Source organism: Bradyrhizobium sp. MI1.4 (genome assembly GCF_055811315.1).
This window is the reverse complement of sequence record NZ_JBVVPP010000011.1, coordinates 164,431-211,211: the sequence shown is the minus strand read 5'-3', so window position 1 is coordinate 211,211 and position 46,781 is coordinate 164,431. Positions and strand designations below refer to the sequence as shown.

Here is a 46,781-nt window from a genome sequence, read left to right as displayed (position 1 = left end):
GGCCACGCCGAGGCGATGCGCAGCTACGAATAGTTTTTCGTCATTGCGAGCTAAGCGAAGCAATCCAGAATCTCTCCGCGGTGGCAGTCTGGATTGCTTCGCTGCGCTCGCAATGACGAAAGAGTCCTTGTAAAACTCGCCACCATGGACACCTCCCCCCTGATTCTTCTCGCCGCGGGCGGCACCGGCGGCCATCTGTTTCCGGCCGAGGCGCTCGGCGTCGAGCTGATCCGGCGCGGCTTCCGCGTCCGCCTCGTCACGGACGAGCGCGCGCTGCGCTACAGCGGACTGTTCACCAAGGACATGATCGACGTCGTCTCGAGCGAGACTGCGCGCGGACGCAATCCGCTGCAGCTCGCCTATGCCGGCCTGACGCTCGCGGCCGGCACGCTGTCCGCCTACAGCATGATCAAGCGACTGAAGCCGGTCGCCGTCGTCGGCTTCGGCGGCTATCCGACGCTGCCGCCGCTGGTCGCCGCAAAATTCGCCGGCGTGCCCGGCATCATCCATGACGCCAATGCGGTGCTCGGCCGCGCCAACCGGTTCCTGTCGAGCCGCGTCCAAGCCATCGCGACGTCGTTGCCCGGCGTGCTCGATCGCGATCCGGCGCTATCAGGCAAGACCACGACGGTCGGCACGCCGATGCGTCCGGCGATCCTCGCCGCAGCTGGCGTGCCATATGCTGCGCCTGAAGTGAACGGTCCGCTGCGCCTGCTCGTCGTCGGCGGCAGCCAGGGCGCGCGCATCATGGCCGACATCGTGCCGGGCGCGATCGAGCGCCTCGAGCCTGCGCTGTGGAGCCGGCTCGTCCTCACCCAGCAGGTGCGCGACGAGGATATGGCGCGCGTGCGTGCGGTCTACGACAGACTGAAGATCAAGGCCGAGCTCGCGCCGTTTTTCACCGATCTTCCGGCACGGCTGGCCTCCAACCATCTGGTGGTGTCGCGCTCGGGCGCCGGCACCGTGGCGGAACTTGCCGCGATCGGGCGGCCCTCGATCCTGGTGCCGCTGCCGGGCGCGATCGACCAGGACCAGTTCGCCAATGCCGGCGTGCTGGCCAAGGTCGACGGTGCGATCCGCATTCCGCAGACCGAGTTTTCCTCCGATCGCCTCGCCGCCGAGATCTCCGCCTTCGCCGCCGAGCCCGCGCGTCTTGCCGCCATGGCGCAGGCCGCCCGCGGCGCCGGCCGGCTCGACGCAGCGGAACGGCTGGCCGATCTGGTGGCCAAAATCGCGGGAATCTGACGCGAAATCGGCCGGAATTCCTACTTTTGCCGTCATGGCCGGGCTTGTCCCGGCCATCCACGTCTTGCAAGAAGTGGTAAGGATTCGTGGATGCCCGGGACGAAGCCCGGGCATGACGAAGGGAACTGCGGGATACACCATGAGACTGCCGCGCGAGATCGGACCTATCCACTTCATCGGGATCGGCGGGATAGGCATGAGCGGAATCGCCGAGGTGCTGCTCAATCTCGGCTATTCCGTGCAGGGTTCGGACGCCTCCGACAATTACAATCTCGACCGCCTGCGCAAGAACGGTGCGAGGGTCTCGGTCGGCCACAAGGCGGAGAACGTCGACGGGGCCGAGGTCGTCGTGGTTTCTACCGCGATCAAGCGCGACAATCCGGAACTGACGGCGGCGCGCGAACGGCGCATCCCCGTGGTGCGCCGCGCCGAGATGCTGGCCGAGCTCATGCGGCTGAAGAGCTGCGTCGCCATCGCCGGCACCCACGGCAAGACCACCACGACCACGATGGTCGCGACGCTGCTCGACGCCGGCGGCCTCGATCCCACCGTGATCAACGGCGGCATCATCAATGCCTACGGCTCCAATGCGCGTCTCGGTGCGGGTGACTGGATGGTGGTCGAAGCGGACGAGAGCGACGGCACGTTCCTGAAGCTGCCGACCGAGGTCGCGATCGTCACCAATGTCGATCCCGAGCATCTCGATCACTTCAAGACCTTCGAGGCGGTGCAGGACGCCTTCCGCCATTTCGTCGAGAACCTGCCGTTCTATGGCTTCGCCGTGATGTGCATCGATCATCCCGTGGTGCAAACCCTTGTCGGCAAGATCGAGGATCGACGCATCATCACCTATGGTGAGAATCCGCAGGCCGATGTGCGCTTCGTCGACCTGACCCCGGCGGGCGGCGGATCGAAGTTCAAGGTTGCCTTCCGCGATCGCAAGACGGGCGCCGTGCACGAGATCTCCGATCTCATGCTGCCGATGCCGGGGCGCCACAATGCCTCCAACGCGACCGCCGCGATTGCGGTCGCGCGCGAGCTCGGCGTGTCGGACGAGGCGATCCGCAAGGCGATCGCCGGCTTCGGCGGCGTCAAGCGCCGCTTCACCAAGACCGGCGAGTGGAACGGCGTCACCGTCATCGACGACTACGGCCATCATCCGGTCGAGATCGCGGCGGTGCTGAAGGCGGCGCGGGAATCCACCAACGGTAAGATCGTCGCGGTGGTGCAGCCGCATCGCTACACCCGCCTGCAGTCGCTGTTCGAGGAATTCTGCACCTGCTTCAACGATGCGGATGCGGTGATCGTCGCCGAGGTCTATGCTGCGGGCGAGACGCCGATCGAAGGCATCGATCGCGACCATTTCGCCGCGGGCCTGCGCGCCCACGGCCACCGCGAGGTGATCCCGCTGCCCGCGGCGTCCGATCTCGCTGGCATCGTCAAGGGCGTGGCGAAGTCCGGCGATCTCGTCGTGTGTCTGGGCGCCGGCAACATCACGCAATGGGCGTATGCCTTGCCCGGCGAATTGAAGGCGCTGGGGTAGCGCAGTGAGCTTCCCCGACATCACACCCGACCTCAAAGCCGTGATGCCCGATCTTCGCGGCCGGCTGCTGGCGAACCAGTCGCTCGCCGAGCTCACCTGGTTTCGCGTCGGAGGTCCCGCGCAGGTGCTGTTCACGCCGACGGATGAGGACGATCTCTCTTATTTCCTCGCGCATCTCGCAAGCGACATTCCCGTCTATGTCGTCGGCGTCGGCTCCAACCTGATCGTGCGCGACGGCGGCATGGCGGGCGTGGTGATCCGGCTTGCGCCGCGCGCCTTTGGCGAGGCGAGCGCGAGCGGCGATGTCGTCACCGCGGGCGCAGCCGCGCTCGACAAGCGCGTGGCGGAAGTCGCCGCGTCGGCCAATATCGGCGGGCTCGAATTTTACTTCGGCATTCCCGGCACGATCGGCGGCGCGCTGCGCATGAATGCGGGCGCCAATGGCGGCGAGACCAAGGACGTGTTGATCGAGGCGCGTGGCGTCGGGCGCGACGGCACGAAGCACATCTTCTCCAATGCCGACATGAAGTTTGTCTACCGCAACAGCGGCGTCGATGCCTCCATCATCTTCACCTCCGCGCGGTTCCGCGGCGAGCTCAGGGATGCCGAGGCGATCCGCGCGCGCATGGCGGAAGTGCAAACCCATCGCGAGACCGCGCAGCCGATCCGCGAAAAGACCGGCGGCTCGACCTTCAAGAATCCGCCCGGCCATTCCGCCTGGAAGCTGGTCGATGCCGCCGGCTGCCGCGGTTTGCGCGTCGGCGGTGCAGAAGTCTCCGAGATGCACTGCAATTTCCTGATCAACACGGGCAATGCCACCGCGCACGATATCGAGACGCTGGGCGAGACCGTACGTGAACGGGTGAAGGCAAATTCCGGAATTGAGCTACACTGGGAAATCAAGCGGATCGGAATTCCCGGCTAATTTGGACAAGCGACGAGAGAACATGCGCATCACCATCCTCTTCGGCGGCTCCAACCGCGAACGTCTGGTTTCCGTCGCCTCAGCCCAGGCGCTGCATCAGGCGCTGCCCGAGGCCGATCTCTGGTGGTGGGACGTCGAGGACAAGGTGCATGTCGTGCAGTCCAAACAGCTGCTCGAACATGCCCGCCCGTTCGAGGACGAGTTCAAGCCGGGCACGTCGGGCATTCCGTTGGAGCAGGCGCTCGACCAGGCCAGGGCGGAGGACCGCGTGCTGGTGCTCGGCCTGCATGGCGGGCGTGCCGAGAACGGCGAATTGCAGGTGATGTGCGAAGCGCGCGGCGTGCCGTTCACCGGATCGGGCTCGGCCTCCTCGCATCTCGCGTTCGACAAGATCGCGGCCAAGCATTTCGCCGCGCTCGGCGGCGTGACGCCGCCGGCCAACATTGCGCTGGACCAGATCGACGAGGCCTTCGCCGAATACGGCCGGCTGATCGCAAAGCCCGCCAGGGATGGCTCGAGCTACGGCCTGATCTTCGTCAACGCCAAGCAGGATCTCGTCGCCGTTCGCAATGCGGCCAAGCACGAAGAGTACGTGATCGAGCCCTACATCTCCGGCGTCGAGGCGACCTGCGGCGTGCTGGAGCGGCCGGACGGCTCGATCATCTCGCTGCCGCCGATCGAGATCATTCCGGGCGAGGGCAGTTTCGACTACGCGGCGAAATATCTTTTGAAGTCGACCCAAGAGATCTGTCCCGGCCGTTTCGCACCCGAAATCACCGCCGCGCTGAAGCACCAGGCGATGCTGGCGCACCGGGCGATGTCGTGTACCGGCTATTCCCGTTCGGACTTCATCGTCTCGGACAAGGGGCTGGTCTATCTCGAAACCAACACGCTGCCCGGCCTGACCAAGTCCTCGCTCTACCCCAAGGCGCTGAAGGCCGAGAGCATCGAGTTCGTCGACTTCCTGCGCGGCCTGATCGAGCTCGCTGTGGCCGGTGTGCGAAAATAATTAGGACTGGTTAACGGCCGAACTGGCGAAACGGCCGGTTTTGGAACCCAAAACCGGTAAAATGCCGGATATTGCGGCATAAATGCCTCACAGGCCTGGGCAAAAAGCTCACGTCGTTAACGAACTTTACCTTTTGTTTACCAGGACGTCCGAAGGTTAACGCTGGCGGCGCATATGACGCTTTGGCTGCCGGCGCGTGGACCGTTGCGGGTGTTGTCACCCCCAGCGAACGCTCTGAAGGGGAGAGGTTTTCTTCTGCTGAAGACCAGCACCCGGCCCGGCAAGTCCGAGACGTCATGTTCGCCAGGACCCGCGCGATGTCGCGGGCAAACTGTTGACGAGCTCGTGCAATGGATGGAGCAGGAAGCCTCACTCGGTCGCTTTTCAGATCGCTGAGGCCCCAAGCTGACCTGAAGGCGGCCGCTATCGGAGCGGTCGTGCTTCTGCGCGAGTGGGTGCAGGACAAGCGTCAGGAAAGAGTTCTCGGCGCCCGTGCTGCCGCCAAGGAAAAGACCAGGGCCAAAGCCATCGTCGAGCGCGAGCCGCCGCCGCGGTTGGTCGCGCTGGTCGAGCGCTATCTGCCGCGCCGGGTCGGGATCAGCATGACGGTGCTGCTCCTGATCGGAAGCTGCGGCTTCGGTATCGTCAAGGGCGGCCATCTCCAGGATTTCATCACGGCGGTCAACGACACCCGCAACGCGCTGGCCAATTCCGCCGGCTTCCGCATCACCTCCGTCGTGATCAACGGTCGCAAGCAGCTCAGCCAGGACGAGATCCTCGCGATCGGCGGCGTCAGCGGCCGATCCTCGCTGCTGTTTCTCGACGCCGACGCCGTGCGCGACAAGCTCAAGGCCAATCCCTGGATCGCGGATGCGACCGTGCTGAAGCTCTATCCGGGCCAGCTCATGATCGAGCTCACCGAGCGCAAGGCGTTCGCGCTGTGGCAGGAGGCCGGCCGGCTCTCCGTCATCGCCGATGACGGCGCCGTGCTCGAACCCTACGTCTCGCGCCGCTTTCTGTCGCTGCCGCTCGTGGTCGGCAAGGGCGCCGAGACGCAGGCCCGCGATTTCCTCGCTTTGCTGGCGCGCTATCCGCAGGTCAATTCCATTACCAAGGCCGCGATCTTCGTCGGTGAGCGGCGCTGGAACCTGAGGCTCAAGGACGGCCTCGACATCCGCCTGCCCGAACAGGACGTCGGCAACGCGCTTGCGATGCTGTCCAGGCTCGACAAGGAGGACAGGCTGTTCTCCCGCGACATCGTCGCCGTCGACCTGCGCCTGCCCGATCGGCTCGTCGTGCAGCTGTCCGAGGACGCCGCCAAGGCGCGCGACGATTTGTTCAAGGACAAGAAGAAGAAAAAGGCCGGGGACGCTGCATGACCGGTCTTGATCGCACCCAGACACCGAAGACACGCCCGATGCCGCACAAGCGCGGCGGCCTCGTCGCCTGCCTCGACATCGGCACCAGCAAGATCGCCTGCATGATCGCGCGGCTGAAGCCGTCGGCGCCGAGCGAAGCCCTGCGCGACCGGACCCATGCGGTGGAGCTGATCGGCTACAGCCAGATTCAGTCGCGCGGCATGAAGGCCGGCGCCGTGATCGATCTCGGCGAATGCGAGCAGGCGGTGCGACAGGCCGTCGGGCTTGCAGAGAAAATGGCCAAGGTGCGGGTCGAGTCCGTGCTGCTGTCGGTCTCCGGCGGCCGGCTCTCCGGTCAGCTGGTCGAAGCTGCGGCCGACATCCGCGGCGGCGCCGTGACACCGGCCGATGTCAGCCGCGTCACCTCCACCGGCATGCGCCACGCCACCGGCGAAGGCCGCACCGTGCTGCACGCGCTGCCGGTCGGCTACACGCTTGACGGCGTCAAAGGTATCCGCGACCCCCGCGGCATGGTTGCGCATCAGTTCGGCATCGACATGAATGTCGTCACCTGCGACGCCACGGTGGCGCGGAACCTGATGCTGGCGGTCGAACGCTGCCACATCAACGTCGAAGCCATGGCGGCAAGCCCCTATGTGGCAGGCCTGTCGGTGCTGACCGACGACGAGGCCGATCTCGGCGCCGCCGTGGTCGAAATGGGCGCGGGCACCACCACGATCGCGGTCTTTTCCGGCGGCCACTTCGTGCATGCCGCGGGTTTTGCGGTCGGCGGGCAACACATCACGATGGATCTGGCGCGCGGACTCTCCGCGACCATTGCCGATGCCGAGCGAATCAAGACGTTATACGGGACCGTCATCACCGGCGGATCGGACTCGCGTGAGCTGATGTCTGTACCGACAGCCGGTGACGAGCAGGATCTGCCGCAGATCGTCTCCCGCGCTACCATCGCCAACATCGTCAAGCATCGTGCCGAGGAAGTCTTCGAAATGGTTCGGGACAAGCTGAAGGATTCGCCCTTCGCCTCGGAGCCGAACGGCCGCGTCGTGCTCTCGGGCGGGGCCTCGCAGCTCACGGGTCTCGTTGAGCTCGGAACGCAGATTCTCGGCCGGCCCGTGCGGGTCGGACGTCCGCTCGGTTTCGGCCGGCTGCCCAACGAGGCGAAGAACGCCGCCTTCGCGGTGCCGGCCGGACTGCTCGTCTACCCGCAATATGTTCACCACGAACATGTCGAACCGCGGCATACGCGGCAGCAGGTCAGGACGGGGACCGGCGGGTATTTCGGAAAGGTCGGACGATGGCTACGCGAGGGCTTCTGATGACTCCTTCCCGCAATATTCGATTTTCACCAACTCCCGCGGCCGCCGGCCGGGGCGAACCCACGCGCGCGTGATCGAGAGGCAAACATGACCATCAGCATCAATGTTCCTGATATTCACGAACTGAAGCCCCGCATCACCGTGTTCGGCGTCGGCGGCGCCGGTGGTAACGCCGTCAACAACATGATCACGGCGGGCCTCCAGGGCGTCGACTTCGTGGTCGCCAACACTGACGCGCAGGCGCTGACGATGTCGAAGGCGCAGCGCATCGTGCAGATGGGCACGGCGGCCACGCAAGGGTTGGGCGCAGGTTCGCAGCCGGTGGTCGGCGCGGCCGCGGCCGAAGAAGTCATGGACGAACTCCGTGACCATCTCTCGGGCGCCAACATGGTGTTCGTCACCGCCGGCATGGGCGGCGGCACCGGCACCGGTGCGGCTCCCGTGATCGCCAAGATCGCGCGCGAGATGGGCATTCTCACCGTCGGCGTCGTGACCAAGCCCTTCCACTTCGAGGGCGGCCGCCGCATGCGCACCGCCGAAGCGGGCATCAACGAGCTGCACAAGGTCGTTGATACGCTGCTGATCATCCCGAACCAGAACCTGTTCCGGGTCGCGAACGAGAAGACCACCTTCGCCGACGCCTTCGCGATGGCCGACCAGGTGCTCTATTCGGGCGTTGCCTGCATCACCGACCTGATGGTCAAGGAAGGCCTGATCAATCTCGACTTCGCCGACGTTCGCGCCGTCATGCGCGAGATGGGCAAGGCGATGATGGGCACGGGCGAAGCCTCCGGCGACAAGCGCGCGCTGACCGCCGCCGAAGCCGCGATCGCCAACCCGCTGATCGACGATAGCTCGATGAAGGGCGCCAAGGGCCTCCTGATCTCCATCACCGGCGGCAAGGATCTCACCCTGTTCGAGGTCGACGAAGCTGCGACCCGCATCCGCGAGGAAGTCGATCAGGACGCCAACATCATCGTCGGCGCCACCTTCGACGAAGCCCTCGACGGTCTGATCCGCGTCTCGGTCGTCGCCACCGGCATCGAACAGGCCGCGATCGCGCGCAACAGCCAGGCCACCAGCGCTCCCGTGGCGAATCCTGCTCCGCAGGCGCAGCAGGCTCCCGCCGCTCCCGCCGCGGCTGCCGAGAGCCGTCTTGCCGATTTGACCGCGCGGCTGCGCGCTGACAATCAGCGCATGGCCGAGCGCGCCCAGAAGTTCGAAGGACAGACCCCGGCCACAGGAACGGGCCAATTTGCCGCCGCTCCCACGGCTCCGCGTCCGAACGTCGAGCGCGCTGCGCTTGCCGCCATCGCCGCCGCCGTTGCGGACGTTCCGCAGGCTCCCGCGCCGATGCAGACCTATGGCGACGTTACCGTGCGCCCGATCGCGCAGAAGCCCACGCTGTTCCCCGAGCCCGAGCAGGCGCCGATGGCCATGCAAGAGCCGATGACGCCGGAAACCTTCATCCCTCCGCAGGCCGAGCGTGCACCGGTCCGCACACCGCGGATGCCGCGGATCGAGGAACTTCCGATGCCCGCCCAGGCCGAGCTTCGCCAGGCCCGCGGCGAGGTCGAGGAGGAGACCCCGCAGAAGACCCGGCTGTCGCTGCTGCAGCGCCTCGCCAATGTCGGCCTCGGCCGTCGTGACGAGGAGACCGAGGCGCCGATCGCGGCCCGCACCGCCGGTCCCGCGATGCCGCCACTGCCCGATCGCCGCCCCCAGAAGACCGTGGCGCAGCAAATCGCTTCTACCGAGCCGGTGTCCGAGTATGCACGTCGTCCCGCGCCGCAGGGCCTGGACATGCACGGCCGTCCCGCGCCTGTTGCCCCGGCGCCACAGGGAGATGACCATCTTGATATCCCGGCCTTCCTGCGGCGGCAGGCGACCTGAGGATTGTTACAATAAGGCGGACGAAAAAAGGTCCCGGCGGGAAGCTTGCCGGGGCCTTTTCTTTTGCCCCGTGCATATCCGGATTGCGTGGCCAAACAACTGATTTTAAATCATTAATTACGTATTCGATGGTTCAGTAAAACTACCGAAAACGGTCCCGAACTCCGGTCCAATTTGGTTAAGCCTTGGCGCGAATACGGCGGGTTTGGGGTAACAATCGGTAAAAAAGCGTGAGTTGGCGCTGTTTAGGGCAGTGACTATGGTTTGCCGTGACTTGGGGATACGGATTCGGAACAGCGGTCTAGGCCGCAGTCGGGTTCAGTATAAGTCGCGATGGTCGTAGTGGGGCGGTTCCTGATGAAATTTAGCCGGCAAACAACGCTTCGCGCGCAAGCCAGTGTGGCAGGCGTCGGCGTTCATTCCGGTCTTCCCGTCACGCTCACGCTTGGACCCGCGCCTGTCGACGCGGGCTTTGTTTTTATCCGCACCGGGCTCGAGGGAAGCGACCGCGAAGTTCAGGCCACCGCCGAGCAGGTGATCGCGACGGATTTCGCCACCGTCCTCGGTGATCGCAACGGTCCGCTGGTTTCCACCGCCGAGCATGTCCTTGCTGCGCTGCGGGGAATGGGCGTCGACAACGCCATCATTGAGATCGATGGGCCGGAAGTGCCGATCATGGACGGCAGCGCGGCAGCCTTCGTTGCGGCGATCGACCAGGCCGGCATCGTGACCCAGCCGGCGCAGCGCCGCTTCATCCAGGTTTTGAAGCCGATCTCGGTCAAGATCGGCGACTCCTTCGGTGAGATCAGGCCCTATGCCGTCGGGTTCCGCGCCGAGGTCGAGATCGACTTCACCAATCCTGTCATCGGCCAGCAGAGCTATGCCTTCGACCTCAACCCGGAGCGTTTCCGCCGCGAAGTCGGCCGGGCCCGGACTTTCGGTCTGATGTGCGACGTCGCGCGGCTCTGGAGCGCCGGCTATGCGCTCGGTGCCTCATTCGACAACACCGTCGTGTTCGACGAGGAGCGGCTGCTCAACACCGAGGGCCTGCGCTACGCCGACGAATGCGCCCGCCACAAGGTGCTGGACGTGATCGGCGACCTCGCGCTGGCGGGTCTGCCGCTGCTCGGCGCCTACCGCTCGGTACGTGGCGGCCACAAGCTCAACCACACCGTTCTGACCGCGCTGCTCGCCGACCGCACCGCTTGGCGGGTGGTCGAGGGCGAGGCAGCCCGCCGCACCACGCGTCCGGTGGCCGAAACCGGTCGCGGCATCGTCGGTGGCCGGATCGCCGCGGTCTACGGGCCGGACGTTTCCTGAAGAGAGACGTTTCCTGCAGCGGACGTTTCCTAGACGAGAGACGCGTCCTGAAGAGACCCGTCGCCGCGGGCGTTTGGCGGCGGCTTTCCCCGGGAAACTCCTGGTAACGATGATCGGCTAGGATTGCGGCGCGTTCGCCTTAATCCGGGCGGAATGCCTGCCTATCCGGTTGGTTGAAGATCGTTTTTCGGTTACACCGGCGTGGTCGCACGGCAGGCACCACGGCTATATTTCGCGCCCAGGACGGGGTTCATGGGCTGGCGGACACCGCACCACAGGGCGTCAGGGCAATACTCATGTCGGCACAGCGTATGACGCGCGGATATCTTCAAGTCCCGTCTCGAGAAGTCTCGTCTCGAGCCCGTGGGCTGCTTCAGGTTGTCGCCCTCTTCGTGCTCGCGCTGCCGCTGGCCGGCTGCGGCACCGGCGCGCTTTGGGACAAGTTCACCGCCAAGGACGACACCTTCGTCGAGGAGCCCGCCGACAAGATCTACAATGAGGGCCTGTACCTCATGAACGAGAAGAAGGACATGAAGGCGGCGAACAAGAAGTTCGAAGAGGTCGACCGCCAGCATCCTTATTCCGACTGGGCCCGCAAATCATTGCTGATGTCGGCCTACGCGTCCTACCAGGGCGGGGATTATGACAATTGTATCGGCGCGGCCACCCGCTACGTCACGCTGCATCCCGGCAGCCCGGATGCGGCCTACGCGCAATATCTGATCGCCGCCTCGCATTACGACCAGATTCCGGACATCAGCCGCGACCAGACCCGCACCGAGAAGGCGATCGCCTCGCTGGAAGAGGTGGTGCGCAAATATCCGACCTCCGAATATGCGACCTCGGCCAAGGCCAAGATCGAAGGTGCGCGCGACCAGCTCGCCGGCAAGGAAATGAACGTCGGCCGCTATTACGCGCAGAAGCGCGACTACACGGCGGCGATCAACCGCTACAAGGCCGTGGTGACGCAGTACCAGACCACCCGCCATGTCGAGGAGGCGCTGTACCGCCTGACCGAGGCCTATATGGCGATCGGCATCGTTGGCGAGGCCCAGACGGCCGCCGCCGTGCTCGGGCACAATTTTCCTGACAGTCGCTGGTACAAGGACGCCTATAATCTTGTAAAATCAGGCGGTCTCGAACCGAGCGAGAATCAGGGGTCCTGGATTAGCAAGACCTTCAAGAAAATGGGTCTCGGCTAGGAAATAGAATTCCATGCTGGCGCGTCTGTCGATCCGTGACATCGTCCTGATCGAACGGCTCGATATCGAATTCGCACCGGGCCTCGCGGTTTTGACCGGCGAGACCGGTGCGGGCAAATCCATCCTGCTCGATGCCTTTGCGTTGGCGCTCGGCGGCCGCGGCGATGCCGGCCTCGTGCGGCATGGGGCGGAGCAGGGGCAGGTCACTGCCGTATTCGATATCCCAAAAAACCATCCCGCGGCCAAAATCCTCGCGGAGAACGGGCTGGACGATACCGGCGAGATGATTCTCCGCCGGGTCCAGCTCGCCGACGGCCGCACCCGCGCCTTCATCAACGACCAGGCGATCAGCGTGCAGACGCTGAAGGGGGTCGGGGCCGCTCTGGTCGAGATCCATGGCCAGCACGACGAGCGCGCGCTGGTCGATGCCGCCACCCACCGCCGCCTGCTCGACGCCTTCGCCGGTCTCGAAAAGGACGTCTCGGCGGTCGAGGCGCTCTGGGACGCACGCCGCACCGCCAACACCGCGCTGGAGGAGCATCGCGCCGGCATGGAGCGCGCCGCGCGCGAAGCCGATTACCTCCGCCACGCCTCCGACGAATTGAAGCAGCTCGCGCCCAAGGACGGCGAGGAGACTTTGCTGGCCTCCCGTCGGACCACGATGATGCAGGGCGAGAAGATCGCCTCCGACCTGCGCGAGGCGCAGGAGGCGGTCGGCGGCCACCATTCGCCGGTCGCCTCGCTGTCGGCGGCCGTGCGGCGGCTGGAGCGTCGCGGCGTCAACTCGCCGGCGCTGGTCGAACCCGCGGTGAGGGCGATCGACATCGCCATCAACGCGCTGGAGGAAGCCGACCAGCATCTTCAGGCGGCGCTTGCCGCAACCGATTTTGATCCCTCGGAGCTCGAACGCATCGAGGAGCGCCTGTTCGCGTTGCGCGCCGCCTCGCGCAAATATTCGACGCCGGTCGACGGGCTCGCCGCGCTGGCCGCAAGATACGCCGCCGATGTCGTTCTGATCGATGCCGGCGCCTCACGGCTGAAGAAGCTGGAGCAGGCCGCGATCGAGGCCGATGCGCGCTATGCGGCGGCTGCGAAGAAGCTGTCGATGGCGCGGCAGAAATCGGCGGAGAAGCTCAACAAGGCCGTCAATGCCGAGCTCGCGCCGCTCAAGCTCGAGCGCGCAAAGTTCATGACCCAGGTCGAGACCGACGAGGCAGCTCCGGGCCCGCAAGGGTTCGACCGCGTCGAGTTCTGGGTGCAGACCAACCCGGGCACCAAGCCGGGGCCGCTGATGAAGGTCGCCTCCGGCGGCGAGCTGTCGCGTTTCCTGCTGGCGCTGAAGGTCGTGCTGTCCGACCGCGGTTCGGCGCCGACCCTGGTCTTCGACGAGATCGACACCGGCGTCGGCGGCGCGGTCGCGGACGCGATCGGCGGGCGGCTGGCGCGGCTCGCCGGCAAGGTCCAGGTGATGGCCGTCACCCACGCCCCGCAGGTCGCCGCTCGTGCCGACCAGCATTTGCTGATCTCAAAGGACGCACTGGACAAGGGCAAGCGCGTTGCGACCCGCGTCAATGCGCTTGCCGCCGACCACCGCCGCGAGGAGATCGCGCGGATGCTCGCCGGCGCCGAGATCACCGCCGAGGCGAGGGCTGCCGCGGACCGTCTGCTCAAGGCGGCGACGGCTTGATTTCGTGTCCCGGACGCGCGCAACCGCCGGGGCCCTAAACGTTAAGTGCGGGGTACGAAACTGTAACCGCCTTTACCCTCCCGCCCGCTCCATCGTATCCAAGCACCATGGCCAGAGCAGCAAAATCGAAACCAACACCGCTTCGCGACGTCGCCGACCTCACCAAGGCGCAGGCCAAGGTCGAGCACATGCGGCTCGCGCTCGAGATCGAGGGGCATAACGAACGCTACTACCAGGACGACGCGCCCACCGTCACCGACGCCGAGTATGACGCGCTACGCCAGCGCTTCAACGCGATCGAGAAGCGCTTTCCGGAATTCGTCAGCGCGGACTCTCCGTCGCAGAAAGTCGGTGCTGCACCATCAGGCCGCTTCAAGAAGGTGCGGCATGCCGTCCCCATGCTGTCGCTCGACAACGCCTTTGCGGAAGAGGATCTGCGCGACTTCGTCGGCCGCATCGTGCGCTTCCTGAAGCTCGACGACGACAAGATCGATTTCTCGGCCGAGCCGAAGATCGACGGCCTCTCGATGTCGCTGCGCTACGAGGGCGGTGAACTCGTCACCGCGGCGACTCGCGGCGACGGCGCGGTCGGCGAGGACGTCACCGCCAACATCCGCACGCTCGAGGACGTGCCGAAGAGGCTGAAGGGCCGCAACGTCCCCGACATCTGCGAGGTGCGCGGCGAGGTCTACATGACCAAGAAGGCCTTCCTCGCGCTCAACGAACGGCAGAAGGCGGAAGGCATCACCATCTTCGCCAATCCGCGCAACTCGGCCGCGGGCTCGCTCCGGCAGAAGGATCCGACCATCACCGCCTCGCGCCCCCTCGGCTTCTTCGCCTATGCCTGGGGTGAGATGAGCGCGATGCCGGAGGCCACGCAGAGCGGCATGATCGGCTGGTTCGAGCGCTGCGGATTCAAGACCAACCCGCTGACCAGGCTCTGTCACTCCGTCGAGGAGCTGCTGGCGTTTCATCATGCAATCGAGGAGCAGCGCGCAAAGCTCGACTACGACATCGACGGCGTCGTCTACAAGGTCGATCGCATCGACTGGCAGGAACGGCTCGGCTTCGTCTCGCGCACGCCGCGCTGGGGCATTGCCCACAAATTCCCGGCCGAACGCGCCACGACGGTGTTGCGCGACATCGAGATCCAGGTCGGCCGCACCGGCTCATTCACGCCGGTCGGCAAGCTCGAACCGGTCGGCGTCGGCGGCGTGATCGTGCAGAACGTCACGCTGCACAACGAGGACTACATCAAGGGTATCGGCAATAAGGGCGAAGTGCTGCGCGAGGGCCGCGACATCAGGATCGGCGACACCGTCGTGATCCAGCGCGCCGGCGACGTCATCCCGCAGGTGGTCGACGTCGTCCTCGACAAGCGGCCGAAGGCTGCCAGGGAATTCCAGTTTCCGAAGAAGTGCCCGTGCCCGTTGCACACCGATGTCACGCGCGAGGAGACGGCGGCGGGCGAAGAGGGCTCACGCGCTCGCTGCACCGGCGAGTTCGCCTGCCCCTATCAGAAGATCGAGCATCTGAAGCTGTTCGTGTCGCGGCGCGCCTTCGACATCGACGGTCTTGGCGAGAAGCAGCTCCAGTACTTCTTCGACGAAGGTTTTGTGAAGGAGCCAGCCGACATCTTCACGCTGGAAAAGCGCAACGCAAAGCTCAAGCTGGAGGACATCGAGGGTTACGGCGCAACCTCGGTGCGCAATCTGTTCGGCGCGATCGAGAGCCGTCGCAAGATCGCGCTGGAGCGTTTTATCTACGCGCTCGGCATGCGCCATATCGGCGAGACCACGGCGCTGGCGCTGGCCCGCGGCTACGGCTCCTGGGACGCCTTCCACGATGCCAGCCTGAAGGTCGCCAAGGGCGGCGAGGAGGCGATGGCCGAGATGGACGCGCTCGACCAGATCGGCGAGACCGTGATCAAGAGCATCGCCGATTATTTCGGCGAGAGCCACAATCGCGGCATCGTCGAGCGGCTCACCAGGGAGGTCGAGATCATCGACGCGGAGAAGCCGAAGAGCAACTCCGCCGTCGCCGGCAAGACCGTGGTGTTCACGGGCTCGCTGGAGAAGATGACGCGCGACGAGGCCAAGGCCACCGCTGAGCGGTTAGGCGCAAAAGTGTCCGGCTCGGTGTCCAAGAAAACCGATCTCGTCGTCGCAGGCCCCGGCGCAGGTTCGAAGCTCGCGGAGGCCAACAAGCATGGCGTCAAGGTGCTGACCGAGGACGAGTGGCTGCAGCTGATCGGGGAGTGACTCTTCCCTTCTCCCCTTGTGGGAGAAGGTGGCGCGTAGCGCCGGATGAGGGGTTCTATTCTCGAGTTCAAGCTTTGAGAGGGGACCCGCGCGGAGAGAGACCCCTCATCCGGCGCGCTACGCGCGCCACCTTCTCCCACAAGGGGAGAAGGAAGAAGGCCTCACCGCGCCCGATCACATCATCCCGCTCTCTTCCTCTTCCGCCTGCTCGATCAGCGTCTCGCTCATCATGACCTCGCGGCGGGGGACGACGAAGATCATCGTGCAGGCGCAGAGCAGGGAGATCGCCAGTACCGCGGCGGTGAGCGGCAGCGTGGTCGCGGAATGGCCGCCGAGATAGGCGCCGAATTGCGACATCAGCGCGCCGATGCCTTGCTGGAGAAAGCCCATCGCACCTGATGCGGTGCCGGCGGCCTCGGGACGGATGCTGATCGCGCCGGCGGCCGAGTTCGCCATCACGAAGGCATTGCCGACCATCACGATCATCTGCGTGCCGAACAGCCAGGCGGGCGCCTCGTTCCAGCCGGTGAAGCTCCAGAGCAGGTTCAACAGGCTGCCGCAAAGCTGAAGCGCGAGGCCGAACCAGATCAACTTCTCCAGCGAGTGCCTGGGCGCGAAGCGCACGCAGAGCAGATTGCCGACGAGATAGGCAAAACCCGTCGTCGCGAACCACGCGCCGTATTCGGCGCTGGTCCTGCCCATCTGCGTCACCACGATATAGGGGCCGCCGCCGGCGAAGGTGAAGATGATCTGCGAGGCCAGCACCTGGCACATCACGTAGCCGACGAAGGCGCGGTTGCGGATCAGGATGCCGACATCGCCGCGAAAGCCGCTGCCGGCGGCGCGATCTCGGCGCGTCTCGGGCAGCGCGAATGCGATGCCGACGGCGACAATGATCGCGGCGACGGTGATGGCGTAGAAGATCGCGCGCCAGCCGAACGCTGTCTCGATCAGGCCGCCGCTGAGCGGAGAGACCATCTGCCCGATCATCAGCGCCGCGACCACGAGGCTGATCATCGAGGCGACGCGGTCGCGCTCGTAGATGTCGCGGATGATGGCGCGGCTCACCACCATGCCCGCGGCGCCGCCCAACGCCTGGAAAAAGCGCGCGGCGATCAGCTGCGGCAGGGTTTCCGCGAAGATGCAGGCGGCGCTGGCGACCACCATCAGCGCCAGTCCTCCGAGCAGCACCGGTCGCCGCCTGAAACGGTCCGACAGCGGGCCCATGATGAGTTGCGACAGCGCGATGCCGACCATGTACAGCGACACCGTCATCTGCGCGACCGAGATGTCGCTGCCAAAGGTCGTCGCCAGCACCGGCAGCGCCGGAACCAGCATGTAAAGCGAGATCGGCGCGATGCCGGTCATGACGACGAGCAGCAGCAACACCACGCGCGAGGTCGCGAGGTTCTTCGCCGTGTCCGGCGGCTGGCTGATCATGCCGTGCATGCGTGTCCGTCTCGTAGAAATTCGAATCGGACTGTAGCGCGCTCGCGCAAGACGCATATCGGCGTTTCGGAATGCGGCTATACGGATTCCGGGACGGTTATGATGAGGGCGCCATAGCGCCGATTGGGCGCGTTGCTCGCGTCAAAAAGTCGGTGTCATCGCCGGCTTGACCGGGCGATCCAGTACGCCGCGCTTCTTCGCATGCGTTTCCTGTCTCTGGAATACTGGATTCCCCGCCTGCCGCCTTCGCTAAAGCTTCGGCGCCCCTAGACCTCACCCCGGCGAAGCCTTGGCGTAGCCGGGTCGCGGGGCATGACAGCTGTGGTGGAGAAGCAGCCTTGCGCAAAGCGCGTGGAGCCATGCGGCTTTGCGACGACGCGCTTACGCCTTCAACTCCGCCGTGGCCTGGTCCAGCCAGGCCTTGGTCGTCTCGTCCAGCGCCGGCCGCACCTCGGCCCTGACGCGCGCGTGGTAGGCGTTGAGCCAGTCGAGCTCGTCCTTGCTGAGCATGCCGACATCGATCAGCCGGCGGTCGATCGGCGCCAGGGTCAGCGTCTCGAAAGCGTTCATCGATTTTTCCGCGCCCTTGATATCGGCTTCGACCACCAGTTCGAGGTTCTCGATGCGGATGCCGAAACCGTCTGTCTTGTAGTAGCCGGGCTCGTTGGACAGGATCATGCCGCGCTTCAGCGGCGTAGTGCCGAGCTTCGAGATTCGCGCCGGCCCCTCATGCACGCTCAGATAGCTGCCGACGCCGTGGCCGGTGCCATGCTCGAAATCGACGCCGGCGGCCCAGAGATATTGCCGTGCGAGTGTGTCGAGCTGCGCGCCGGTGGCGCCGTCGGGAAAGATCGCCCGCGCAATCGCGATGTGGCCGCGCAGCACACGCGTGAAGCGGTCGCGCATCTCGTCGGTCGGCTCGCCCACGGCCATGGTGCGGGTGACGTCGGTGGTGCCGTCTTCGTATTGTGCACCTGAATCGATCAGCAGCAGATCGCCGGGGACGATCCGCCGGTTGCTCTTGCGGGTGACGCGGTAGTGCACGATCGCGCCATTCGGGCCGGTGCCCGATATGGTCGGGAACGACACATCTTTGAGCGCGCCGGTGTCGCGGCGGAATGTCTCCAGCGCCTCGACCGCGTCGATCTCGGTGAGCTTGCCGCTTGCCGCCTCGCGGTCGATGAAGGCGAGGAAGCGTGCCAGCGCCACGGCGTCGCGCCGGTGCGCCGATTGCGTGCCCTTGATCTCGGTCGTGTTCTTGACCGCCTTGAGCAGGGCGATCGGATCGCTGCCGCGGACCGGCTTGCCGCCGGCGCCCGTGATCAGCCGGCTGAGGGCGTCGGCCGCGGTCGCATTGTCGAGCGCGATCGATCCACCGCTCTTGGCGAGCGCCATCAGCGTCGGCGCCATCGCATCGGGCTCGCGCACGTCGGCGGACTGCTCGAGATGGTCGCGGGTCAGATTTGAGAGCTTGCGGTGATCGATGAAGATGGTGGGACGGCTGTCCTTCGGCACCAGCGCATAGGACAGCGGCAGCGGCGTATGCGCGACGTCGGCGCCGCGGATGTTGAAGGTCCAGGCCACGGCATGGCTGTCGGACAGCACCAACGCATCGACGCCGAGCTTGCCGATCTCGCTCCTGATCTGCGTCAGCTTCTCGGCTTCAGTCACGCCGGCATGTTGCATTCCGTGCACCGTGACCGGCGCAATCGGCGGCTGTGGCCGGTCTTGCCAGATCGCATCGACCGGATTGCTGTCGACGGCGACCAGTTCGGCACCGGCCTTGGTGCAGGCGGCGGCCAAACGCTCGGCTGCTGCAAAAGTGTGCAGCCACGGATCAAATCCTAGGCGGTCGCCGGCCTTCAGGTGTGCCGACATCCAGCTTTCCGGCGGGGGATCGATCAGAGATTCCACGGCCCAGGCCCTTGAATCGACCTGCTTGGCCGCTTGGATCGTGTAGCGGCCGTCGACGAAGACCGCGGCCTCGTGCGTCAGCACCACCGCCAGTCCCGCCGAGCCCGTAAAACCGGTCAGCCAGGCGAGACGTTCTTCGGACGGCGGCACGTACTCATTCTGCTGCTGATCGGCGCGTGGAATCACGAAACCGGTCAGCTTGCGGCGGGCGAGTTCTTCACGGAGCGCGGCCAGCCGGGCTGTCAATGCGACGCCGGCCTCGGGCTCCTCGAATGTCTGGAAATGCGCTTCGAACATGGTGGATCACTTTAGGATCATGCGGATCAGTCCGCAATGTAGACGCATTTGAGGTCGCATCTGGCATGGACTGTGCTTGAACAAGTTCCATTCGAATTGAGTGGAGTACAGGATGCGGCAGTTGCGCTTCGTCCGGATAACAGGGAAATTCGAGCAAGTTGTTCATCTCAACGACGAGGGGACACTCGATGCCAGCGTTCACGTTTGAGAAGATTACGCCGCCGGTGCGCCGCGCTCCGGCTGCGGCGACACCGAAGAAACCGCGCGGCCTGATCAGCCAGATGATCGAGCGTTTCGCCGAACGCCGCGCGAGGCGTGCCTCGCAGGCCGAGCGCGCGATGCGCCGGGACGACAAGGCGGCAAAGTAGCGGCATCTACGGCAACACCCGTACTCACCCCATCTTCCGCAGCAACACGCTGCTCCATCCTTCGATCCGCAAGTGCTTCAGAGGCACGAGGCCGCGCGCGCGGTAGGCGGCGATCACGGCGGGGACCTGGGGCGTCAACAGGCCGGAGAGGATGACGCGCCCGCCAGGGGCGAGGTGTCGCGTCATCGGGCCCGCCAATTGCCGTAACGGATTGGCAAGGATGTTGGCCAGCACCAGGTCGAACGGGCCGCATCTGCCGAAATCAGCTGCAGCGAAGCCGGTGGCGCGGATCACGCGCACATGGTGACCCACCTCGTTCAACAAGGCGTTCTCGGCTGCCACCTTGACCGAGGCCGGGTCGATGTCGGAGGCTAGCACCGCGCGATGCAGCGCCTTTGCCGCCGCAATTCCCAGTACGCCGGTTCCGGTGCCGAGGTCGAGCACGCGGCCGGGCCGGGTGCGTTTCAGGACATGGTCAAGCAGGAGTAAACAGCCGCGTGTGGTGCCGTGATGGCCAGTGCCGAAGGCGAGAGCCGCCTCGATCTCGATGGCGAGCTTGTTTGGCGCCACGCGGTCGCGGTCATGGTTGCCGTGGACGACGAAGCGCCCGGCCGGCACCGGGACGAGATCTTCCAGGCTCGACTTGACCCAGTCCCTGGCTTCGACGGTGTCGAAGGCCAGCGTGTCCGCGATCTCATTTCCTGCTGATGTTGCAACGAGTTCGCGCAGCCACGCCCGGTCCGGTGCGTGCGCGAAATGCAGCGCGACGTCCCACTGTCCGTTCGGCTGCTCGAAGGCGGCGACCGCCGCATCGTCTTCGAAGAAAACCTCGGTGAGGACGTCGACGATGCGCTTGGCAGCGATCTCGCTGCCGATCGAAAAACTGGCGCGATGGGTGGGGGCAGGCTGCATCTCAGGGTTCCGTCCGGTTCAATTTTTGGAACTTTTGTTCCCGATTTTTCTAATAACTTGCATTTATGAGGTTAACCCGACCGCAGGTTGTGCCACGTAGAATTGCGGGTGTTGGGCAACCCACACAGCTTGAAATGGAAAAGGAGGCGAGACTTGAAGCGCATGATTTTGAAATTCTGGACCGACGATTCAGGTGCAACCGCAATCGAGTACGGCCTGATCGCAGCCGGCATCGCGCTGGCGATCATCACCGTCGTGAACGGACTGGGCACCACCATGAACGACAAGTTCACTTCGATTAGCAGCTCCTTAAAGTAATTTCCGCCTCCCATTTCCCGGCGGGGCAATTCTCCATAGCACTGCTTTCGAGCCGCGCCCGCCGGGGGAATTGCCCCCTGGCGGGCGAAGTCGTTTTGGGGAGAGGTTTTCACAGAATGCCCACAGGCTACCCGCTGGTTTGTCCGGACTTTGTCCACGGATTATCCCGCCGCTCATTCCCGGATTTTCCACCGATTTGTAGCAGGCTTTGAAGGGGCATAACCCACCGCCCTTTCACAGCTTTGCCAACAGTCTGTCCACAGCCCATCCACAGGCTTATCCACGGCTTCCGAACAACGACCGGTGATCCCTCAGGATTGCCTGGGCGGCGTTGTGGCCAGGCGCGCCGGTGACGCCGCCGCCGGGGTGGGCGCCGGAGCCGCAATGATAGAGGCCCTTCACGGGCCCGCGATAATCGGCGTGGCCCAGCATCGGCCGCGCCGAAAACAGCTGGTTCAGCGTCAGCGCGCCGTGGAAGATGTCGCCGCCGAGAAGGCCGAACTGCCGTTCGAGGTCGAGCGGTGACAGGATCTGGCGGCCGAGCACGCTTGTCGCAAAACCCGGCGCGTATTTGTCCACCGTCGCGATCATGAGGTCGGCAACCTCGTCGCGATGGTCGTCCCACGACTTCCCATCGGGAAGCTCCGGCGCGACGTGCTGGCAGAACAGGCTTGCGACGTGGTGTCCTGCGGGCGCGAGCGTGTCGTCGAGCGTCGAGGGGATCAGCATTTCCACGACCGGCTCCCGGCTCCAGCCGTGCGCGCGGGCATCGAAAAAGGCGCGGTCCATGTAGCCGAGATCAGGGGCCAGGATAATGCCGGAGGTGAGATGATCGCCGTCGCCCGGCAGCGCCGTGAAGGAGGGCAGGCGGTCCAGCGCCACGTTCATGCGGAAGGTGCCGGAGCCGTTCTTCCAGTGCCGGATGCGGGCGAGGAAGTCTTGGGGAAGCGCATCGGCGGCGACCAGCCGCGTGTAGAGCAGTTTCGGATTGACGTTGGCTGCGACATATTTCGCGCGGATGGTCGTACCGTTCTCCAGCGCCACGCCGACCGCGCGATCGCGCTCGACGATGACCTCGCGCACGCCTGCATCGGTGTCGATCACAACGCCGCGGTCGCGTGCGGCGCGCGCCATGGCCTGCGTGATCGCACCCATGCCGCCGATGGCGTGACCCCAGACGCCCTTCTTGCCGTTCACCTCGCCGAAGGCGTGATGCAGCATCACATAGGCCGAGCCCGCGGCGTAGGGGCTGGCATAATTGCCGACGATGGCATCGAAGCCGAACAGCGCCTTGACCAGATCATGCTCGAAACGTTCGTCCAGCATCTCGCCGGCCGAGCGGGTGAAGAGATCGAGCAGGCTGCGGCTCTGCTCCAGCGACAGCCCGCGCAGGATGTTGGCGCTCTGGAATGCGTTCACGGCTTCGCGGATCGAGGCCGTGCCGAAACCATCGAGCAGGTTTGGCGGCGCGCGCAGCACGAATTGCCGAAGCACGTCGGCGATATCTTCCAGTTCGCGCGAAAACCCGTCGAGTGCATTTGCGTCATGCGGGCTCAGCCGGGCGACGGACGCCTGCGTCCGCCCCTCGCCGGTGAGAAGATAGCTGCCGTCGGGGGCGGGCAGAAAATTCTGCGCGCGCCGTTCGACGATGCGCAGGCCCTGTTCGGCCAGCTTCAAGTCACGGATCACCAGCGGATTGAGCAGGCTCACGGTGTAGGCCGCGACCGAATTGCGGAAGCCGGGATGAAATTCCTCCGTGACCGCGGCCCCGCCGACCACCTTGCGGCGCTCGACCACGCGCACGCGCAAGCCGGCCATCGCGAGATAGGCCGCGCAGGTGAGGCCGTTATGGCCAGCGCCGATGATGATGACGTCGGTTTCGATCATGAAGGGGTCAGCTGTTCCACGCCCATTCCGGGATGGTCTGAACGACCGGGCTCGGGACATCTGTATATCAAGCATTCCCCGCTGCAACATCACGAGACCCTTTATTGCCCGTTCAGGCGCCTTGTGCTCCATTGCGCGCGCCCGGCGCCCGCCGGGGCTGGAGCTTCCATGGATTCGATCGTGCAACCCGCCGCCACGGAGCAGCCGTCCTCGTCACGCAACCGGCTGCTGCTGACGGTCTACACCGCCGCGATCTTCGTCAGCGCGCTGTTGCTGTTCTCGGTGCAGCCGCTGTTCACGAAAATGGTCCTGCCGCGGCTCGGCGGCTCGCCGGCGGTGTGGTCGGTGGCGATGGTGTTCTTCCAGTCGCTGCTGCTGGCGGGCTACGCCTATGCGCATTTGTTGATGCAGGTGAGGAACCGCATCGTTCCGGTGGTGGTGCATCTCCTGCTGCTGATCACGGCGTTCGTCACGTTGCCGCTCGGCATCGCCTCGGCCTATGGCGATCCGCCCGCTTCGGGCTACGCGATCTGGCTGCTCGGTCTGTTCGTGATCTCGATCGGGCTGCCGTTCTTCGCGCTTGCCGCCAACAATCCGTTGCTGCAGGCCTGGTTCGTCCGCACCGGGCATCCTGCCGGACACGATCCCTATTTCCTCTATGCGTCCTCCAACATCGGCAGCTTCCTCGCCCTGCTGTCCTATCCGTTCCTGCTGGAGCCGATGTTCACGCTGCACACGCAGAACCGGCTCTGGACCGGCGGTTACGGCATTCTGATCGTCCTGATCGCCGCCTGCGGCGTGCTGCTGTTGCGCTCGCCGAAACTGGCCATGGTCGATGCGCGAACCGAGGATTTGAATGCGCCGGCGCCCGGTCTCATGACGCGGCTGCGCTGGATATTCCTCGCCGGAGTGCCGTCCGGCCTGCTCATCGCCGTCACCGCGCACATCTCGACCGATGTTGCGGCAGCGCCGCTGCTGTGGGTGCTGCCGCTGTCGCTGTATCTCCTGACCTGGGTGGTGGTGTTCCAGTCGCGGCCGTTACTGCCGCACAAATGGATGCTGATGCTCCAGCCGGTCGCGATCGCGGGCGTCGTCTTCCTGCTGGCGTTCGGCGGCGAACAGAACCTGCTGCTGACGCTCGGCGGTCATCAATTGTGCTTCTTCGTCATCGCGATGGCCTGCCACGGCGAATTGGCGCAAACCCGGCCGGCCGCCAAATATCTCACCGGATTCTATGTCGCGCTATCGTTCGGCGGCATGGTCGGCGGCCTGTTCGCAGGGCTCCTTGCGCCGTTCACATTCTCCTGGATCGCCGAATATCCGATCCTGGTTGCGCTTGCCGCGCTGTGCCGGCCGCCCGCGAACGAGCGGCTGGCGGGCATCGTCAAATGGTACTGGCTGGCGCTTGCCGCGCTCGCCGTCGTGCTCGTTGTGCCGTCCACCACGACGGGCGGGCTATCGACCTGGTTCGAGGATCACCGGGTCTGGATGGCCGGCGGCGTCGGCGTGCTCGCCGCGCTGCTGGCGCTGGCGGTCAACGCCGGCCGCTGGAAGATATTCGCCACCGTCGCGCTCGCGCTGGCGTTGATCCGGGTTTATCCGGCGGACGAAGGCCGCGTCACCACGGTGCGCAGCTTCTTCGGCGTGCACAAGATCGTGGTGACGCCCGGCGGCTATTTCCACGTGCTGATGCACGGCACCACGATTCACGGCGCCGAGCGCTTCCTCAACAATGACGGCACGCCGGTCACCGGCCGGCCGGAGCCGATCACCTACTATCACAAGGACGGCGGCATCGGTCAGGCCGTGACCGCGATGCGCGAGCGCAAGGGCGCGCCGCTGAAGGTCGCGGCGATCGGCGTCGGATCGGGCACGCTCGCCTGCGCCGCCGAGCCCGGCGAGAGCTGGACATTCTTCGAGATCGATCAGTCCATGGTCGACGCGGCAAGCGATCCGAAGAATTTCCGCTACATCTCGAGCTGCATGCCGGGCCTGAAGCCGGTGATCGGCGATGCCCGCCTCACCTTCGCGAAGGAGCCGGACGGTGCCTATGATCTCATCATCGTCGATGCCTATTCGTCGGATGCGATCCCGATCCATCTTGCGACCGAAGAGGCGATGAAGATCTACAAGGACAAGCTCGCTCCGCACGGCGCCGTGGTGATGCACGTCTCCAACCGCCACCTCGATCTCGAGACGGTCGTGGTCGGTATCGCCGATGCCAACGATCTCAAGAGCTGGGTCTACAACGAGGATTCCGGGCGCGATGGTGACTACATCTTCTCGACCGACGTCGTCATCTCCGCCCGCGAGGATGCCGACGTCGGCAGGCTCGCATCGTCGAAAACATGGGAGCAGACCGAAGCCGACGACCGGGTGCGGGTCTGGACCGACGATTACTCCAACATTTTGGGCGCGCTGTACCGGCGCTTGCGGGACGGGGAGTAGGGCCCGCTTCTACGGCTCCACCGGCGTCCCCGCGGGCAACGCGATTGCCTTCTCGCCCGCGACCTGCCGCAACAAATCGGGCCTGTCGGAGATGATCCCGTCGACGCCGATCTCGATCATGCGCGCCATGTCTTCGGGTTTGTTGACCGTCCAGACCACGACACGCAGCCCGAGCGCATGGGCCTCGGCGATCAGTGCCGCGGTCACATCGCCGAAATAGGGTGACCAGACCGCGCCGCCCGCAGCCTTGATGGTCCGCGGCAGCGACCCGCCGTGATCGGCCGGGCTGAAGCCCGCCGTCCAATTGGTCGCCTTGTCCAGCGCCACCGTCTGGCCCGAGCCGCGCTGGAGCGTCAGGTACACCGTCGGCATCTTTGGTGCCCGCTGCTGGACGAGCAGCAGGGTCCGCCAGTCGAACGACTGGATCATGACGCGGTCGGAGAATTTCTCGGCTTCGATCACGCCGAGCAGTTTGGTGACGAAAGATTGCGGATCGAGCGTCTCGTCCGGATGGTTCGGATCGATCTTGGTCTCGACGTTGAAGCGCACGCGCGTATTGCCGGATTTGCGCACCAGCGCGAACAGCTCGCTCAAGGTCGGAATACGGGTCCCGGGCATGGCGCGCTGGTCGGGGAATTGCTTTTCGTAAGGGCTGTCTGACCGGATCTGGCCGACGTCATAGGTCCTGACGTCGGCGAGCCGCAGTTTCACGAAGGGCGTGCCGGGAGGCGTGACGTAGGCGCCGTTCGCATCCCGCGTGATATCAGGATTGAGCCCGCGCTCATGCGAGACGACGACTTCGCCGTCGGCGGTGATGCCGACATCGAGCTCCAGCGTGTCCACGCCGATCGACAGCGCGTTGGCGAAGGCCGGAAGCGTGTTTTCCGGCAGCAGTGCCCGCCCGCCGCGATGGGCCTCGAGGTCGAAAGCCGAATCAAATGCCATGGCCGGTCCCGCAATGAGAAGTGACAGTACGGTCAAGATCGTCGCAGCACGTGACGGCATGGTGGCTCATGGGGCAAGGGGAAAGGGGCGATATTTCAACGCGTTTGGCGCGTCCGTCCTATTGTATAGGCTTTCCTGGCTGTTGAAACCTTGGGCGGCGGCTTGGGTTGCGGCCGCCGCGGGGGTATGTACTCATAGTCGGTGCCCTGGAATCCCGCCCGTGCAGCAGCAACGCGATCATCGAATTATCCGCAGCCGGCATTTTCGCCGGATGCAGCGCCGGCATTTCATGATCTTCGACGTTTTGCCCTTCGTCGGCACGCTGCTGGCGCTGGTCCTTCTGTTCTACCGCCCGATCGGCGCGATGGAGCTTGGCCTGTTCGTCGGCTTCTGGCTGGTCACCGGCCTCGGCCTTACCGTCGGCTATCACCGGCTCTTCACCCACCGCGCCTTCGCGACCTCCACGGCGATGAGTGCGATCCTGGTCGTGATGGGATCGATGGCCGGCCGCGGCCCCATGCTGTCCTGGGCGGCAATGCACCGCCGGCACCACGAATTGTCCGATCACGACGGCGATCTGCATTCGCCGCGGCTGCACGGCGAGGGCGCATTCGGCCGCCTGCGCGGCTTCCTGCACGCGCATTTGACCTGGATGATCGCGCACGATTATCCCAATGTTGCGCACTATGTCCCGGACCTGATGGCGGATCGCAGGCTGGTTGCCGTCAACAGCTACTATTACAGTTGGGTCGGTCTCGGCCTGGTGCTGCCGGCCGCGATCGGCGGCCTCGCCACCATGAGCCCGTGGGGCGCACTGACCGGCTTGCTCTGGGGCGGCGTGGTGCGCATGTTCGTGGTCGAGCAGACCATGTCGGCCATCAACTCCGTCATGCACAGCTTTGGCGCGCAGCCGTTCGTCACCCGCGACGACAACAGCCGCAATCTCGGCGTGGTGGCCTGGCTTGCCTGGGGCGAGGGCTGGCACAACAACCACCACGCCTTTCCCTATTCCGCGGCCTTCGGCTTGCGCTGGTTCGAGTTCGATCCGGGCTTTGTCTTCATCCGGGCGCTGGAAGCGCTGGGACTGGCCTGGGACGTCAAGGTGCCGAGCGAGGAGAAGATTGCGCGACGCATGCTGCGGCAGCCGGGTGACGCTGCGCCCGACCTCGAAACGGGCTGAGCATCATCCGCCGGCTCACGCCGGCGATGGCGCGGCTGTGAACCGATGCTGTTCAACGACTATCCCTTTCTCCTGGTCTTCCTGCCCGCGGCGCTGCTGATCTATCGCTTGGCCGATCCCTATCCGGGCTTGCGTATCGGCGTGCAGGTCGCGCTGTCGCTCGCCTTCTATGCCTGGGGCAGCCCGTCCTTCATCCTGCTCCTGATCGGCTCGATCGCGATCAACTGGCTCGCCTCGGTTGCCTATGGGCGCGTGAAATGGCCGGCGCTGCTGACGCTGGTGATCGGGCTCGATCTCGCGGTGCTGGCGCTGTTCAAATACGCCAACTTCGTTCTCGCTAATCTGGGTCTCGTGCTCGGTGCGACGCTGCCGGTGCTCGACGTCGGGCTGCCGCTCGGCATCTCCTTCTTCACCTTCCATCACATCATGTATCTGGTCGACCTGAAGCGCGGCAGGGCGCCGCTCTATGCGTTCGACCGCTATGCGCTCTACATCGCCTTCTTCCCGCAGGCGATCGCCGGCCCCCTGGCGCGCTGGTCGGAGGTGATGCATCAGTTCGGCAGGCAGGTCTACGTTCCGGGCTGGCAGCGTCAGTTCTGCATCGCCACCTGCTTCATCGCGATCGGCCTGTTCGAGAAAATCGTGATCGCCGACGGCCTCGCGCATCTGCTCGATCCCATCTACGCGCAGGCCGCGAACGGGCCGCTCGCGGGCGGTGACGCCTGGCTCGCCTTCTGCTTCTCCTTCCAGATCCTGTTCGATTTCTCCGGCTATTCCGACATCGCGATCGGCCTCGGCCTGCTGTTCGGCGTGCAGCTGCCGTACAATTTCGATGCGCCGCTGCGCTCGACCAATATCCAGGATTTCTGGCAGCGCTGGCACATCACCCTGATGCTGTTCCTGCGCGATTACGTGTTTTATCCGCTGGTCAATCTGCGCCTGCTGCCGCGGCGCTGGCTGCCGGTGCAGTTTTTCGGCGCGATGATGATCACGATGGCGCTGTGTGGCCTCTGGCACGGCGCGAGCTGGACCTTCGTGCTGTGGGGCGTGCTGCACGGGCTTGCGCTGGTCGCCTGCACGCTGTGGCGTCGCTATGGCCCGGAGTTCCCGTCATGGCTCGGCTGGGCGCTTACCGTGCTGTTCGTGCTCGCGACCGGCGTGATCTTTCGTGCGGGATCGGTGGAGGCGGCCTGGCATGTCTTCGCCGGACTGGCTTCGCCGCTCCCGCTCGAGCGCGGAAAGCATTTGTGGCCGCTAATCGCAGCGCCCCTGTTCGCCTTCCTGCTGCCGGCGAGCCAGGACATCGTGGCGGTGCTCACGCGCCGTCCCAATCCGTGGCTCGCGGGTCTGCTCGGTCTTGGGCTATTCGCATTGCTGCTTCACATGGGTGGTCGGGATCTCCATGAGTTCGTCTACTTCAAGTTCTGAGACCGACTCCGGCTGGGGCCGGAGCTTGCTTGCGTGTCTGGGCACGCTGATCGGGGCTGCGCTGCTGGTGCTCGCACTGATGGTGGCGGTCGATCCCTATGACAGCGGCAAGCTCGGCCTGCTCGGTATCGACGGCGTCGATAATCGTCTGACCCAGATCACGGCCGCGAGCCGCGCGCGGAATCCGGATTTCAATGCCGCGATCCTGGGCAATTCGACGGCGCAGATGGTCGAGCCGGCGGAATTGTCGCGCGCAACCGGCCTGCGGTTCGTGCAGCTCTACATGACCGGTGCATTTCCCCGCCAGGAGCTCGCAGTGCTGGACTTCTTCCTGCGGAATCACCGGGAGGTCGGCGCACTGGTGATCGTGACCGACCCTGGCTGGTGCACGCATGCACGGGCGAAGGAGGAGGGCGGCGTCCCGTTTCCCGACTGGCTCTATGACAGAAGCGTCGTCACCTACGCCGCACGGCTGATCTCCTGGCAGGCAATCGAGCACGCCTTTCAACGCATCAGTATCGGCCTTGGCCGGCGACCACGGATGAACCCTGACGGCTTTGTCAGCTACGAGGACATCTGGCCGCCGGGCCAATTCAAAGAAGTCGGCTGGCCCAGGGATCCGGCGCCGGCCTCGTCTGCCGAGATGCGGGCGACATTTCCCGAGATCGCTGCGCTGGCAGATATCGTCAGGGCATTGCCGGCCGATGTGCCCGTCGTCATCATCGTGCCGCCGACCTTGGCGACCACCGTGCCGAAGCCCGGTACGGAAGCCGCCCTGGAGCGCAGCGCCTGCGATGCCGCGCTGAAGAAAGTGGTCGCGGGCCGACCGCGCAGCAATTTCATCAGCCATCGCGTCGACAACGATCTCACGCGCGACCGCGCCAATTTTGCCGACTTCATCCACTATCGCCCAATCCTCGCGCGCAAGATCGAGCAGGGGATCGCCGTGAGCCTGCGCGATGGGGAGCGCGCGAAGATCGATTTCTGAGTGGTCTCAGCCGAGCTGCTCGAAATCGCCATCGAGCCAGAGCTTGCGCGCCAGCTTGCGCTGGATCTTGCCGCTGGTGGTCTTCGGCAGCGTGCCGGGCCTGATCAGCGCGATGTGGCGCGCGAAGAGTTCGTGGTTGTCGGCGACGGCCTCGCGAATTCGGCCCTTGATCGCTTCGGTGTCGATCGAGTGGCGCGCGGTGCGCTCGATTTCCTGGACGATGACGAGCATTTCTTCGCCGGTCTCGTCCGGCACCGAGAACGCCGCGCCGCAGTTTTCGCGCAAAGCTCCATCGAGCGATTGCACCGTGCGCTCCAGGTCCTGCGGATAATGGTTGATGCCACGGATGATGATGAGGTCCTTGATTCGTCCCGTGACGAACAATTCGCCTGTGACGTCGATGAAGCCGAGGTCGCCGGTGCGCAGCCACGCTCCGTCTTCGCCGGCAATCTGCGCATTGAGCCCCTCGCGCGTCGCCTCGTCGTTGCGCCAATAGGCGCGGGCAATATTGGCCCCACTCACCCATATCTCACCGACGCGATCCGGGGGCCGCGTGCGGTTGTCCGCGTCCACGATGGCGATCCGTTCGCCGGTGAGCGGGCGCCCGCAGCCGACGGCGACCTGTGTATCTTCGGCGTCGGAAGGCGCCTGCGCCGCATGCGCCTGCAGCGCCGTGCGGCTCACGCTGCGTGTGACATGACCGCCGCCACGGCGTCCGCCGGAAATCAGGAGCGTCGCTTCCGCCATTCCGTAGGCGGGATACATTGCGCGCGGATCGAAGCCGTGCGGCGCGAATGTCTGGGTGAACCGCTCGATGGTTTCCGCATGCACCGGTTCTGCGCCGTTCAGCGCGATCCTGAGCGAGGACAGATCGATGCCCTCCATCGGGTCGGCGCGATAGCGGCTGACGCAGAGGTCGAAGCCGAAATTCGGGCTGCACGCCACTTCCGCGCGATAATGCGCGATCGCGCGCAGCCAGCCGAGCGGCCGCTGCATGAACGCATTCGGCGCCATCAGCGCGCAGGTCGCGCCGACATAGAGCGCTTGCAGCGCGTTCAGGATCAGCCCCATGTCGTGATAGAGCGGCACCCAATTGACGTAAGTCGATTGCCGGGTGTTGCCGAGCGCGAGCCGGATCATCTCGAGATTAGCGAGCAGATTGGCGTGGCTCACCATCACGCCTTTGGGCGCGGACGTCGAGCCGGAGGTGTATTGCAGGAAGGCGATGTCGTCCGGCGCCGGCTCGGGTAGTTCGATTGTCTCACCTACGGCCGCGGCGAGATCGACCTCGATCCAGCGGATGTGCTCATGCGCGAAGCGTGCCCGCAAATCACCGCGGAGCGCGACGGCCGAATTGGTCAGCGCACCGGCGTGCAATTGGCGAGGATCGCGGCGCTGGCATCGCGCGCGCCGTTTCGCCGCGGCATCATCATCGGCACGGCGATGATGCCGGCCATCAGACAGCCGAAGAACGCCACTATGAATTCGATGCCGGGCGGAAACACCAGGATGGCGCGATCGCCGGGACGCGCGGCCACGGTCAGTCGCGACGCGAGCGCGCCCGCGGCATCGTGCAGCTGTCGAAAGCTGAGGACAGCGTCCTCCGTCCCGCGATCGGAGACGAAGACATAGGCGCGGTCGTCGGCCTGCTCCGCCGCACGCCAGGCCAGCAATGCCACGAGCGAGCGGAAGGTTTCCATGGGTTGCGCCGACTTCAACCGCCCTCAGGCGGCGGGGCGGATTGCGCGCTTGTCGGCGAGAAACCGCGACAACGCCTCAACGGTCGGATGGTCGTAGAAGTCGTCCGTCGATAGCTCGAGGTCGAGCTTCTCCTCGAGTTCCATCATCAGGTAGACCAGCATCGCCGAATCGAGGCCGAGGCGGCTGAATTTCGTGCCGATATCGACGCGGTCGCTCGAAATTCGCAGGATATTTGCCAGGGCGGTAACGCAGAAATCCGAAATCTGCTCGCGTGTCATGTCATGTCCCAGAAACAATGGGAACGACAATAGGGGCGACCCCCTGGTTGTCAATTTGGTCGGAACGCCGCTGCGTTGAAGGTTGTGGACTGTTGCTTCCTTGCGTCGGCCGGTGCCCAATCCGTGCACGGGCTGGCGCCATTTCCTGCGGTCGATTGCGGCAAGCGCCCGTCGCGGCAGCGGCTTCCTGATTCGCTGGCGCGGCAACGGCGCGTTCAAGTAGGTCAGTTCTGGTAGTAATAGCCCCGCGGTTGGTAAACCTGCCGGGGCTGCGGCTGATAGTAGGTGCCCTGCTGGCCGTAGCCCTGATTGTAGTATTGCTGCGGCTGCGGCTGATAGACCTGTGCGTCATAGAGCGGGCGGTTACCGCGCGGCGCGGGGTAGCGCGCGCCGGTGTCGCTGCCGTCGGCCGGATAGATGTAGTTGTCGTCTTGCGGCATGTAGCGGCGGGCAGGTGCGGCCTGAGGCGTCAGGTTCACGGGATCGCCTGATGTGGCGTACTGCTCTTCGGCGGGCTGCGGCGCGCGGGCCACTGCCGTGGGAGTGCGGCCACGCGGATTGCGGGCGAGCGCCACCTGCGCCGAGCCGGTCAGCGTTACCGTGGTGTTGAGCACGCCCTGCTGCTGCACTAGCGCGTAGAGCGTGGTGGCATTCTGGCGCGACAGCCGCACGCAGCCATGCGAGGCGGGCGTGCCGAGCCGGCCGACCGAGTCGGTGCCGTGGATGGCGTGCCCAACCTTGGTGAAGAAGATCGCGTGCGGCATCGGCGCGTCGTCGAATTCCTTGGAATAGTGATCCTCTTCCATGCGGAAGGCGCGGAACGCGCCGTTCGGCGTCTCCCGCGAGGGGATGCCTGTCGACACCGGCCAGTGGTAGCGCGCGACGCCGTCGACGGCGACGGTCATCTGCTGATTGTCCTTGTCGACGGTGATGTCGACCTTGGCCTGCGCGGCGCCCGCGCTCAAAAGCATCAGGGAGGTGAAAGCAATAAAAAACGAACGCATCTGACTCGTGGCCTCCGGCCTGTTCATACTAGGCGCCGCGGCTCTCCGTCCCCCGGCGTGCATTATGCCTGCAATCGCGCTTTCGTTCCAGCGGCCTGCAAAGCTAACCTTATTGCCATCGTTAACGGGACGCCCGGCGTAAGCAAGGCCGCTTTGTGCCGCAAAGCGAGCGGCAGCGCTGACATTTTCGCGAGCGGGAGATGCGTTCACAACGCCGACAATTCATCACAATGGTGCAACCATCCGGGGCGCAACCATTTGGCCGCATCGGCGTTGACGATCGCTGCCTCGACCGGCCGCTTCCGCGGCCGGTTTTACCTTTGGGAATGAAGATGAACAAAGTTTGCGTCGCCGCCGCTTCTCGGCCGGCTGGTCTGCCTTTCCGTGTGCTCTTCGCTGGCGCGGCCGTTCTGGCCGCGCTGTCCTGCGTCCCCCAGCCTGGCCATGCCCAAGGCATCGTTCGGGGCGCCCAGGAAGGTTCTTACGAAGGCAACCGGATCGCCGGCCCCGTCGGCGGCGTGGTTGGGGGCGCGGTCGGCGCCGGTGTCGGCGGTGCCGTCGGCGCGGTCGAGGGGGTGTTCGGCATTCCCCATCGCGGCCACCGTCGGTGTCGCGGCTATTACGACGGATACAACCGCTTCCACTGCTATCGGTAGAGCTTGCGATTCCGGGGCGCGCGCGTGCCCCCCGGAATGACGGCCGGATCAGTTCTTCAACCGATATCCCGTGCGGAAAATCCACCAGATCACGACCAGGCAGATCACCAGGAACGCCGTTGTCATGCCGATGCTGACGGCCATGCTGACGTCCGCGATCTCGTAGAAGCTCCAGCGGAAGCCGGAGATCAGATAGACGACCGGATTGAGCAGCGCCACCGTGCGCCAGGCGGGCGGCAGCATGTCGATGGAATAGAAGCTGCCGCCGAGGAAGGTCAACGGCGTCACCACCAGCATCGGGATCATCTGCAGCTTTTCGAATCCGTCGGCCCAGATGCCGATGATGAAGCCGAACAGGCTGAACGTCACCGCCGTCAGCACAAGGAAGGCCAGCATCCAGACCGGATGATGGATGTGCAGCGGCACGAACAGGCCAGCCGTGGCGAGGATGATCAGGCCGAGGATGATCGATTTGGTCGCGGCCGCGCCGACATAGCCGAGCACGATCTCGAAATAGGAGATCGGCGCCGACAGGATCTCGTAGATCGTGCCGGTGAATTTCGGGAAGTAGATGCCGAACGAGGCGTTGGCGATGCTCTGCGTCAGCACCGAGAGCATGATCAGGCCTGGCACGATGAAGGTGCCGTAGCTGACGCCCTCGACCTGGCTGATGCGCGAGCCGATCGCGGCGCCGAACACCACGAAATACAGCGAGGTCGAGACCACCGGCGAGACGATGCTTTGCAGCAGCGTGCGCCAGGTGCGCGCCATTTCGAACAGGTAGATGGCGCGGACAGCGCGGTAGTTCATGAGGCCCTCACGAGATCGACGAAGATGTCCTCGAGCGACGATTGCGTCGTGTCGAGATCGTTGAAGCGGATGCCGGCCGTGCGGAGATCGCCGAGCAGGCTGGTGATGCCGGTGCGCTCGCCCTGGGTGTCGTAGTCGTAGACCAGCGTCGCGCCGCCGTCGCAGAGGTCGAGCTCGTAATGCCTGAGGCTCTCCGGCAGCGCATCGAGCTTGCCTTGCAGATGCAGCGTCAGCCGCTTCTTGCCGAGCTTCTGCATCAAGGTGGCCTTGTCCTCGATCAGCACGATCTCGCCCTTGTTGATGACGCCGATGCGGTCGGCCATCTCCTCGGCTTCCTCGATGTAATGCGTGGTCAGGATGATGGTGACGCCGGATTGCTGGAGCGTGCGCACCACCTCCCACATGCCCTTGCGCAGTTCGACGTCGACCCCGGCGGTCGGCTCGTCCAGGAACAGGATCTGCGGCTCGTGCGACAGCGCTTTGGCGATCATCACGCGACGCTTCATGCCGCCGGAGAGCGTGATGATCTTGCTGTCCTTCTTGTCCCACAGCGAGAGGTCTTTCAGCACCTTCTCGATATGATCGGGGTTCTTCGGCTTGCCGAACAGCCCGCGGGAGAAGCTCACGGTCGCCCACACGCTCTCGAAGGCATCGGTGTGCAATTCCTGCGGCACCAGCCCGATCAGCGAGCGCGCCTTGCGATAGGAGGTCTGGATGTTCTCGCCGCCGACGAGGACCTTGCCTTCGCTCGGATTGGCAATGCCGCAGATGATCGAGATCAGCGTGGTCTTGCCGGCGCCGTTGGGGCCGAGCAAGGCGAAGATTTCGCCGCGCGTGATGTCGAGATTGACGTTCTTGAGCGCCTTGAAGCCGGACCCATAGGTCTTCGACAAATTGGCGACGGAAATGATGGAGGACATGATTGCCGCAAGTCTGAGGGGCTAAGGCTGGGGAGGGGAGGCTGGAACCTACCGGGAGGGGCGGGTCAGCGGAGCCCTGACATAGGAAGGCCCTTGCGCGGCTGCAATTAGCGGGAGAAAAATGGCCTCGAAACAGCTCCTTCCGTGGCAGGTTTCGGGCAAGTGTTGCGCGATGGTCACGGCTTGATGCTAAGATCGTCGTTCACGCGGCTCTTTGTTGCGTCTGCGAGCAGGCCATGGCTACGATTCCGGCCGAAGCATATTCCCAGGGAAAAGATCGATGAGACCGAACGGCCGTCACACCGCTGGCGTCAGCCAGTTGTCCGCCCTCCGTGCCTGGGCGATGGGCCTGCTCCTGCTGTCAGCTGTTGCCATCAGCCCGACCACCGCCAGGGCGGCGCCGAGCCAGGCTGCGGTCGCGACCACGCATGTCTACCTCCTCCGCGGCGTGCTCAACATCTTCTCGCTCGGGCTCGACACGATCGGCGCCCGGCTCCAGGCGCAGGGCATCCCGGTGACCGTGGCGAATTTCGTGTCCTGGTCCTCGCTCGCCGATGAGGCCGCCACTGCCTACAAGGCCGGCCGGCTCAAGACCATCGTGCTGGTCGGGCACTCCTCCGGCGCGACCGCTCTGCCGGACATGATCGCCAAGCTCAACCGTCTTGGCGTGCCCGTGAAGCTCGCGATCGGGCTCGACTCCGTGTTCAAGACCAAGCTGTCGACCGGCGCTGAACGCTACATCAACATCTATATCGGCGACGGCCCCGGCGAGCCGGTGAAGCGCGCAGACGGTTTTCGCGGCAAGCTCGACAATGTCGACGTCCGCGGCTCCGGCGTCGGCCACATCTCGATCGACAAGAACGAGGCGATCCAGCGCCGCGTGATTGCCGAGATCGACGCCGCAATCATGCGCTCGCGCGCACCTGCTCCGGTTGCCGAACCCGGCGGGCCCGGGCCGGCGCGCTCGGCGGCGGCAACGGCTCCCCGGAATTAAGCCCTTCGCCGCAAGCCACTGAATTGACAATGCCGCCGTCATGCCGACGGCGGCATTGTCGTATCTGCACAAGCCGGGACTTGATCACCCGCCGGTCGAACGAAGGGAACTCGGCACACGATCTGGTGTTGTTACACCATGACGAGGAGACGAGACGTCGGCCCCATGGCGGTTCAGCCCGAGCGAACCTGGGCCGGCCGGCCTGTTTCCGAACATGTCCTGGAGAAAAAGCCGCAGCCTCAATCGGGCCAGTTGAGCGCGACGCGAGCCGTCCTGTTAAGGCGGCACGCGCTCCGAACCCAGCGGGCGTTGCTCGCCGACAACAGCGACGGTCGCACGAGTTCCTCGAAGTGATACGCCGGGTTTCCGGTATGCCGTCTGTCTGAGGCCAGTCCACGTGAAGTTTTTTCAGTGCCCGTCATGCCGCCATCCTGTCTCGTTCGAGCACGTCGCGTGCACGAATTGCAGCACCGAGCTGGCGTTCGATTCCTCGCGCATCGAGATGACGAAACTTGCATCCCATCAATCTTGCCGTAACCGCGAGATCATCGGCTGCAACTGGTGTGTCGAGGGCGCGGACTGGTATTGCGGCTCGTGCCGCCTCACGCGCACAATTCCAAACCTCGGCAGCACCAGAAACATCATGCTCTGGCGCCGTATGGAGGAAGCCAAGCGCCGTCTTCTCTATGATCTCAGTCGCCTCAAGCTTCCGCTCGCATCGCGCACCGGCGCAGAATTGGCTTTCGACATTCTTTCGGACGAGGTCGGTCCGATCGTGACGGGGCATCTCTCGGGCCTGATCACGCTCAACCTTGCGGAGGCCGACGATGTCGAACGAGAATCTCGCCGCGTGGCGTTCCGGGAGCCGTACCGCACGCTGCTCGGGCATTTCCGGCACGAGATCGGTCACTTCTATTGGGACCTGCTCGTCGACGGCACGACATTCCAGGCCCCGTTCAAGCTGATCTTCGGTGACCAAGCGCAGGACTATCAGGCCGCGATCAACTCCTATTACAGCCGCGCCGATCGTTCATACGACCGAAGCGGCTTCATCAGCGAGTACGCCACGTCCCACCCCTGGGAGGATTGGGCGGAAACGTTCGCGCATTTCCTGCATATCGTGTCGACGCTCGACTCGCTGGCAGGTTTGCCGTTGGCGCTGGACGAGCGCGCCCGGCAGACCCTGACGGATCCCTATCTCGAGAGCGACTTCGAGGCACTCCTGGCACTGTGGATGCCGCTTGCTCGCAGCATCAACGAACTCAACCGCTCGCTCGGGATGAGCGATGCATATCCCTTCGACATATCGCCGGCGGTCAAAGGCAAGCTGCATCTCGTCCATATGGCGATCAGCGCATTCCGCGCTCAGCAGAGCCTGGCGGCGTAACTTTCGCGGAGGACAGCCCCCGTTACGTCAGGAAGGTACGAATGCTGTCCGCGATTTCCTTCGCGTGCGTCTCCAGCGCGAAATGACCGGTGTCAAAGAACTGCACCAAGGCGTTCGGATTATCGCGCTTGAACGCTTCGGCGCCGGGCGGAATAAAGAATGGGTCGTTCTTGCCCCAGACCGCGAGGAACGGCGGCGTGTGCTTGCGGAAATAGTCCTGGAAGGCCGGATAGAGCGCGACGTTGCTCTTGTAGTCGCCGAACAGGTCGAGCTGCACGTCGTCCGAGCCCGGGCGCGCAAGGTAGAAGTTGTCGAGGCTCTGGCCGTCCGGTGACACGGTCATCGGATCGGGGACGCCATGCGTGTACTGCCAGCGCGTCGCTTCCGGCGTGAGGAGCGCGCGTAGCGCGTCGCGATTGGCCGGCGACGGATCCTGCCAATAGGTCTTGAGCGGAGTCCAGTCGTCGCTGAGCCCTTCCTCGTAGGCGTTGCCGTTCTGTGAGATGATTGCCGTGATCCGCTCGGGGTGACTGAGCGCAAGCCGGAAACCAGTCGGCGCGCCGTAATCGAAAACGTAGACCGCGAAACGGTCGAACCCGATCATTTCGGTGAAGCGTTCGATCACGCGCGCGAAATTGTCGAACGTGTAACGGAAGCTTTTGCGCGAAGGCATGTCGGATTGGCCGAAGCCGGGAAGGTCGGGCGCCACGATATGAAACCTGTCCGCCAGCAGCGGGATGAGGTCACGAAACATGTGGCCTGCGCTGGGGAAGCCGTGCAGCAGCAGGAGTTTTGGCGCTCCGACACGACCGGCCTCGCGATAGAACACCTTGAAGCCCTCGACATCCGCGGTGCGGTACGCGATTGCGGCCATGACATTCTCCATCTTAGTAACCACTAAATTGCCTACTAAGAGGTTACGTCTCCTTACCGTAACTTGTCAATGCCGTTCTATCAGGTTATCTGAGTCCATGCTCCCGACCGGCCAAGGACCGCTCATGGACCGCCCGCCCGCCATGTTCATCGCCGACTCTCTCGGCCTCGACTTCCTCAACTCGGTGGCGACGCCGCTCGATACGCCGGTCGACTGGATCGATGATGGTCATGGCCTGATCGACTGGCTGGCGCAGGCGAAGCTGGTGCCCGCGGATGATCTGCACGCGCTGACGGCGCGCGCCACGCCGGAGGAGCTGGACAAGGTTGCGGATCAGGCGCGCGCCTTGCGCGAATGGTTCAGGGGCTTCGTGCGCAAGCATGCAGGCCGACCGCTCACGACGGATGCATTGCGCGAGCTCGATCCGTTGAACAGCCTGCTGGAGCGCGACGAAGCGTTCAGCCGGATCGAGCCGGGCCATGCCGATGGCGGCGCTCTGGCATTGCGAATGAGGCGGCGCTGGCGATCGCCGGAGGCGCTATTGCTGCCGGTTGGCGAAGCCATGGCGAAGTTCGTTTGCGACGAGGATTTTTCGAACGTCAAGGCGTGCGAGGGGCACAACTGCACCATGCTGTTCGCCGACCACACGCGCAGACGCGCGCGGCGATGGTGCATCATGGCGGTCTGCGGCAACCGCGCGAAACAGGCCGCACACCGCAGCAGGCTCAAGAGCATGCAGTGATTGGGGGGCGAGATGCTGGAATGAGCGCGGATCGAGCCCCGGTTCCGTGCCCCAAATTCCACCCAATCGACCGTCACTAAGCGCCTTTGGGGGAGGCTGCAGCCTCCCGGAGTGGGACTGCTGGACTGATGATCGATTTGAGGCGACTTCTCGCGCTGGCAGCCGTTGCGCTGCTCGCCTTGAGCACCGGGACGACCGCTGCCTCACCTGCCAAGACGAAGCCCGCCGCGGCCGCACCCGTCGCGCCGCCGCCCCCACCGTTCGAGCCATTGCCGCCGCCGAAGATCTACCTGTTCCGTGGCGCCATGGGGCCGTTCTTCTCCACCGGCATGGACCGGCTCGAAGAGAAGCTGACGCAGGCCGGCTTTTCGGCTAACGTCTATGAATTCACCATCTGCCGATGGATCGGCGATCGTGCGATCTCCAGCTACAAGGAAGCGCCGGCGCCGATCGTGCTGATGGGGCATTCGATGGGCGGGCTTTGCTCGATCGTCATCTCCGAGATGGCGGCCAAGGAGAACATCCCGATCAGCCTCGTCATCACCATCGATCCCGCGCATGCGACCGGCGACGTGCCGCTCAATGTCGAGCGCTTCATCAACATCTATCTCTCCGACAGCGTGCTTGGCGGCGGCAACGTGGTCGCGGTGCCGGGCTATCGCGGTCACTATGCGAGCTATGACCTGAAGGAGAACGCGCGGGTCAGCCACATCAACATCGAGAAGTCCGACGACATCCACCGTCAGATCGTCGATATGGTCACGCAGTTGCCGCGCATTCCGCCCCAGACGCAGGTCGATGCCGTGCCGCTGCGTTATCTCGTGCCGGCGAATACGCTGGTCGAATTGTGGGACAGTGGCGTGCGGCTACCGGTGCGCCGCGGCGACACCATGGAGAGCATCGCGGCAGCCAATCGCGTGCCGCTGTGGTCGCTGGCGCAGAGCAACTCGCTGCCGGAGAACGCGACGCTCACCCCCGGCCAGTCCATCATCGTTCCACGCCACCTGACGCCGCCGGAGCCGACAGCCGCCATGGCGACCCCCCCGCCGGGACGGCGGTAAGCGGTCAGCAACGGAGATGGCCGGGATGGGCTTGGCTGATGCCAGGCACCATCCCTCGCGGCACCTGTCATTCACGCATCTTGTGCCGCGGCAGCCATCTTGATGCGGGAGTCGCCAAGGAGGAGCGAGCCGTGGCGGAAGCCCGGCCCGCCGGGCCATAGGGCGCGGCGAGAAGCATCATAAACAAGGACCTGTCAGCCGCATATTTGGCAGCGGGTCGGCCATTTTCGAAGCCGTGCATGACCAGGCGTCCTTCCGTCGTGCAGACACGCCATCGCCATGTCCTTCGACCGCACTTCTTCAGGAACACTTCGAATGTCGGGAGGTGTTCGGGCATGTCGATCACCCGTGCCGGCTTGCCGTCAGGCGCGTGGTGGCGTTCCCCATTGCCCGGCTCGGAGCCTGAAAGGTGAGCGGAAAGGCGGAGACGGCGAGCTTCTCGATCGCCGAGCGCTCCTCGGACACACGTCTCTCGATGAACCGCCGTTCGAACTCGGTCAGCTCGGTCTTGAGCAACCGCTGATAGCGGCTGATGTTGCTGCGGTGGCCGCGCAACAAGGCCAGCTCTTCATCAAGCATCATCGCAATCCCCGTTGAGCTGTCGTTGCCTAGGCTGCGAGGCCGGTTCGTTCGACGGATCGCGTGCGGACCGGCTTGCCGCCCGGAGGGCCCTTCGGATGGTGGTCGAGGCTCGCGAGCGCTTCCAGAATTTCGTCGATGGTGACGGCTTTGTCCGAGCCGGGCAGCTCCCGCAATGTCGGGCTCGAGGCGACACTGGCTGCGTCCGAAGCCCAGGACGTGAGGATCGCGCGCTTCTCGCCGATCGACAAAGTTGGATCGGCTATGACGTCGCGGGGATGATCATAGACGGAGCCAGGGTGCAATATCGCGTTCAGATCGATGATGTTGTCGGCATGATCGAGCATGAGAGGTCCTCCTCCTTTCTCTAAAACCTCTGACTTGCATTCGGGTACGCGATCGAAGGCCATGGCCGATCCCGCCCGACGATCGGGCGGGATCACCGGGCCTCCGACAGACCGAATTCAGGCGGCTTTGCCCTCGAGTTGATGCACGTTGCCGGACGGCGCGGCATTGATGGCAATTCGCCGCGGCTTCATGGCTTCAGGGATTTCTCGGACCAGTTCGATCTTGAGCAAGCCGTTCTCGAACGAGGCGCTGTGCACCTGAACATACTCGGCCAGGTTAAACTGCCGCTTGAACGGTCGCGCGGAAATGCCCCGGTAGAGATACTCGCGTTCGGTTCTGTCCGGCTTGTTTCCCTCGACGGTCACCGCATTCTGCTCGGCCGTCACCGCGACCTCGTTGGGTGAGAAACCCGCAATCGCAAGCGAAATCTGGTAGCGATCCTCGCCGAGACGTTCGATGTTGTAGGGAGGATAGTTGTCCTCGCCGGCACGCTGTGCCGTTTCAACGAGGTCGAAAAGGCGGTCGAAGCCAACGGTCGAACGCCACAAGGGAGAGAAGTCGTAAGTGCGCATAGCCAGATCCTCCAAGGAGCAAAATGGATACGAACGACACCGGACACGACCGGTGCCCGTCTCAGCTTCCCGACCCTACAGGCGTCGGGAACACCACCTCTCGGCGGCAGCGGAAAAATAAAAAAAGCCCGTTTTGGTTTCAAGAGGGGGGCTCAAAATTTTTCGGAATCCCTGGCGCCTCCCGCTGACGTAGCTCGGATTACACGTTCGATCCGTGGATCGCTTCGATCACGGCATCCGTCACGTCCTTTGTCGTCGCCTTGCCGCCGACATCGGGCGTCAGCACGCCGGCCGCGCAGACGCGCTCCACCGCCGCCATCAACCGCACCGCCGCGTCCTTCTCGCCCAGATGCTCCAGCATCTGTGCGCCGGTCCAGAACGTCGCGACCGGGTTGGCGATGCCCTTGCCGGTGATGTCGAAGGCCGAGCCGTGGATCGGCTCGAACATCGAGGGGAAGCGGCGCTGCGGGTCGATATTGGCGGTTGGCGCGACGCCGAGGCTGCCCGCCAGCGCCCCGGCGAGGTCGGAGAGGATGTCGGCGTGCAAATTGGTCGCGACAATGGTGTCGAGGCTCTTCGGATGCAGCGTCATGCGCACCGTCATGGCGTCGACCAGCATCTTGTCCCAGGTCACATCGGGGAATTCGGCCGCGACTTCGGCGGCGATCTCGTCCCACATCACCATGCCATGGCGCTGCGCGTTCGACTTGGTCACCACGGTCAGGAACTTGCGCGGGCGCGACCGCGCCAGCTCGAATGCATAGCGCATGATCCGCGTCACGCCGACGCGGGTGAACACCGCGACCTCGGTGCCGACCTCTTCGGGGAGACCCCTGTGGGCGCGGCCGCCCATGCCGGCATATTCGCCCTCGGAATTCTCGCGCACGATCACCCAGTCGAGGTCGCCGACGCCGACATTGCGCAGCGGCGAGGCGACGCCCGGCAAGATCTTGGTCGGCCGCACATTGGCGTATTGGTCAAAGCCCTGGCAGATCGGCAGCCGCAGGCCCCACAGCGTGATGTGATCGGGCACGTCGGGCGCACCGACCGCGCCGAAATAGATCGCGTCGAATTTCTTGAGCTCCGCGAGACCGTCGGCCGGCATCATCACGCCGTGCTTCTTGTAATAGTCCGAACCCCAGTCGAAGGTCTTGATGTTGAAGGCGAGGTCACCGCTGCGGTTGGCCAGCGCCTCCAGCACGCGGACGCCGGCGGAGATGACCTCGGGGCCGATGCCGTCCGCGGGGATCGCTGCAATCGAATGGGTGCGCATGAAGGGCTCCGTCCAGATGTCGGTGGGGTTGCGTAACGCTAGCGAACCTAGGGGCCGGGACTCAATCGGCGCTGGTTTATACAAAAAAATGATATAATCCCGTCACAGGATCAGAGGACCGGTGGATGGAATTGCATCAGTTGCGATGCTTCGTGGCGGCGGCCGAGCAGTTGCATTTCGGCCACGCGGCGCAGCATCTCCAGATGCTGCCCTCCGCGCTGGGCCGCCAGATCAAGCTGCTGGAGCAGGATCTGGACACGCGACTGTTCGCACGGACGACGCGTGCGGTGTCGCTGACGGAAGATGGCGCGACGCTGCTGCGTGATGCCCGTGCCATCCTCGCCCGCGTCGAGGCGGTCGAGACCAACCTGCGCAATCGCGCGCGCGCTGGGGCTGCTCGAAAACTCCGGGTCGGCGCCATCGACAGTGCCGCGGCGGGGCTGTTACCGGCGCTGCTGCGCGATTTTCGCGCAAAGCATCCCGATATCGCAGTGCAGCTCCTGGAAGAGAAGACCGTCCGGCTGCTGCCAAAGATCCTGACCGGCGCGCTCGATCTTGCCTTCGTGCGTCCACCGGCTCAGCGGGACAAGCGGCTCGAATTCCGCGATCTGCTGCAGGAAACAGCCATCGTGGCCTTCCCGCAGCGCCACGCGCTGGCCAAACGCAAGTCGATCACGCTGGCGGAGATCGCCGAGGAGGCGATGCTGGTGCCGGATCGTCGCTCGCGGCCGCACAGCCACGACCTCACGATAAGACTATTCGAGCAGGCAGGCCTCACGCCGCGCGTCGTGCAGGTCGCCGACGAGAAGCAGACCATCATCAATCTCGTCGCAACCAGGCTCGGGGTCGCGATCGTGCCGCGCTGGACCATGCGGATGGCGGTGTCAGGCGTGCGCTTCGTGCCGCTGCGGCCAAAGCAGATCGGGCCCGTCGGCCGGCTGCCGCTCGCTGCCGCATGGCTGCGCGGCTCGCGCGACCCCGCCCGCGACGCAATGCTCTCCGTGCTCGAGACGCGCCTGCGCAGCTATGCGCGCGACGCCTGAGGCGCTATGACATCGACTTGGCGAGAGGGGTGATGCGATGGCTGAACGGACAGCTTCGAACGAATTGCGGGTTGCCGTCGCGGGGCTCGGCTCGATCGGCACCAAGATCGCGACCGCGCTCGATCAGGGCATCGAGGGATTGACGCTCTCCGCCGTGGCGGTGCGCGATCCTGCAAAGCATCAGAAATTGCTCGGCAGCCTGCGTCGTCCGCCATCCCTACTGCCGCTCGACCAGCTCGGCGACGCCGCTGATATCGTGGTGGAGTGCGCGCCGAGCAGCCAACTCCGCGCGATCGTCGAGCCCGCGGTGAAACGCGGCAGGGCCGCGGTCGTTGTCAGCGTCGGAGGGCTGCTCGACAATTTTGATCTCGTCGATCTCGCCCGGGCCAATGGCGGCCGCATCCTCGTGCCGACCGGCGCGCTGATCGGGCTCGACGCCGTCAACGCCGCTGCGATCGGCACCATCCATTCGGTGAAGATGGTCACGCGCAAGCCGATCGACGGGTTGAAGGGCGCGCCGTTCATCGTCGCGAACAACATCGATATCGACAATCTGCGCGAGCCGCTCAAGCTGTTCGAGGGCACCGCGCGGGAGGCAGCGAAAGGCTTTCCGGCCAACCTCAACGTTGCGGTCGCGCTGTCGCTCGCGGGCGTCGGGCCGGATCGCACCCAGGTGCAAATCTGGGCCGACCCGACCGTGACGCGCAATGTTCATCGCATCGAGGTCGAGTCGGATTCCGCGCGCTTCTCGATGTCAATCGAGAACGTCCCCTCCGAGAATCCCAAGACCGGGTTGATCACGGCACTGTCGGTGATCGCGCTGCTCCGCAAGCAGCGCACCACGCTTAGCGTTGGAACATAACCTTCAAGCGCCCGTCACGCGCCAGATCACGTTGCCGACGTCGTCGGCCATCAGCAGCGATTTCTTGTCGGGACCGATCACGACGCCGACCGGACGGCCGTAGGATTCTTTCTCGTCCGGCGCGAGGAAGCCGGACAGGATGTCGCGTGCTGGACCCGAAGGCTTTCCGTTCTCGAACGGGATGAACACCAGCTTGTAGCCGGACAGCGTGCTGCGATTCCACGAGCCGTGCTGGCCGATCGCCATGCCGTCGGGGAAGCCCGGCAGCGTGCCCGCGGGCATCCAGCACAGGCCGAGCGAGGCGGTGTGGCCGCCGAGCGCGTAGTCAGGCGTGAGTGCCTTGGCGACCATCGCCGGATCCTGCGGCACGCGGTCATCCACCGTCTTGCCCCAGTAGCAATAGGGCCAGCCGTAGAAACCGCCATCGCGCACCGAGGTCAGATAGTCCGGCGGCGTTTCGTCGCCGAGGCCGTCGCGCTCGTTGACGACGGTCCAGAGCACACCGGTCGTCGGCTCCCAGGCGAGACCAACCGGGTTGCGCAGGCCGGCGGCGAAGATGCGGTGCGTACCGGCGACGAGGTCGAGCTCGTAGACAGCGGCGCGGCCTTCCTCGACCTCCATGCCCATCTCGCCGATGTTGCTGAGCGAGCCGACGCCGGCATAGAGTTTCTTGCCGTCGGGGCTTGCGAGCAGGCTGCGGGTCCAGTGGCCGCTCGGCTTGAAAGTGGTGAGGCGCTTGCCCGGCGCGGTGATGCGATCGGCATTCGCCACGTACGGGAAGGCCATCACGCCGTCGGTGTTGCCGACATAGAAGGTGTCGCCGACCAGCGCCATGCCGAACGGCTGGCTGAGGTTTTCCATGAACGCGCCGCGATACTCCGCGACGCCGTCGCCATCCTTGTCGCGCAGCAGCGTGATGCGGTTGGCGCTGACGCCGAGCGCGGCGGCGCGCCGCATCGTCGCTTGCATTGCGTAGTGAAACACGGACCGCGGCGCCCCCGCGATCTGCGTCGCCTCCGCGATCAGCACGTCGCCATTGGGCAGCACCTCGATCCAGCGCGGATGGTCGAGGCCGGTCGCGAACGCATTGACCTTGAGCCCGGGTGCGACCGTCGGCTTCTGTCCTTCGCTCCAGCCCCGCGCCGTCGGCATCTTCAGTGTCGGAATGGCGCCTTGCGGCTTTGCTTGTGGAATGGCGGGCGACTGGCCCCAGGCCGGCGCAGGCACGGTGCCCGACAGCTTTCGCCATTGCAGCGCGATGCCACCGAGAAGCGCAACGAACTGCGCAAAGATGCTGGAAAAAGTCATGAGAAGCCCCTGTTTGCGCGCGCATCCAACGGGCTGACGGGGCAGACGTCAACCTGTGTGGAGCGCCGCGGGGCTCTATTCCCGTGGAATGGCAGCCGTTCGAATTTGCATGGGACGAATGCCGACAGGCTGCCCGGAGATCAGCGGCCGATCTGCCGCTCCGCCCGGCGCGCCGCGCGAAAATCATCCAGATGATGGATGTTCGGCGCGAGCGCCGCCTCTCTGGAGAGGAGATGATAGACGCGCGCCACCGTGCGCTGCTTCTGCTTCGGCCGCCCGGGCGGCAGCGCCCGCGCCTTGCGGACGGCGGCGATCGCGTGCTCGCGAAAATAATCGTAGGCGTCGGACATGGCTCGATGCTCTGCGGTCAGTGGCAGGTATCGAGAGGCTAACGGGCTGGAGGGAAGGCAGTTCCTCTCGCTGTCGTCCCGGCCTAGTGCGCAATTGCGCAC

At 64.9% G+C, this 46,781-nt stretch carries 42 protein-coding genes; 24 read left to right on the top strand and 18 right to left on the bottom strand.

What is annotated here, in order from left to right; all coding sequences use genetic code 11:
- Positions 1–144 precede the first annotated feature (144 nt).
- From murG to ligA, 11 genes are all read left to right on the top strand, one after another.
- Positions 145–1,245, top strand: coding sequence for an undecaprenyldiphospho-muramoylpentapeptide beta-N-acetylglucosaminyltransferase (gene murG, locus AC0L23_RS16005; protein WP_085385405.1), 1,101 nt, complete (start codon positions 145–147; stop codon positions 1,243–1,245).
- 139 nt (positions 1,246–1,384) lie between these two features.
- Entirely contained in the window at positions 1,385–2,788 is a 1,404-nt protein-coding gene (murC, locus tag AC0L23_RS16000) for a UDP-N-acetylmuramate--L-alanine ligase (protein WP_085385428.1), read from the top strand.
- Positions 2,789–2,792: 4 nt separating this feature from the next.
- On the top strand, positions 2,793–3,713 hold the full coding sequence (gene murB / locus AC0L23_RS15995; protein WP_085349084.1) for a UDP-N-acetylmuramate dehydrogenase: 921 nt from the start codon (positions 2,793–2,795) through the stop codon (positions 3,711–3,713).
- A 22-nt stretch (positions 3,714–3,735) separates the two neighbouring features.
- Complete coding sequence (locus tag AC0L23_RS15990) at positions 3,736–4,722, top strand: D-alanine--D-alanine ligase family protein (RefSeq protein ID WP_085349138.1); 987 nt, start codon at positions 3,736–3,738, stop codon at positions 4,720–4,722.
- 350 nt (positions 4,723–5,072) lie between these two features.
- Positions 5,073–6,101 carry a cell division protein FtsQ/DivIB gene (locus AC0L23_RS15985; RefSeq protein ID WP_026232695.1) on the top strand — a complete coding sequence of 343 codons (1,029 nt, stop codon included), beginning with the start codon at positions 5,073–5,075 and terminating at the stop codon, positions 6,099–6,101.
- Positions 6,098–7,420, top strand: coding sequence for a cell division protein FtsA (gene ftsA / locus AC0L23_RS15980; protein WP_018454244.1), 1,323 nt, complete (start codon positions 6,098–6,100; stop codon positions 7,418–7,420). Before AC0L23_RS15985 ends, ftsA begins: the two co-directional genes overlap by 4 nt.
- Before the next feature lie 87 nt (positions 7,421–7,507).
- On the top strand, positions 7,508–9,313 hold the full coding sequence (gene ftsZ / locus AC0L23_RS15975) for a cell division protein FtsZ (protein ID WP_018454245.1): 1,806 nt from the start codon (positions 7,508–7,510) through the stop codon (positions 9,311–9,313).
- A gap of 357 nt (positions 9,314–9,670) precedes the next feature.
- Entirely contained in the window at positions 9,671–10,633 is a 963-nt protein-coding gene (gene lpxC, locus AC0L23_RS15970; RefSeq protein WP_085385406.1) for a UDP-3-O-acyl-N-acetylglucosamine deacetylase, read from the top strand.
- Between the two features lie 296 nt (positions 10,634–10,929).
- Positions 10,930–11,835, top strand: a complete 906-nt coding sequence (locus AC0L23_RS15965; RefSeq protein WP_026232697.1) for an outer membrane protein assembly factor BamD — start codon at positions 10,930–10,932, stop codon at positions 11,833–11,835.
- 13 nt (positions 11,836–11,848) lie between these two features.
- Positions 11,849–13,522: a DNA repair protein RecN gene (recN, locus tag AC0L23_RS15960; RefSeq protein ID WP_085385407.1), complete on the top strand. Its 1,674-nt coding sequence runs from the start codon at positions 11,849–11,851 to the stop codon at positions 13,520–13,522.
- 107 nt (positions 13,523–13,629) lie between these two features.
- Entirely contained in the window at positions 13,630–15,783 is a 2,154-nt protein-coding gene (gene ligA / locus AC0L23_RS15955) for an NAD-dependent DNA ligase LigA (protein WP_085385408.1), read from the top strand.
- 174 nt (positions 15,784–15,957) lie between these two features.
- Here ligA and AC0L23_RS15950 read toward each other — a convergent pair whose 3' ends face one another.
- On the bottom strand, positions 15,958–17,232 hold the full coding sequence (locus tag AC0L23_RS15950; protein WP_085361400.1) for a multidrug effflux MFS transporter: 1,275 nt from the start codon (positions 17,230–17,232) through the stop codon (positions 15,958–15,960).
- A gap of 381 nt (positions 17,233–17,613) precedes the next feature.
- Positions 17,614–19,443, bottom strand: a complete 1,830-nt coding sequence (locus AC0L23_RS15945; protein WP_085361399.1) for an aminopeptidase P family protein — start codon at positions 19,441–19,443, stop codon at positions 17,614–17,616.
- Between the two features lie 188 nt (positions 19,444–19,631).
- Between AC0L23_RS15945 and AC0L23_RS15940 the strand changes: the two genes are divergently transcribed.
- Complete coding sequence (locus AC0L23_RS15940; RefSeq protein ID WP_085385409.1) at positions 19,632–19,811, top strand: hypothetical protein; 180 nt, start codon at positions 19,632–19,634, stop codon at positions 19,809–19,811.
- A gap of 24 nt (positions 19,812–19,835) precedes the next feature.
- Here the strand turns inward: AC0L23_RS15940 and AC0L23_RS15935 are convergent, their stop codons facing one another.
- Positions 19,836–20,723, bottom strand: coding sequence for a 50S ribosomal protein L11 methyltransferase (locus AC0L23_RS15935; protein WP_085385410.1), 888 nt, complete (start codon positions 20,721–20,723; stop codon positions 19,836–19,838).
- Positions 20,724–20,885: 162 nt separating this feature from the next.
- On the opposite strand from AC0L23_RS15935, the gene AC0L23_RS15930 reads away from it, so the two are divergent.
- Positions 20,886–21,041 (top strand): Flp family type IVb pilin, encoded by a 156-nt coding sequence (locus AC0L23_RS15930; RefSeq protein ID WP_085395715.1) that lies wholly within the window; start codon positions 20,886–20,888, stop codon positions 21,039–21,041.
- 276 nt (positions 21,042–21,317) lie between these two features.
- Here AC0L23_RS15930 and AC0L23_RS15925 read toward each other — a convergent pair whose 3' ends face one another.
- On the bottom strand, positions 21,318–22,928 hold the full coding sequence (locus AC0L23_RS15925) for a phytoene desaturase family protein (RefSeq protein WP_085385411.1): 1,611 nt from the start codon (positions 22,926–22,928) through the stop codon (positions 21,318–21,320).
- Positions 22,929–23,096: 168 nt separating this feature from the next.
- Here AC0L23_RS15925 and AC0L23_RS15920 point away from each other — a divergent pair, with 168 nt between their 5' ends.
- The gene (locus tag AC0L23_RS15920) at positions 23,097–25,376 is read left to right on the top strand and encodes a spermidine synthase (protein WP_473357108.1); all 2,280 of its coding nucleotides are present in this window, start codon (positions 23,097–23,099) and stop codon (positions 25,374–25,376) included.
- Positions 25,377–25,385: 9 nt separating this feature from the next.
- Here AC0L23_RS15920 and AC0L23_RS15915 read toward each other — a convergent pair whose 3' ends face one another.
- Entirely contained in the window at positions 25,386–26,321 is a 936-nt protein-coding gene (locus AC0L23_RS15915; protein ID WP_244561296.1) for a glycerophosphodiester phosphodiesterase, read from the bottom strand.
- A 220-nt stretch (positions 26,322–26,541) separates the two neighbouring features.
- On the opposite strand from AC0L23_RS15915, the gene AC0L23_RS15910 reads away from it, so the two are divergent.
- From AC0L23_RS15910 to AC0L23_RS15900, 3 genes are read left to right on the top strand one after another with little or no spacing between them, the layout of a single operon-like run.
- On the top strand, positions 26,542–27,501 hold the full coding sequence (locus AC0L23_RS15910) for an acyl-CoA desaturase (protein WP_244561297.1): 960 nt from the start codon (positions 26,542–26,544) through the stop codon (positions 27,499–27,501).
- A 45-nt stretch (positions 27,502–27,546) separates the two neighbouring features.
- On the top strand, positions 27,547–28,929 hold the full coding sequence (locus tag AC0L23_RS15905) for an MBOAT family O-acyltransferase (protein ID WP_085395657.1): 1,383 nt from the start codon (positions 27,547–27,549) through the stop codon (positions 28,927–28,929).
- Between the two features lie 25 nt (positions 28,930–28,954).
- The gene (locus AC0L23_RS15900) at positions 28,955–29,917 is read left to right on the top strand and encodes a hypothetical protein (RefSeq protein ID WP_244561298.1); all 963 of its coding nucleotides are present in this window, start codon (positions 28,955–28,957) and stop codon (positions 29,915–29,917) included.
- 6 nt (positions 29,918–29,923) lie between these two features.
- Here the strand turns inward: AC0L23_RS15900 and AC0L23_RS15895 are convergent, their stop codons facing one another.
- From AC0L23_RS15895 to AC0L23_RS15880, 4 genes are read right to left on the bottom strand one after another with little or no spacing between them, the layout of a single operon-like run.
- Positions 29,924–31,294: a fatty acyl-AMP ligase gene (locus AC0L23_RS15895; RefSeq protein WP_473357107.1), complete on the bottom strand. Its 1,371-nt coding sequence runs from the start codon at positions 31,292–31,294 to the stop codon at positions 29,924–29,926.
- Positions 31,276–31,617 (bottom strand): AMP-binding protein, encoded by a 342-nt coding sequence (locus AC0L23_RS15890; RefSeq protein ID WP_473357106.1) that lies wholly within the window; start codon positions 31,615–31,617, stop codon positions 31,276–31,278. The genes AC0L23_RS15895 and AC0L23_RS15890 overlap by 19 nt, the downstream gene beginning before the upstream one ends.
- A gap of 24 nt (positions 31,618–31,641) precedes the next feature.
- A complete protein-coding gene (locus tag AC0L23_RS15885; RefSeq protein ID WP_473296706.1) occupies positions 31,642–32,115 on the bottom strand; it encodes an acyl carrier protein in 474 nt (157 codons plus the stop codon).
- A gap of 5 nt (positions 32,116–32,120) precedes the next feature.
- Positions 32,121–32,927, bottom strand: coding sequence for a L,D-transpeptidase (locus tag AC0L23_RS15880; RefSeq protein WP_085361389.1), 807 nt, complete (start codon positions 32,925–32,927; stop codon positions 32,121–32,123).
- A 305-nt stretch (positions 32,928–33,232) separates the two neighbouring features.
- Between AC0L23_RS15880 and AC0L23_RS15875 the strand changes: the two genes are divergently transcribed.
- Positions 33,233–33,556: a hypothetical protein gene (locus AC0L23_RS15875; protein ID WP_085349135.1), complete on the top strand. Its 324-nt coding sequence runs from the start codon at positions 33,233–33,235 to the stop codon at positions 33,554–33,556.
- Positions 33,557–33,604: 48 nt separating this feature from the next.
- Here the strand turns inward: AC0L23_RS15875 and AC0L23_RS15870 are convergent, their stop codons facing one another.
- Positions 33,605–34,366, bottom strand: coding sequence for an ABC transporter permease (locus AC0L23_RS15870; RefSeq protein WP_018454266.1), 762 nt, complete (start codon positions 34,364–34,366; stop codon positions 33,605–33,607).
- A complete protein-coding gene (locus AC0L23_RS15865) occupies positions 34,363–35,286 on the bottom strand; it encodes an ABC transporter ATP-binding protein (protein ID WP_085361388.1) in 924 nt (307 codons plus the stop codon). The genes AC0L23_RS15870 and AC0L23_RS15865 overlap by 4 nt, the downstream gene beginning before the upstream one ends.
- A gap of 280 nt (positions 35,287–35,566) precedes the next feature.
- On the opposite strand from AC0L23_RS15865, the gene AC0L23_RS15860 reads away from it, so the two are divergent.
- Entirely contained in the window at positions 35,567–36,280 is a 714-nt protein-coding gene (locus tag AC0L23_RS15860; RefSeq protein ID WP_473357105.1) for a hypothetical protein, read from the top strand.
- Positions 36,281–36,677: 397 nt separating this feature from the next.
- Positions 36,678–37,667, top strand: a complete 990-nt coding sequence (locus tag AC0L23_RS15855) for a zinc-binding metallopeptidase family protein (RefSeq protein WP_473357104.1) — start codon at positions 36,678–36,680, stop codon at positions 37,665–37,667.
- 22 nt (positions 37,668–37,689) lie between these two features.
- On the opposite strand, the gene AC0L23_RS15850 is transcribed toward AC0L23_RS15855, so the two are convergent.
- Complete coding sequence (locus AC0L23_RS15850; protein WP_085360779.1) at positions 37,690–38,541, bottom strand: alpha/beta fold hydrolase; 852 nt, start codon at positions 38,539–38,541, stop codon at positions 37,690–37,692.
- A gap of 124 nt (positions 38,542–38,665) precedes the next feature.
- Here AC0L23_RS15850 and AC0L23_RS15845 point away from each other — a divergent pair, with 124 nt between their 5' ends.
- Together AC0L23_RS15845 and AC0L23_RS15840 are read left to right on the top strand one after the other, a co-directional pair.
- The gene (locus AC0L23_RS15845) at positions 38,666–39,283 is read left to right on the top strand and encodes a CGNR zinc finger domain-containing protein (RefSeq protein ID WP_085350313.1); all 618 of its coding nucleotides are present in this window, start codon (positions 38,666–38,668) and stop codon (positions 39,281–39,283) included.
- 128 nt (positions 39,284–39,411) lie between these two features.
- Positions 39,412–40,344, top strand: coding sequence for a LysM peptidoglycan-binding domain-containing protein (locus AC0L23_RS15840; protein WP_085385093.1), 933 nt, complete (start codon positions 39,412–39,414; stop codon positions 40,342–40,344).
- A gap of 342 nt (positions 40,345–40,686) precedes the next feature.
- Here the strand turns inward: AC0L23_RS15840 and AC0L23_RS15835 are convergent, their stop codons facing one another.
- The 4 genes from AC0L23_RS15835 to AC0L23_RS15820 all read right to left on the bottom strand — a co-directional run bounded on the left by AC0L23_RS15835 (position 40,687) and on the right by AC0L23_RS15820 (position 43,116).
- Complete coding sequence (locus AC0L23_RS15835) at positions 40,687–40,926, bottom strand: hypothetical protein (protein WP_018454273.1); 240 nt, start codon at positions 40,924–40,926, stop codon at positions 40,687–40,689.
- A 26-nt stretch (positions 40,927–40,952) separates the two neighbouring features.
- A complete protein-coding gene (locus tag AC0L23_RS15830; RefSeq protein WP_085385094.1) occupies positions 40,953–41,270 on the bottom strand; it encodes a hypothetical protein in 318 nt (105 codons plus the stop codon).
- Between the two features lie 117 nt (positions 41,271–41,387).
- Positions 41,388–41,843: a small heat shock protein HspD gene (gene hspD / locus AC0L23_RS15825; protein ID WP_018454275.1), complete on the bottom strand. Its 456-nt coding sequence runs from the start codon at positions 41,841–41,843 to the stop codon at positions 41,388–41,390.
- Between the two features lie 199 nt (positions 41,844–42,042).
- Entirely contained in the window at positions 42,043–43,116 is a 1,074-nt protein-coding gene (locus AC0L23_RS15820) for a tartrate dehydrogenase (protein WP_085360616.1), read from the bottom strand.
- 125 nt (positions 43,117–43,241) lie between these two features.
- Between AC0L23_RS15820 and AC0L23_RS15815 the strand changes: the two genes are divergently transcribed.
- Positions 43,242–44,159: a LysR family transcriptional regulator gene (locus AC0L23_RS15815; RefSeq protein WP_085350297.1), complete on the top strand. Its 918-nt coding sequence runs from the start codon at positions 43,242–43,244 to the stop codon at positions 44,157–44,159.
- Positions 44,160–44,196: 37 nt separating this feature from the next.
- Positions 44,197–45,021: an aspartate dehydrogenase gene (locus AC0L23_RS15810; protein WP_085385095.1), complete on the top strand. Its 825-nt coding sequence runs from the start codon at positions 44,197–44,199 to the stop codon at positions 45,019–45,021.
- 3 nt (positions 45,022–45,024) lie between these two features.
- Here the strand turns inward: AC0L23_RS15810 and AC0L23_RS15805 are convergent, their stop codons facing one another.
- Together AC0L23_RS15805 and AC0L23_RS15800 are read right to left on the bottom strand one after the other, a co-directional pair.
- On the bottom strand, positions 45,025–46,329 hold the full coding sequence (locus AC0L23_RS15805; protein ID WP_085385096.1) for a PQQ-dependent sugar dehydrogenase: 1,305 nt from the start codon (positions 46,327–46,329) through the stop codon (positions 45,025–45,027).
- 140 nt (positions 46,330–46,469) lie between these two features.
- A complete protein-coding gene (locus tag AC0L23_RS15800; protein WP_007613466.1) occupies positions 46,470–46,679 on the bottom strand; it encodes a hypothetical protein in 210 nt (69 codons plus the stop codon).
- Positions 46,680–46,781 lie beyond the last annotated feature (102 nt).

Bases quoted from the DNA above. Each gene is read 5' to 3' on its own strand.
- AC0L23_RS15930 (WP_085395715.1), top strand. From the start codon at position 20,886: ATGATTTTGAAATTCTGGACCGACGATTCAGGTGCAACCGCAATCGAG.
- hspD (WP_018454275.1), bottom strand. From the start codon at position 41,843: ATGCGCACTTACGACTTCTCTCCCTTGTGGCGTTCGACCGTTGGCTTC.
- AC0L23_RS15915 (WP_244561296.1), bottom strand. From the start codon at position 26,321: ATGGCATTTGATTCGGCTTTCGACCTCGAGGCCCATCGCGGCGGGCGG.
- AC0L23_RS15870 (WP_018454266.1), bottom strand. From the start codon at position 34,366: ATGAACTACCGCGCTGTCCGCGCCATCTACCTGTTCGAAATGGCGCGC.
- murG (WP_085385405.1), top strand. From the start codon at position 145: ATGGACACCTCCCCCCTGATTCTTCTCGCCGCGGGCGGCACCGGCGGC.
- AC0L23_RS15905 (WP_085395657.1), top strand. From the start codon at position 27,547: ATGCTGTTCAACGACTATCCCTTTCTCCTGGTCTTCCTGCCCGCGGCG.
- AC0L23_RS15985 (WP_026232695.1), top strand. From the start codon at position 5,073: ATGGATGGAGCAGGAAGCCTCACTCGGTCGCTTTTCAGATCGCTGAGG.
- AC0L23_RS15940 (WP_085385409.1), top strand. From the start codon at position 19,632: ATGCCAGCGTTCACGTTTGAGAAGATTACGCCGCCGGTGCGCCGCGCT.
- lpxC (WP_085385406.1), top strand. From the start codon at position 9,671: ATGAAATTTAGCCGGCAAACAACGCTTCGCGCGCAAGCCAGTGTGGCA.
- AC0L23_RS15880 (WP_085361389.1), bottom strand. From the start codon at position 32,927: ATGAACAGGCCGGAGGCCACGAGTCAGATGCGTTCGTTTTTTATTGCT.
- ftsA (WP_018454244.1), top strand. From the start codon at position 6,098: ATGACCGGTCTTGATCGCACCCAGACACCGAAGACACGCCCGATGCCG.
- AC0L23_RS15965 (WP_026232697.1), top strand. From the start codon at position 10,930: ATGTCGGCACAGCGTATGACGCGCGGATATCTTCAAGTCCCGTCTCGA.
- AC0L23_RS15865 (WP_085361388.1), bottom strand. From the start codon at position 35,286: ATGTCCTCCATCATTTCCGTCGCCAATTTGTCGAAGACCTATGGGTCC.
- AC0L23_RS15890 (WP_473357106.1), bottom strand. From the start codon at position 31,617: ATGGAAACCTTCCGCTCGCTCGTGGCATTGCTGGCCTGGCGTGCGGCG.
- ligA (WP_085385408.1), top strand. From the start codon at position 13,630: ATGGCCAGAGCAGCAAAATCGAAACCAACACCGCTTCGCGACGTCGCC.
- AC0L23_RS15850 (WP_085360779.1), bottom strand. From the start codon at position 38,541: ATGGCCGCAATCGCGTACCGCACCGCGGATGTCGAGGGCTTCAAGGTG.
- recN (WP_085385407.1), top strand. From the start codon at position 11,849: ATGCTGGCGCGTCTGTCGATCCGTGACATCGTCCTGATCGAACGGCTC.
- ftsZ (WP_018454245.1), top strand. From the start codon at position 7,508: ATGACCATCAGCATCAATGTTCCTGATATTCACGAACTGAAGCCCCGC.
- AC0L23_RS15815 (WP_085350297.1), top strand. From the start codon at position 43,242: ATGGAATTGCATCAGTTGCGATGCTTCGTGGCGGCGGCCGAGCAGTTG.
- AC0L23_RS15830 (WP_085385094.1), bottom strand. From the start codon at position 41,270: ATGCTCGATCATGCCGACAACATCATCGATCTGAACGCGATATTGCAC.
- AC0L23_RS15925 (WP_085385411.1), bottom strand. From the start codon at position 22,928: ATGATCGAAACCGACGTCATCATCATCGGCGCTGGCCATAACGGCCTC.
- AC0L23_RS15945 (WP_085361399.1), bottom strand. From the start codon at position 19,443: ATGTTCGAAGCGCATTTCCAGACATTCGAGGAGCCCGAGGCCGGCGTC.
- AC0L23_RS15820 (WP_085360616.1), bottom strand. From the start codon at position 43,116: ATGCGCACCCATTCGATTGCAGCGATCCCCGCGGACGGCATCGGCCCC.
- AC0L23_RS15840 (WP_085385093.1), top strand. From the start codon at position 39,412: ATGATCGATTTGAGGCGACTTCTCGCGCTGGCAGCCGTTGCGCTGCTC.
- AC0L23_RS15810 (WP_085385095.1), top strand. From the start codon at position 44,197: ATGGCTGAACGGACAGCTTCGAACGAATTGCGGGTTGCCGTCGCGGGG.
- AC0L23_RS15835 (WP_018454273.1), bottom strand. From the start codon at position 40,926: ATGATGCTTGATGAAGAGCTGGCCTTGTTGCGCGGCCACCGCAGCAAC.
- AC0L23_RS15950 (WP_085361400.1), bottom strand. From the start codon at position 17,232: ATGCACGGCATGATCAGCCAGCCGCCGGACACGGCGAAGAACCTCGCG.
- AC0L23_RS15920 (WP_473357108.1), top strand. From the start codon at position 23,097: ATGGATTCGATCGTGCAACCCGCCGCCACGGAGCAGCCGTCCTCGTCA.
- AC0L23_RS15935 (WP_085385410.1), bottom strand. From the start codon at position 20,723: ATGCAGCCTGCCCCCACCCATCGCGCCAGTTTTTCGATCGGCAGCGAG.
- AC0L23_RS15800 (WP_007613466.1), bottom strand. From the start codon at position 46,679: ATGTCCGACGCCTACGATTATTTTCGCGAGCACGCGATCGCCGCCGTC.
- AC0L23_RS15805 (WP_085385096.1), bottom strand. From the start codon at position 46,329: ATGACTTTTTCCAGCATCTTTGCGCAGTTCGTTGCGCTTCTCGGTGGC.
- AC0L23_RS15990 (WP_085349138.1), top strand. From the start codon at position 3,736: ATGCGCATCACCATCCTCTTCGGCGGCTCCAACCGCGAACGTCTGGTT.
- murC (WP_085385428.1), top strand. From the start codon at position 1,385: ATGAGACTGCCGCGCGAGATCGGACCTATCCACTTCATCGGGATCGGC.
- AC0L23_RS15860 (WP_473357105.1), top strand. From the start codon at position 35,567: ATGAGACCGAACGGCCGTCACACCGCTGGCGTCAGCCAGTTGTCCGCC.
- AC0L23_RS15875 (WP_085349135.1), top strand. From the start codon at position 33,233: ATGAACAAAGTTTGCGTCGCCGCCGCTTCTCGGCCGGCTGGTCTGCCT.
- AC0L23_RS15845 (WP_085350313.1), top strand. From the start codon at position 38,666: ATGGACCGCCCGCCCGCCATGTTCATCGCCGACTCTCTCGGCCTCGAC.